This window comes from Kitasatospora sp. NPDC057738 (assembly GCF_042798815.1).
Lineage (GTDB): Bacteria > Actinomycetota > Actinomycetes > Streptomycetales > Streptomycetaceae > Kitasatospora > Kitasatospora lactacystinica.
The window spans coordinates 1-53,891 of the sequence record NZ_JBHVJT010000015.1 but is presented as its reverse complement, the minus strand read 5'-3'; the positions used below and the strand labels follow the sequence as shown (position 1 = coordinate 53,891).

General features: G+C 70.1%; 66 protein-coding genes and 1 pseudogene. 61 read left to right on the top strand and 6 right to left on the bottom strand.

The window, feature by feature from the left end:
* Positions 1–13 precede the first annotated feature (13 nt).
* From ACFVGO_RS10865 to ACFVGO_RS10835, 7 genes are all read left to right on the top strand, one after another.
* The gene (locus ACFVGO_RS10865; protein WP_359897524.1) at positions 14–1,615 is read left to right on the top strand and encodes a DUF2142 domain-containing protein; all 1,602 of its coding nucleotides are present in this window, start codon (positions 14–16) and stop codon (positions 1,613–1,615) included.
* A gap of 376 nt (positions 1,616–1,991) precedes the next feature.
* Positions 1,992–2,363 (top strand): 30S ribosomal protein S12, encoded by a 372-nt coding sequence (gene rpsL / locus ACFVGO_RS10860; protein ID WP_014144289.1) that lies wholly within the window; start codon positions 1,992–1,994, stop codon positions 2,361–2,363.
* A 2-nt stretch (positions 2,364–2,365) separates the two neighbouring features.
* Positions 2,366–2,836, top strand: coding sequence for a 30S ribosomal protein S7 (gene rpsG, locus ACFVGO_RS10855; protein WP_030055803.1), 471 nt, complete (start codon positions 2,366–2,368; stop codon positions 2,834–2,836).
* Between the two features lie 39 nt (positions 2,837–2,875).
* Entirely contained in the window at positions 2,876–4,981 is a 2,106-nt protein-coding gene (gene fusA, locus ACFVGO_RS10850) for an elongation factor G (RefSeq protein ID WP_359897523.1), read from the top strand.
* A gap of 199 nt (positions 4,982–5,180) precedes the next feature.
* Positions 5,181–6,374: an elongation factor Tu gene (gene tuf / locus ACFVGO_RS10845; RefSeq protein WP_359897522.1), complete on the top strand. Its 1,194-nt coding sequence runs from the start codon at positions 5,181–5,183 to the stop codon at positions 6,372–6,374.
* A 190-nt stretch (positions 6,375–6,564) separates the two neighbouring features.
* The gene (locus tag ACFVGO_RS10840; RefSeq protein ID WP_359897521.1) at positions 6,565–7,527 is read left to right on the top strand and encodes a glycosyltransferase family 2 protein; all 963 of its coding nucleotides are present in this window, start codon (positions 6,565–6,567) and stop codon (positions 7,525–7,527) included.
* Entirely contained in the window at positions 7,524–7,973 is a 450-nt protein-coding gene (locus tag ACFVGO_RS10835) for a GtrA family protein (RefSeq protein ID WP_359897520.1), read from the top strand. The genes ACFVGO_RS10840 and ACFVGO_RS10835 overlap by 4 nt, the downstream gene beginning before the upstream one ends.
* A gap of 74 nt (positions 7,974–8,047) precedes the next feature.
* On the opposite strand, the gene rfbC is transcribed toward ACFVGO_RS10835, so the two are convergent.
* Both rfbC and rfbA read right to left on the bottom strand, forming a co-directional pair.
* Entirely contained in the window at positions 8,048–8,647 is a 600-nt protein-coding gene (gene rfbC / locus ACFVGO_RS10830) for a dTDP-4-dehydrorhamnose 3,5-epimerase (protein ID WP_359897519.1), read from the bottom strand.
* Positions 8,644–9,519 carry a glucose-1-phosphate thymidylyltransferase RfbA gene (gene rfbA, locus ACFVGO_RS10825; protein WP_359897518.1) on the bottom strand — a complete coding sequence of 292 codons (876 nt, stop codon included), beginning with the start codon at positions 9,517–9,519 and terminating at the stop codon, positions 8,644–8,646. Before rfbA ends, rfbC begins: the two co-directional genes overlap by 4 nt.
* 81 nt (positions 9,520–9,600) lie before the next feature.
* Between rfbA and rfbB the strand changes: the two genes are divergently transcribed.
* The 6 genes from rfbB (at position 9,601) to ACFVGO_RS10795 (ending at position 14,907) form a co-directional block, all read left to right on the top strand.
* On the top strand, positions 9,601–10,578 hold the full coding sequence (gene rfbB, locus ACFVGO_RS10820; RefSeq protein ID WP_359897517.1) for a dTDP-glucose 4,6-dehydratase: 978 nt from the start codon (positions 9,601–9,603) through the stop codon (positions 10,576–10,578).
* Positions 10,575–11,510: a dTDP-4-dehydrorhamnose reductase gene (gene rfbD / locus ACFVGO_RS10815; protein WP_380351760.1), complete on the top strand. Its 936-nt coding sequence runs from the start codon at positions 10,575–10,577 to the stop codon at positions 11,508–11,510. Before rfbB ends, rfbD begins: the two co-directional genes overlap by 4 nt.
* Positions 11,511–11,527: 17 nt before the next feature.
* Complete coding sequence (locus tag ACFVGO_RS10810) at positions 11,528–12,844, top strand: hypothetical protein (RefSeq protein ID WP_359897516.1); 1,317 nt, start codon at positions 11,528–11,530, stop codon at positions 12,842–12,844.
* A gap of 68 nt (positions 12,845–12,912) precedes the next feature.
* Entirely contained in the window at positions 12,913–13,602 is a 690-nt protein-coding gene (locus ACFVGO_RS10805) for a glycosyltransferase family 2 protein (protein WP_359897515.1), read from the top strand.
* Entirely contained in the window at positions 13,599–13,997 is a 399-nt protein-coding gene (locus ACFVGO_RS10800; RefSeq protein WP_359897514.1) for a DUF2304 domain-containing protein, read from the top strand. Before ACFVGO_RS10805 ends, ACFVGO_RS10800 begins: the two co-directional genes overlap by 4 nt.
* Positions 13,998–14,001: 4 nt before the next feature.
* Positions 14,002–14,907, top strand: a complete 906-nt coding sequence (locus ACFVGO_RS10795) for a glycosyltransferase (RefSeq protein ID WP_359897513.1) — start codon at positions 14,002–14,004, stop codon at positions 14,905–14,907.
* 87 nt (positions 14,908–14,994) lie between these two features.
* On the opposite strand, the gene ACFVGO_RS10790 is transcribed toward ACFVGO_RS10795, so the two are convergent.
* Positions 14,995–16,611, bottom strand: coding sequence for a hypothetical protein (locus ACFVGO_RS10790; protein ID WP_380351758.1), 1,617 nt, complete (start codon positions 16,609–16,611; stop codon positions 14,995–14,997).
* Positions 16,612–17,043: 432 nt separating this feature from the next.
* Between ACFVGO_RS10790 and ACFVGO_RS10785 the strand changes: the two genes are divergently transcribed.
* From ACFVGO_RS10785 to glmM, 37 genes are all read left to right on the top strand, one after another.
* On the top strand, positions 17,044–18,855 hold the full coding sequence (locus tag ACFVGO_RS10785; protein WP_380631387.1) for a hypothetical protein: 1,812 nt from the start codon (positions 17,044–17,046) through the stop codon (positions 18,853–18,855).
* Between the two features lie 392 nt (positions 18,856–19,247).
* A complete protein-coding gene (rpsJ, locus tag ACFVGO_RS10780) occupies positions 19,248–19,556 on the top strand; it encodes a 30S ribosomal protein S10 (RefSeq protein WP_012785157.1) in 309 nt (102 codons plus the stop codon).
* Positions 19,557–19,570: 14 nt separating this feature from the next.
* Positions 19,571–20,218 carry a 50S ribosomal protein L3 gene (gene rplC / locus ACFVGO_RS10775; RefSeq protein WP_189916064.1) on the top strand — a complete coding sequence of 216 codons (648 nt, stop codon included), beginning with the start codon at positions 19,571–19,573 and terminating at the stop codon, positions 20,216–20,218.
* A gap of 5 nt (positions 20,219–20,223) precedes the next feature.
* Positions 20,224–20,901, top strand: coding sequence for a 50S ribosomal protein L4 (gene rplD / locus ACFVGO_RS10770; protein ID WP_359897509.1), 678 nt, complete (start codon positions 20,224–20,226; stop codon positions 20,899–20,901).
* A complete protein-coding gene (rplW, locus tag ACFVGO_RS10765) occupies positions 20,901–21,218 on the top strand; it encodes a 50S ribosomal protein L23 (protein ID WP_030280768.1) in 318 nt (105 codons plus the stop codon). Before rplD ends, rplW begins: the two co-directional genes overlap by 1 nt.
* A 43-nt stretch (positions 21,219–21,261) precedes the next feature.
* The gene (gene rplB / locus ACFVGO_RS10760; protein ID WP_320440637.1) at positions 21,262–22,098 is read left to right on the top strand and encodes a 50S ribosomal protein L2; all 837 of its coding nucleotides are present in this window, start codon (positions 21,262–21,264) and stop codon (positions 22,096–22,098) included.
* Positions 22,099–22,109: 11 nt separating this feature from the next.
* Positions 22,110–22,391: a 30S ribosomal protein S19 gene (rpsS, locus tag ACFVGO_RS10755; protein WP_030055821.1), complete on the top strand. Its 282-nt coding sequence runs from the start codon at positions 22,110–22,112 to the stop codon at positions 22,389–22,391.
* Positions 22,392–22,448: 57 nt separating this feature from the next.
* Entirely contained in the window at positions 22,449–22,796 is a 348-nt protein-coding gene (rplV, locus tag ACFVGO_RS10750; protein ID WP_030055822.1) for a 50S ribosomal protein L22, read from the top strand.
* A complete protein-coding gene (gene rpsC, locus ACFVGO_RS10745) occupies positions 22,796–23,620 on the top strand; it encodes a 30S ribosomal protein S3 (RefSeq protein WP_359820416.1) in 825 nt (274 codons plus the stop codon). Before rplV ends, rpsC begins: the two co-directional genes overlap by 1 nt.
* A 5-nt stretch (positions 23,621–23,625) precedes the next feature.
* Positions 23,626–24,045 (top strand): 50S ribosomal protein L16, encoded by a 420-nt coding sequence (gene rplP / locus ACFVGO_RS10740; RefSeq protein ID WP_030055824.1) that lies wholly within the window; start codon positions 23,626–23,628, stop codon positions 24,043–24,045.
* Positions 24,045–24,269 (top strand): 50S ribosomal protein L29, encoded by a 225-nt coding sequence (gene rpmC / locus ACFVGO_RS10735; protein ID WP_063348970.1) that lies wholly within the window; start codon positions 24,045–24,047, stop codon positions 24,267–24,269. Before rplP ends, rpmC begins: the two co-directional genes overlap by 1 nt.
* Entirely contained in the window at positions 24,269–24,541 is a 273-nt protein-coding gene (gene rpsQ / locus ACFVGO_RS10730) for a 30S ribosomal protein S17 (protein WP_030055826.1), read from the top strand. Before rpmC ends, rpsQ begins: the two co-directional genes overlap by 1 nt.
* 102 nt (positions 24,542–24,643) lie before the next feature.
* Positions 24,644–25,015, top strand: a complete 372-nt coding sequence (rplN, locus tag ACFVGO_RS10725) for a 50S ribosomal protein L14 (protein WP_030393301.1) — start codon at positions 24,644–24,646, stop codon at positions 25,013–25,015.
* A gap of 15 nt (positions 25,016–25,030) precedes the next feature.
* The gene (gene rplX / locus ACFVGO_RS10720; RefSeq protein WP_030055828.1) at positions 25,031–25,342 is read left to right on the top strand and encodes a 50S ribosomal protein L24; all 312 of its coding nucleotides are present in this window, start codon (positions 25,031–25,033) and stop codon (positions 25,340–25,342) included.
* Positions 25,342–25,911 (top strand): 50S ribosomal protein L5, encoded by a 570-nt coding sequence (gene rplE, locus ACFVGO_RS10715; protein ID WP_030393302.1) that lies wholly within the window; start codon positions 25,342–25,344, stop codon positions 25,909–25,911. The genes rplX and rplE overlap by 1 nt, the downstream gene beginning before the upstream one ends.
* Positions 25,912–25,915: 4 nt before the next feature.
* The gene (locus ACFVGO_RS10710; protein ID WP_030393303.1) at positions 25,916–26,101 is read left to right on the top strand and encodes a type Z 30S ribosomal protein S14; all 186 of its coding nucleotides are present in this window, start codon (positions 25,916–25,918) and stop codon (positions 26,099–26,101) included.
* A 268-nt stretch (positions 26,102–26,369) separates the two neighbouring features.
* Entirely contained in the window at positions 26,370–26,777 is a 408-nt protein-coding gene (rpsH, locus tag ACFVGO_RS10705) for a 30S ribosomal protein S8 (RefSeq protein WP_033824224.1), read from the top strand.
* Between the two features lie 22 nt (positions 26,778–26,799).
* On the top strand, positions 26,800–27,339 hold the full coding sequence (gene rplF / locus ACFVGO_RS10700; protein ID WP_030393304.1) for a 50S ribosomal protein L6: 540 nt from the start codon (positions 26,800–26,802) through the stop codon (positions 27,337–27,339).
* Between the two features lie 3 nt (positions 27,340–27,342).
* A complete protein-coding gene (gene rplR / locus ACFVGO_RS10695; RefSeq protein WP_030280785.1) occupies positions 27,343–27,726 on the top strand; it encodes a 50S ribosomal protein L18 in 384 nt (127 codons plus the stop codon).
* A gap of 48 nt (positions 27,727–27,774) precedes the next feature.
* Complete coding sequence (rpsE, locus tag ACFVGO_RS10690) at positions 27,775–28,398, top strand: 30S ribosomal protein S5 (RefSeq protein ID WP_030055834.1); 624 nt, start codon at positions 27,775–27,777, stop codon at positions 28,396–28,398.
* Entirely contained in the window at positions 28,398–28,580 is a 183-nt protein-coding gene (gene rpmD, locus ACFVGO_RS10685) for a 50S ribosomal protein L30 (protein ID WP_030055835.1), read from the top strand. The genes rpsE and rpmD overlap by 1 nt, the downstream gene beginning before the upstream one ends.
* Positions 28,581–28,582: 2 nt before the next feature.
* Positions 28,583–29,035 (top strand): 50S ribosomal protein L15, encoded by a 453-nt coding sequence (rplO, locus tag ACFVGO_RS10680; protein ID WP_255752515.1) that lies wholly within the window; start codon positions 28,583–28,585, stop codon positions 29,033–29,035.
* A 310-nt stretch (positions 29,036–29,345) separates the two neighbouring features.
* The gene (gene secY / locus ACFVGO_RS10675; protein ID WP_359820423.1) at positions 29,346–30,656 is read left to right on the top strand and encodes a preprotein translocase subunit SecY; all 1,311 of its coding nucleotides are present in this window, start codon (positions 29,346–29,348) and stop codon (positions 30,654–30,656) included.
* The gene (locus ACFVGO_RS10670) at positions 30,656–31,309 is read left to right on the top strand and encodes an adenylate kinase (RefSeq protein ID WP_359897508.1); all 654 of its coding nucleotides are present in this window, start codon (positions 30,656–30,658) and stop codon (positions 31,307–31,309) included. Before secY ends, ACFVGO_RS10670 begins: the two co-directional genes overlap by 1 nt.
* A gap of 117 nt (positions 31,310–31,426) precedes the next feature.
* Positions 31,427–32,266, top strand: a complete 840-nt coding sequence (map, locus tag ACFVGO_RS10665) for a type I methionyl aminopeptidase (protein ID WP_359897507.1) — start codon at positions 31,427–31,429, stop codon at positions 32,264–32,266.
* A gap of 131 nt (positions 32,267–32,397) precedes the next feature.
* On the top strand, positions 32,398–32,823 hold the full coding sequence (mscL, locus tag ACFVGO_RS10660) for a large conductance mechanosensitive channel protein MscL (RefSeq protein WP_359897506.1): 426 nt from the start codon (positions 32,398–32,400) through the stop codon (positions 32,821–32,823).
* A gap of 194 nt (positions 32,824–33,017) precedes the next feature.
* Positions 33,018–33,239 carry a translation initiation factor IF-1 gene (gene infA / locus ACFVGO_RS10655; RefSeq protein ID WP_003956442.1) on the top strand — a complete coding sequence of 74 codons (222 nt, stop codon included), beginning with the start codon at positions 33,018–33,020 and terminating at the stop codon, positions 33,237–33,239.
* 32 nt (positions 33,240–33,271) lie between these two features.
* A complete protein-coding gene (gene rpmJ, locus ACFVGO_RS10650) occupies positions 33,272–33,385 on the top strand; it encodes a 50S ribosomal protein L36 (protein ID WP_003956441.1) in 114 nt (37 codons plus the stop codon).
* 176 nt (positions 33,386–33,561) lie between these two features.
* The gene (gene rpsM, locus ACFVGO_RS10645) at positions 33,562–33,942 is read left to right on the top strand and encodes a 30S ribosomal protein S13 (RefSeq protein ID WP_350511311.1); all 381 of its coding nucleotides are present in this window, start codon (positions 33,562–33,564) and stop codon (positions 33,940–33,942) included.
* 72 nt (positions 33,943–34,014) lie between these two features.
* Positions 34,015–34,422 carry a 30S ribosomal protein S11 gene (rpsK, locus tag ACFVGO_RS10640; protein WP_030232513.1) on the top strand — a complete coding sequence of 136 codons (408 nt, stop codon included), beginning with the start codon at positions 34,015–34,017 and terminating at the stop codon, positions 34,420–34,422.
* 129 nt (positions 34,423–34,551) lie between these two features.
* Entirely contained in the window at positions 34,552–35,574 is a 1,023-nt protein-coding gene (locus ACFVGO_RS10635; RefSeq protein ID WP_049649049.1) for a DNA-directed RNA polymerase subunit alpha, read from the top strand.
* Positions 35,575–35,701: 127 nt separating this feature from the next.
* Positions 35,702–36,181, top strand: coding sequence for a 50S ribosomal protein L17 (gene rplQ, locus ACFVGO_RS10630; protein ID WP_359897505.1), 480 nt, complete (start codon positions 35,702–35,704; stop codon positions 36,179–36,181).
* Between the two features lie 82 nt (positions 36,182–36,263).
* Positions 36,264–37,175, top strand: coding sequence for a tRNA pseudouridine(38-40) synthase TruA (truA, locus tag ACFVGO_RS10625; RefSeq protein ID WP_380631384.1), 912 nt, complete (start codon positions 36,264–36,266; stop codon positions 37,173–37,175).
* 41 nt (positions 37,176–37,216) lie between these two features.
* Complete coding sequence (locus ACFVGO_RS10620) at positions 37,217–38,875, top strand: ABC-F family ATP-binding cassette domain-containing protein (RefSeq protein WP_380631383.1); 1,659 nt, start codon at positions 37,217–37,219, stop codon at positions 38,873–38,875.
* Between the two features lie 241 nt (positions 38,876–39,116).
* Entirely contained in the window at positions 39,117–39,560 is a 444-nt protein-coding gene (rplM, locus tag ACFVGO_RS10615; RefSeq protein ID WP_030055846.1) for a 50S ribosomal protein L13, read from the top strand.
* 45 nt (positions 39,561–39,605) lie between these two features.
* Complete coding sequence (gene rpsI / locus ACFVGO_RS10610; protein ID WP_350503556.1) at positions 39,606–40,115, top strand: 30S ribosomal protein S9; 510 nt, start codon at positions 39,606–39,608, stop codon at positions 40,113–40,115.
* A 165-nt stretch (positions 40,116–40,280) separates the two neighbouring features.
* Positions 40,281–41,645, top strand: coding sequence for a phosphoglucosamine mutase (gene glmM, locus ACFVGO_RS10605; RefSeq protein ID WP_359897502.1), 1,365 nt, complete (start codon positions 40,281–40,283; stop codon positions 41,643–41,645).
* 65 nt (positions 41,646–41,710) lie between these two features.
* On the opposite strand, the gene coaA is transcribed toward glmM, so the two are convergent.
* Complete coding sequence (gene coaA, locus ACFVGO_RS10600) at positions 41,711–42,706, bottom strand: type I pantothenate kinase (RefSeq protein WP_359897501.1); 996 nt, start codon at positions 42,704–42,706, stop codon at positions 41,711–41,713.
* 99 nt (positions 42,707–42,805) lie between these two features.
* Between coaA and glmS the strand changes: the two genes are divergently transcribed.
* Positions 42,806–44,662 (top strand): glutamine--fructose-6-phosphate transaminase (isomerizing), encoded by a 1,857-nt coding sequence (gene glmS / locus ACFVGO_RS10595; protein ID WP_359897500.1) that lies wholly within the window; start codon positions 42,806–42,808, stop codon positions 44,660–44,662.
* Between the two features lie 37 nt (positions 44,663–44,699).
* Here the strand turns inward: glmS and ACFVGO_RS10590 are convergent, their stop codons facing one another.
* Positions 44,700–45,257 carry a Uma2 family endonuclease gene (locus tag ACFVGO_RS10590; protein WP_380631381.1) on the bottom strand — a complete coding sequence of 186 codons (558 nt, stop codon included), beginning with the start codon at positions 45,255–45,257 and terminating at the stop codon, positions 44,700–44,702.
* Positions 45,258–45,428: 171 nt separating this feature from the next.
* Between ACFVGO_RS10590 and ACFVGO_RS10585 the strand changes: the two genes are divergently transcribed.
* The 5 genes from ACFVGO_RS10585 (at position 45,429) to ACFVGO_RS10565 (ending at position 50,388) form a co-directional block, all read left to right on the top strand.
* The gene (locus ACFVGO_RS10585) at positions 45,429–46,904 is read left to right on the top strand and encodes an NAD(P)H-hydrate dehydratase (RefSeq protein ID WP_380631380.1); all 1,476 of its coding nucleotides are present in this window, start codon (positions 45,429–45,431) and stop codon (positions 46,902–46,904) included.
* Between the two features lie 140 nt (positions 46,905–47,044).
* Positions 47,045–48,244 carry an alanine racemase gene (gene alr / locus ACFVGO_RS10580; RefSeq protein ID WP_380356886.1) on the top strand — a complete coding sequence of 400 codons (1,200 nt, stop codon included), beginning with the start codon at positions 47,045–47,047 and terminating at the stop codon, positions 48,242–48,244.
* Positions 48,241–49,476, top strand: a complete 1,236-nt coding sequence (locus ACFVGO_RS10575; protein ID WP_359897496.1) for an alpha/beta hydrolase — start codon at positions 48,241–48,243, stop codon at positions 49,474–49,476. The genes alr and ACFVGO_RS10575 overlap by 4 nt, the downstream gene beginning before the upstream one ends.
* Before the next feature lie 85 nt (positions 49,477–49,561).
* Entirely contained in the window at positions 49,562–50,059 is a 498-nt protein-coding gene (tsaE, locus tag ACFVGO_RS10570; protein WP_359897495.1) for a tRNA (adenosine(37)-N6)-threonylcarbamoyltransferase complex ATPase subunit type 1 TsaE, read from the top strand.
* Positions 50,060–50,193: 134 nt separating this feature from the next.
* Entirely contained in the window at positions 50,194–50,388 is a 195-nt protein-coding gene (locus ACFVGO_RS10565) for a hypothetical protein (protein WP_359897494.1), read from the top strand.
* Positions 50,389–50,428: 40 nt separating this feature from the next.
* Here ACFVGO_RS10565 and ACFVGO_RS10560 read toward each other — a convergent pair whose 3' ends face one another.
* Positions 50,429–50,995, bottom strand: a complete 567-nt coding sequence (locus ACFVGO_RS10560; protein ID WP_359897493.1) for a hypothetical protein — start codon at positions 50,993–50,995, stop codon at positions 50,429–50,431.
* Positions 50,996–51,149: 154 nt separating this feature from the next.
* Between ACFVGO_RS10560 and tsaB the strand changes: the two genes are divergently transcribed.
* The 5 genes and pseudogenes from tsaB to ACFVGO_RS10535 all read left to right on the top strand — a co-directional run.
* Positions 51,150–51,806 carry a tRNA (adenosine(37)-N6)-threonylcarbamoyltransferase complex dimerization subunit type 1 TsaB gene (gene tsaB / locus ACFVGO_RS10555; protein WP_380356892.1) on the top strand — a complete coding sequence of 219 codons (657 nt, stop codon included), beginning with the start codon at positions 51,150–51,152 and terminating at the stop codon, positions 51,804–51,806.
* Positions 51,807–51,829: 23 nt separating this feature from the next.
* Positions 51,830–52,318 (top strand): ribosomal protein S18-alanine N-acetyltransferase, encoded by a 489-nt coding sequence (rimI, locus tag ACFVGO_RS10550; protein WP_380356912.1) that lies wholly within the window; start codon positions 51,830–51,832, stop codon positions 52,316–52,318.
* Positions 52,311–53,402, top strand: coding sequence for a tRNA (adenosine(37)-N6)-threonylcarbamoyltransferase complex transferase subunit TsaD (gene tsaD / locus ACFVGO_RS10545; protein WP_359897491.1), 1,092 nt, complete (start codon positions 52,311–52,313; stop codon positions 53,400–53,402). The genes rimI and tsaD overlap by 8 nt, the downstream gene beginning before the upstream one ends.
* The gene (locus ACFVGO_RS10540) at positions 53,399–53,659 is read left to right on the top strand and encodes a hypothetical protein (protein WP_359897490.1); all 261 of its coding nucleotides are present in this window, start codon (positions 53,399–53,401) and stop codon (positions 53,657–53,659) included. The genes tsaD and ACFVGO_RS10540 overlap by 4 nt, the downstream gene beginning before the upstream one ends.
* A 50-nt stretch (positions 53,660–53,709) precedes the next feature.
* A pseudogene (locus ACFVGO_RS10535) lies at positions 53,710–53,891 on the top strand (hypothetical protein); the annotation flags it as partial.

The following is a 53,891-nucleotide window of genomic DNA, read 5'->3' as shown; positions in this document are numbered from 1 at the left end:
AGGCCCAATCCTGATGATGATCACCGCCGTCAAGAGCCTCGCCGACCGGCTCGTCTCCTCACCGAGGCGTCTGTGGGTCGTGGCGTTCGCGATCCTGTTCGCACTGAGTGGGGCCTGGGCGTTCGCTTCGCCGACCGGCGCCTCGCCGGACGAGCACGCACACCTGATCCGGGCGGCGGCCGTCGCCCGGGGCCAGGTCGAGGGACGGGAGGTCATGGTCCCGCACCTGGTGGGCGGCATCGAGGGCCAGTTCGCCGAGACCGGGGTCGAGCTCCCGCGCATCTACCAGGACCTCAAGGACGTCAACAGCTGCTACGTCTTCAAGCCCGAGCAGCCGGCCTCCTGCGCGCCCCGGCTCGTGGACCGCCCGGGGGAGACCCTGGTGACCACCGCGGCGGGCCGCTACCACCCGGCGTACTACTTCGCGGTGGGCTGGCCCAGCCTCCTGGTCCACGGGGCCAAGGCCTTCTACCTGATGCGCCTGATGTCGGCGCTGATCTGCTCCGCCCTGGTGGCGAGCGCGGTGGTCTCGGCGGCGGAGTGGCGGCGGCGCTCCTTCACCCTGCTCGGCGTGATCACCGCGGCCACGCCGATGGCGCTGTTCCTGTTCGGCGTGGTCAACCCGAGCGGTCCGGAGATCGCGGCGGGCATCCTGGTCTGGAGCGCCGGGCTGCCGATGCTGATGAGCCCGGACCCGCTCCTGCTGAACCGCCGGCTGGCGCGGCTGGGAATCGGCGCGCTGGTGCTGATCAGCATCCGCCCGCTGGGCCTGATCTGGTTCGCCGGGGCCCTGTTCTTCGCGCTGCTGCTGGGCCAGAAGGGGGCGGTGCGCGAAGTGCTCCGCCGCAAGGTGACCTGGCTCTGGGGCGGCCTGGCGGCGGCGGGGGCCGTCGCGGCCCTGGCCTGGTCGTCGAGCCACCCGGACAACTCGATCATCAACACCCCGAGCGACCTCACCCCGCTCGCCGCGGCCCGGAAGACCTTCGACTTCGGCCTGCTCTACATGAAGCAGATGATCGGCTACTTCGGCTGGCTGGACGCCGAGGCGCCGGCCGCGACGCTGCTGGTCTGGTGCGGTGTGGCGCTCGCCCTGGCGATGTTCGCGCTCTGCTACGCCCGGTTCCGCGACGCCCTGGCGATCGTCGGCGTGATGGCCGGCATCGTGGTGATACCGATAGCGGCACAGGCCATGCAGGCGCGCCAGCTGGGCATGATCTGGCAGGGCCGCTACCTGCTGCCGTTCGCCGTCGGACTGCCGATCCTGTGCGCCGCGATCTGCCACGAGCGGCTGCCCTGGGGCGGCTTCGCCTGGCGCCGGCTGCTGGTGATCGCCGGCTTCTCGCTGTCCCTGGTCAACGCCGCGGCCTTCCTCTGGGCGCTGCGCCGCAACACCGTCGGCAGCACCGGCCCGCTGCTGATCAACCCGGCCCACTGGTCCCCGCCCGGCACCTGGATGCTCTGGCTGGCCGTGTACACGCTGGCCGCGCTCGCGCTGGGGCTGTTCACGGCGGTGTCGGACAACCGGGAGCGCCCGCTGCCGCAGTCGGCAGGGGCGGCCGGCGGCAGCGCCAGCCAGGACCCGCCCCGGCTCGCCGGGGCCCACGCGGAGGCGTAGGGTCGCGGTGCGGGGGCTGCCCGGTTGTGGTAGGGAGCCCCGCCCCGGCCCGGTTCCCGGCCCGCTTTCGGTGCAAGCCCCGCGACCTGCGGCGTTGCATTTGTTTTGACCGAGCCCGATGCGCTAGGTACGCTCTGACCTTGTGCCTGGGGTGTCCCCGGGTCCTTGTGCGTGCATGCACACCGGTCGCCGCGCCGAGCCGGAGCGCTTCCCAGCGCGCCGCGCGTAGAGCGCCGTCGCTGTACAGCAGCCATGGGATTCCGTGTCGTAACAAGCCCAACACACCCGACCGCGTGGGTCGACCACGGGGCCGTGTGCGAGGGAGACATCGCAGGTTAGTTCCACCAAGCCTTGGCACACAGAAAACGGAGAAACGGTGCCTACGATCCAGCAGCTGGTCCGAAAGGGCCGGCAGGACAAGGTCGAGAAGAACAAGACTCCCGCGCTGAAGGGTTCCCCGCAGCGCCGTGGGGTCTGCACGCGTGTGTACACGACCACCCCGAAGAAGCCGAACTCGGCTCTCCGCAAGGTCGCCCGTGTGCGCCTCACCAGCGGGATCGAGGTCACCGCTTACATCCCGGGCGAGGGCCACAACCTGCAGGAGCACTCCATCGTGCTGGTGCGCGGTGGTCGTGTGAAGGACCTTCCTGGTGTCCGCTACAAGATCATCCGCGGTTCGCTCGACACCCAGGGTGTCAAGAACCGCAAGCAGGCCCGCAGCCGCTACGGCGCCAAGAAGGAGAAGTAAGAATGCCTCGTAAGGGCCCCGCCCCGAAGCGCCCGGTCATCATCGACCCGGTTTACGGCTCCCCGGTCGTCACCCAGCTGGTCAACAAGATCCTGCTGCACGGCAAGCGCTCCACCGCCGAGCGGATCGTCTACGGCGCCCTCGAGGGCGTCCGTGAGAAGACCGGCTCGGACCCGGTCGTCACGCTGAAGCGCGCGCTGGAGAACGTCAAGCCGGCCCTCGAGGTCAAGTCCCGCCGTGTCGGTGGCGCGACCTACCAGGTTCCGGTCGAGGTCCGTCCGGGCCGCGCCAGCACCCTGGCGCTGCGCTGGATGGTCGGTTACTCCCGCGCCCGTCGCGAGAAGACCATGACCGAGCGCCTGATGAACGAGATCCTCGACGCCAGCAACGGCCTGGGCGCTTCCGTGAAGCGTCGTGAGGACACCCACAAGATGGCCGAGTCCAACAAGGCCTTCGCGCACTACCGCTGGTAGTCCCTACCCCGTCACTAGACAGAGAGAGAACGAGCCACCATGGCTGCAACCTCCCTTGACCTCGCCAGGGTCCGCAACATCGGGATCATGGCGCACATCGACGCGGGCAAGACCACCACCACCGAGCGGATCCTGTTCTACACCGGTGTCTCGTACAAGATCGGTGAGGTCCACGATGGCGCTGCCACCATGGACTGGATGGAGCAGGAGCAGGAGCGCGGCATCACGATCACGTCGGCCGCGACGACCTGTCACTGGACCGTTGACGACGTCGACAACACCATCAACATCATCGACACCCCGGGCCACGTCGACTTCACCGTCGAGGTGGAGCGTTCGCTGCGCGTCCTCGACGGTGCCGTGACGGTGTTCGACGGTGTCGCCGGTGTCGAGCCCCAGTCCGAGACCGTGTGGCGGCAGGCTGACCGCTACGGCGTCCCGCGCATCTGCTTCATCAACAAGCTGGACCGCACGGGCGCGAACTTCTTCTTCTGCGTCAAGACCATCGTGGACCGCCTCGGCGCCACCCCGCTGGTCATGCAGCTGCCGATCGGTGCCGAGTCGGACTTCCAGGGCGTTGTCGACCTGGTCCGCATGAAGGCGCTGGTCTGGTCCGCCGAGGCCGCCAAGGGCGAGATGTACGACGTCGTCGACATCCCGGCCGACCTGCAGGAGCAGGCCGAGGAGTACCGCGAGGCGCTCATCGACACGGTCTCGAACGTCAGCGACGAGATCATGGAGCTCGCCCTGGAGGGCGAGGAGATCCCGGTCGAGCTGCTGCAGGACGCGATCCGCAAGGGCACCCTGAACTCGGACTTCACCCCGATCTTCTGCGGTACCGCCTTCAAGAACAAGGGCGTTCAGCCCCTGCTCGACGCGGTCGTCAAGTACCTGCCGTCGCCGCTGGACATCGAGTCCATCGAGGGCACCAAGCCCGGCGACGACACGGTCAAGATCTCCCGCAAGGCCTCGGACGACGAGCCGCTCGCCGCGCTCGCGTTCAAGATCATGTCGGACCCGCACCTCGGCAAGCTCACCTTCGTCCGGGTCTACTCGGGCCGCCTGGAGTCCGGCACCTCGGTGCTGAACGCCGTCAAGGGCAAGAAGGAGCGCATCGGCAAGATCTACCGCATGCACGCGAACAAGCGTGAGGAGATCGACTCGGTGGGCGCCGGCGACATCATCGCCGTCATGGGCCTGAAGCAGACCACCACCGGTGAGACGCTGTCCGACGAGAAGAACCCGGTCATCCTGGAGTCCATGGACTTCCCGGCCCCGGTCATCCGCGTCGCGATCGAGCCCAAGTCCAAGGGTGACCAGGAGAAGCTGGGTGTTGCCATCCAGCGTCTCGCCGAGGAGGACCCGTCCTTCCAGGTCAACACGGACGAGGAGACCGGCCAGACCATCATCGCGGGTATGGGCGAGCTGCACCTCGAGGTGCTGGTCGACCGTATGCGCCGTGAGTTCAAGGTCGAGGCCAACGTCGGCAAGCCGCAGGTCGCGTACCGCGAGACCATCCGCCAGGCGGTCGAGCGCATCGACTACACCCACAAGAAGCAGACCGGTGGTTCCGGTCAGTTCGCCAAGGTGCAGATCGCGATCGAGCCGCTCGAGCAGGCCGAGGGCTACGAGTTCGTCAACAAGGTCACCGGTGGCCGCGTTCCGCGCGAGTACATCCCGTCGGTCGACGCCGGTTGCCAGGAGGCCATGGAGTTCGGCATCCTCGCCGGCTACCCGCTGCAGGGTGTCCGCGTGAGCCTGCTCGACGGTCAGGCGCACGACGTCGACTCCTCCGAGCTCGCGTTCAAGATCGCCGGTTCGATGGCGTTCAAGGAAGGCGCGCGGAAGGCCAAGCCGGTCCTCCTCGAGCCGATGATGGCCGTCGAGGTCACCACGCCCGAGGACTACATGGGCGACGTGATCGGCGACATCAACTCTCGCCGTGGCCAGATCCGGTCCATGGACGAGCGTCACGGTGCCCGCGTCGTCACGGCGCTGGTGCCCCTCTCCGAGATGTTCGGCTACGTCGGTGACCTGCGCAGCAAGACCTCTGGTCGCGCGAGCTACTCGATGCAGTTCGACTCGTACGCCGAGGTTCCGAAGAACGTGGCGGACGACATCATCGCCAAGGCCAAGGGCGAGTGACGTCCCGATAATCGGGACGATAGCGAAGCCTTAGGCTATTCGGAGGCAACCCGGGAGGATCCGGTCGGATCCTCCCGGGGCCTCCGGCCCCCCCACCAGCGGGACGGCACGGGATGTCCTCCGGACAACCCGCACCAAAACCGATCAAAGACCAACTGGCGTCAGCACGGCGTACAGGAACTGTCCTCAGGAGGACTCAGTGGCGAAGGCGAAGTTCGAGCGGACGAAGCCCCACGTCAACATCGGCACCATCGGTCACATCGACCACGGTAAGACCACGCTGACCGCGGCCATCACCAAGGTGCTGCACGACGCGTACCCGGAGATCAACCCCTTCACGCCGTTCGACCAGATCGACAAGGCGCCGGAGGAGCGGCAGCGCGGTATCACCATCTCCATCGCGCACGTCGAGTACCAGACCGAGGCGCGCCACTACGCCCACGTCGACTGCCCGGGTCACGCCGACTACATCAAGAACATGATCACCGGTGCTGCCCAGATGGACGGCGCCATCCTCGTGGTCGCCGCCACCGACGGCCCGATGCCGCAGACCAAGGAGCACGTCCTCCTGGCCCGCCAGGTCGGCGTTCCGTACATCGTCGTCGCCCTGAACAAGGCCGACATGGTGGACGACGAGGAGATCCTGGAGCTCGTCGAGCTCGAGGTCCGCGAGCTGCTCTCCGAGTACGAGTTCCCGGGCGACGACCTGCCGGTCGTCCGCGTCTCCGCGCTGAAGGCGCTGGAGGGCGACAAGGAGTGGGGCGAGAAGCTCCTCGGCCTGATGCACGCGGTCGACGAGGCCATCCCGACCCCGGCCCGCGCCGTGGACCAGCCGTTCCTGATGCCGATCGAGGACGTCTTCACGATCACCGGTCGTGGCACCGTCGTCACCGGTCGTATCGAGCGTGGCATCCTCAAGGTCAACGAGACTGTCGACATCATCGGCATCAAGGAGACCAAGACCACCACCACGGTCACCGGCATCGAGATGTTCCGCAAGCTGCTCGACGAGGGCCAGGCCGGCGAGAACGTCGGTCTGCTGCTCCGTGGCATCAAGCGCGAGGACGTCGAGCGCGGCCAGGTCATCATCAAGCCGGGTTCGGTTACGCCGCACACCGACTTCGAGGCCCAGTCCTACATCCTGTCGAAGGACGAGGGTGGCCGCCACACCCCGTTCTTCAACAACTACCGCCCGCAGTTCTACTTCCGTACCACGGACGTGACCGGCGTCGTGACCCTCCCCGAGGGCACCGAGATGGTCATGCCGGGCGACAACACCGCCATGACCGTCGCGCTGATCCAGCCGATCGCCATGGAGGAGGGCCTGAAGTTCGCCATCCGTGAGGGTGGCCGCACCGTCGGCGCCGGCCAGGTCACCAAGATCATCAAGTAATCTGATGGTCTGACCTGCCTGCCTCGTACAGGCTCAGTCCGAAGGGCCCCGCGCACCGCACGGTGCGCGGGGCCCTTCGGCGTCTCATCAGCGGTTCACCGGAGCGCGCCTCCTTTCAGCGGCCGCTCATCGCAGACTGTTATGGTCGGGCGACATCCAGCCCGGCCGTCGTGGAAAGTGGGACCAACGCATGTCAACGGCACCGCTGTTGTCGGTCGTGATGCCTATCTACAACGAGCAGGAGGCGCTCCCGCTGACCGTCGAACGGCTGCGGCCGATCCTCGACGGGCTCGACGTGAGCTACGAGGTGGTCGGCGTCGACGACGGCAGCACCGATGTCACCCCGGTGCTGATGCAGAAGATCCGCCAGGACTGGCCGGAGTTCCGCATCGTCCGCTTCGCCCGCAACTCCGGGCACCAGGCCGCCCTCACCGCCGGCCTCCACCGCGCCTTCGGCGACTACGTGGTCTCCATCGACGCCGACCTCCAGGACCCGCCGGAGAAGATCCCCGAGATGCTGGCGCTCGCCCGCGAGCAGAACCTGGACATCGTCTACGGCGTGCGCGGCGACCGCGGCACCGACACCTTCTTCAAGCGGCACACCGCCGGCGGGTACTACCGGCTGATGCGCCGACTGGTCGGCAAGCGGATGCCCAACCAGGCCGGCGACTTCCGGCTGCTCAGCCGGGCGGCCGTGGACGCGCTCAAGGCGATGCCCGAGCACCAGCCGGTCTACCGGCTGCTGGTGCCCTGGCTGGGCTTCCCCAGCGGCGAGGTGGTCTACGTGCGCGAGGAGCGGATCGCGGGGAGCAGCCACTACCCGCTGTCCAAGATGGTCCGGCTCGCGTTCGACAGCGTCACCAACTTCTCCGCCGCCCCGCTGCGACTGGCCACCTGGCTCGGGCTGTTCAGCTTCCTGGTCTGCATCCTGCTGGCGCTCTACACCACGGTCGCGTACGCCGTCGGCTCCACCGTGCCCGGCTGGTCCTCGCTGTTCATAGGGATGCTCTTCATCGGCGCCGTGCAGCTGGTCTGCGTCGGCCTGCTGGGCGAGTACGTCGGCCGGATCTACTCGGCGGTCCAGGCGCGGCCCGCGTACTTCGTCGGCTACGACTCGGCGGAGGAGCCGGACCGGTACGGTGCGGGCGCGTGAACGAGAGCCTCCCCACGGCCCGGGACGAGCGCGAGGAGCCCGCCGAGGCACCCCGGCCGGTCCGCCGGCTGCTGCCGTCCTTCCTGGTGATCGGGGTGCTGAGCACCGTCTTCTGCCTGGCGCTGTTCGTGCTGCTGCGGCTGGTGACCTCGCCGCAGGTGGCCAACCTGATCGCGCTGGCGGTCAGCGCGGTGGCCAACACCGCGGCCAACCGCCGCTTCACCTTCGGCATCACCGGCTCGGACGGCGCGGTGCGCCACCAACTGCAGGGTGCGGTCGCGTTCCTGATCGGGCTGGGCCTGTCCAGCGGCGCCCTGGCGCTGCTGGACGTGGCGGTGCCGCACGCCTCCCGGACGGTCGAGGTGGCCGGGCTGGTGGTGGCCAACGGCCTCGCCACGGTGGTCCGGTTCGTGCTGGCCAAGGTGTGGGTCTTCCGGACGCCCTGAGCCGGCGCGGGGGAGACGACGACGGAGGGGGCGCGTGCCGTGGCACGCGCCCCCTCCGTGTGGGCCGGGCTGCGCTACTGCTGCTTCAGCGAGTCCGTGTAGGCCTTGCAGGCCTGGTAGTCCGGCAGCAGGCCGTCGGCGAGCGCCTCCGCGAGGGAGGGCGCCACCGCGTCGCGGGCCGAGAGCTGCGGGGCGTCGGTCGGCCACTCGATGCCGAGGTCCGGGTCCAGCGGGTGCACGCCGTGCTCGCCGGTCGGGTTGTACGTCGCCGAGCAGAGGTAGGTCAGCGTGGCGTCGTCGGTGAGGGCGCAGAAGCCGTGGCCGAGGCCCTCCGGGATGTAGACGGCCTTGCGCTCGGTGTCGTCCAGCCGGACGAACTCCCACTTGCCGAAGTTCGGCGAGCCGACCCGCAGGTCGACGATGACGTCCAGCACCGCGCCGCGGGTGCAGGCCACGTACTTGGCCTGGCCGGGCGGGACGTCGGCGAAGTGGATGCCGCGGACGACGTCCTTGGCGGAGAGCGACAGGTTGGCCTGGGCCAGGTTCAGCGGGTGGCCGACGACCTCGGCGAGGCGGTCGAAGCGGTACCACTCGGTGAAGTGGCCGCGGGCGTCGCCGTGCACCTGAGGGGTGATCTCGAAGGCGCCCTCGATGGAGAGCTCACGGAACTTCACTTGGCGGCCGCCTCTTCGAGCAGGCCCACCAGGTACTGGCCGTAGCCGCTCTTCAGCAGCGGCTCGGCGAGCTCGCGCAGCTGGGCGTCGTCGATCAGCCCGGCCCGCCAGACGGCCTCCTCGATGCAGCCGATCTTGAAGCCCTGGCGCTCCTCGATGACCCGGACGAACTCCGAGGCCTGGACCATCGACACGAACGTGCCGGTGTCCAGCCAGGCGGTGCCGCGGTCGAGGATCGTCACGTGCAGGTCGCCGGTGCGCAGGTAGGCGTCGTTGACGGCGGTGATCTCCAGCTCGCCGCGGGCGCTCGGCTCCAGCGTGCGGGCGATCTCGACGACCCGGTTGTCGTAGAAGTACAGGCCGGGGACGGCGTAACGGGACTTGGGCTCGGTCGGCTTCTCCTCGATGGAGATGACCTGGCCGGTCCCGTCGAACTCGACCACGCCGTACGCGGTCGGGTCGGCCACGGGGTACGCGAAGACCCGGCCGCCCTTGATGTCGGAGTGCTCGGTGAGCGCGGTGCCCAGGCCGGTGCCGTGGAAGATGTTGTCGCCGAGGATCAGGGCCACCGGCTCGTCGCCGATGAAGTCCGCGCCGAGCACGAAGGCCTGGGCGATGCCCTCGGGCTTCTCCTGGACGGCGTACTGGAGCTTCAGGCCGAACTGGGAACCGTCGCCCAGCAGTCGTTCGAACTGGTCCCGGTCGTTCGGGGTGGTGATGATCAGGATTTCGCTTATCCCGGCCATCACCAGGGTCGAGAGGGGGTAGTAGATCATCGGCTTGTCGAAGACCGGGAGGAGCTGCTTCGACACCGCACGGGTCAGGGGCCACAGCCGCGAGCCGGTGCCGCCGGCCAGGAGGATTCCACGCATGGGTGCACCCTATTCGAGATCGGTGAACGCGGGAGGGGCCGGGTCGGGAGGGCGTTCGGGCGGCGGTAGACTACGCGCATTATGCGCATCCTCGTGACCGGCGGCGCCGGATTCATCGGTTCGGAGTTCGTCCGTCAGCTCCTCGGGGCTGACGAGAATGCCCGGATCACGGTCTTTGACAAGCTCACCTACTCGGGCGTCCTGGAGAACCTCGCTCCGGTGGCCGACCACAAGGGCTACACCTTCGTCCAGGGCGACATCTGCGACGCGGACGCCGTCGACCAGGTCATGCCTGGACACGACGTGGTGGTGCACTTCGCCGCCGAGTCCCACGTGGACCGTTCGATCGCCGGCGCGGGCCCGTTCGTGCTGACCAACGTCGTCGGCACCCAGGTGCTGCTCGACGCGGCCCGCAAGCACGGCGTCGGCCGCTTCGTCCACATCTCCACCGACGAGGTGTACGGCTCGATCAACGAGGGCTCCTGGACCGAGACCTGGCCGCTCGAGCCGAACTCCCCGTACTCGGCCTCCAAGGCCTCCTCCGACCTGCTGGCGCTGGCCTACCACCGCACCCACGGCATGGACGTCGTGGTGACCCGCTGCTCCAACAACTACGGGCACTACCAGTTCCCGGAGAAGGTCATCCCGCTGTTCACCACCAACCTGATCGACGGCAAGAAGGTGCCGCTGTACGGCGACGGTGGCAACGTCCGCGACTGGCTGCACGTCTCGGACCACTGCCGGGGCATCGAGCTGGTCATGCGCGGCGGCCGCGCCGGCGAGGTCTACAACATCGGCGGCGGCACCGAGGCGACCAACAAGGAGCTGACCGGCCTGCTGCTGGAGGCCGCCGGCGCCGGCTGGGACATGGTCGAGCACGTCGCGGACCGCAAGGGCCACGACCTCCGCTACTCGATCGACATCAGCAAGATCCGCGAGGAGCTCGGCTACGAGCCGCAGGTCCGCTTCGAGGACGGCCTCGCCGCGACCATCGCCTGGTACCGCGAGAACCGCGCCTGGTGGGAGCCGCTGAAGCAGAAGGCGGCCCTGGCCAAGTGACCGCGAACGCCGCCGCGCCCGTGCGCTGGCTGGTCACCGGCGCGGCCGGGATGCTCGGGCAGGACCTGCTGTCGGTGCTGGGCGCCGACGGGACCGCCGAGATCACCGCGCTGCGCCGGGCGGACCTCGACATCACCGACGCGGCGGCCGTCCTGGCCGCCGTCGAGGGCCACGACATCGTGGTCAACTGCGCCGCGTGGACGAACGTCGACGGTGCGGAGACCGAGGAGGCAGCCGCCACCGCCGTCAACGGCACCGGCGTGCGCCACCTGGCCGCGGCCTGCGCCAGCACCGGCGCGCGGCTGCTGCACGTCTCCACCGACTACGTCCTGCCGGGCGACGCCACCGAGCCCTGCCCGGAGGACGCCCCGACCGCTCCGGTGAACGCGTACGGCCGCAGCAAGCTGGTGGGGGAGCAGGCGGTCGCCGAACTCCTCCCCGAGCACGGCTACATCGTGCGCACCGCCTGGCTGTACGGCGAGCACGGCCCGAACTTCGTGGCCACCATGCTCAAGCTCGCCGCCCAGCGGGACACCCTGGACGTGGTGGACGACCAGCACGGCCAGCCGACCTGGTCGTACGCGCTGGCCGGCCGCCTGGTCGAGCTCGGCCGGGCCGCGCTCGCCGGGCAGGCCCCGGCCGGGGTCTACCACGGCACCGCGAGCGGCCGCACCACCTGGTGCGGACTGGCCGGCGAGACCTACGCGCTGAGCGGGCTGGACCGGGAGCGGATCCGCCCGACCACGTCGGAGGCCTTCGTCCGCCCGGCCGCCCGCCCCGCCTTCAGCGTGCTGGCCCACGACCGCTGGGCCGCCGCCGGACTGGCGCCGCTGCCCGAGTGGCGGGCCATGCTGGCCGAGGCGCTGTCCCGGCCCGTCTTCGCCGAACTGGCCGCAACGGCCCGGACCACCGAGAGCGACAGACCTCAGTGAAGAACGCACTGACGAAGGTGGCTGCCGCGCTACCGCCGGGAACCCTGGCGGTGGCCGGCGGCACCGTCGTCCTGGGTGCCGCCAACTACATCCACCTCGGGGTGGCGGGCCACAGCCTGTCCGTCGACGACATGGCGAACGTCTCGCTGCTGTGGACGATCGTGATGTCCGTCGGCATCGGCGTCTTCTTCCCGATCGAGCAGGAGCTCACCCGGATCGTCGCGGCGCGCGCGGCGCTCGGCCACGGTGCCGCGCCGGTCCTGCGCCGGGCGGCCCTGCTCACCGGCGGGATCCTCGGGGCGACCCTGATCGTCCTCGGCGCCGCCTCCGGCCCGATCGCCCGGTCGATGTTCCACGGCGACCGCTCGCTGGTGCTGGCGCTCGGCGGGGCCTTCACCGGCATGGCCGTCTGCTACCTCACCCGTGGCGTGCTGGCCGGCCTCGGCCGCTTCGGCGCGTACGGCACCCAGCTCGGCCTGGACGGCGGCCTGCGGATCGGCCTGGCCTTCGCCTGCGGCGTGGCCGGGGTGCACTCGGCGCTCGCGTTCAGCCTGATCCTGGCCGTCGCGCCGATCCTCGCCACGATCGCCACGCTGCCGCCGCTGCTGCGCGCGGTGAAGCCCGGTGAGCAGGTCGGCTGGTCCGAACTCTGCTCCGGGCTGGGCCTGCTGATCTGCTCGACGCTGCTCTCGCAGGTCGTGGTGAACGCGGCCGTGGTGAGCACCAAGCTGCTCGCGCCCTCGGACTCCGCGCTGATCGCCGCCCTGCTCAACGCGCTGGTGCTGGCCCGGGTGCCGCTGTTCGTCTTCGGTTCGCTCCAGGCCTCGCTGCTGAACGGCCTCTCCGCCGCGATCGCGGTCGGGGACCGGGCGGCCTTCACCGGGATGCTCAAGAAGATCGGCGTCGTGGTGGGCGCGCTCGGCGTGCTCGGCGGGATCCCGGCGGTCGCCCTCGGCCCGTGGCTGATCCAGGTGCTGTTCGGCGCCAAGCCGGTGCTCGGCTGCCTCGACTTCTTCTGGTTGTCCGCCGGAACCGTGGCGTACATGTTCGCGATGGTGCTCGGCCAGGCGCTGATGGTATTCAAGCGGCACAACCTTCAGCTGCTCTGCTGGGCGCTCGGCACCGCGGTCCTCGCCGGGGTGACCTTCCTGCCGGGCGAGGTGTCCACCCGCGTGATCCTTGCGTACACGGCGGGTTCCGTGGCCACCGTCCTCGGTATGCTGGCGGTGCTGAGGCAGAGTTTCGCCCGTTCGGCGACGAATTCCGCCGGCCTCGTCCAGCAGCCGGGGGACCCGAACGCCGCGGTGCTGAGCAGCCGGACGGCCGGTGAATGACCGTGTCCGCCCCTCATCTTCAGATCGCCGCGCAGCAGCGCGGGCCAGACCCCATTCATGGAGCCTCCGTGTCCCAGTACGACGATGTTTGGCTGGTGATCCCGGCCTACAACGAGGGCCAGGTGATCGCCGACGTTGTGGAGGGGGCGCGAAAGACGTTCCCGAACATCGTGGTGGTCGATGACGGCAGCGGCGACGACTCGGCCAAGCACATCATGGAGACGGGCGCGCACCTGGTGCGCCACCCGGTCAACCTCGGTCAGGGCGCCGCCCTCCAGACCGGCCTGGCCTACGCCCTGGCCCAGCCGGGCGCCAAGTACTTCGCCACCTTCGACGCGGACGGTCAGCACCAGACCGCCGACGTCGAGAAGATGGTCGCCCTGCTGCGGGAGGGCGACACGGACGTGGTCCTCGGCTCGCGCTTCATCGAGCAGAACGGGCAGGTGCCGTGGATCAAGCGGGTCGTCCTGCGCACCGCGGCGACCGTCAGCCCGACCGCCCGCAAGCTCAAGCTGACCGACTCCCACAACGGCCTGCGGGTGCTGAACCGCGAGGCCGCCGGCCGGCTGCGGATCACCATGAACGGCATGGCACACGCGTCGGAGATCGTCAGCTTCCTCGCCGGCTCGGACCTCCGGGTCGCCGAGCTCCCGGTGGACATCCTGTACACCGACTACTCACGCGCCAAGGGTCAGTCCCTGATCAACGGCGTCAACATCATCTTCGACATCTCGCTGCGGGAGCGTAGCCGCCGATGAAATTCTTCTGGATCCAGCTGGTTCTCATTCTCGGCTCGGTCACTCTCGCCTACATGTTCATCCGGCGTTGGGACCGTGCCAACACCCGCGCCTGGAAGCGCATCGCGTTCTCGGTCTTCGTGGTCGTGAACATCTACGCGGTGCTGCGTCCCACCGACGTGACCTGGCTGGCCCACCAGCTCGGCGTCGGCCGCGGCACCGACCTGGTGCTGTACGGGATGGTGCTGGCGATGGGCTTCCTGACCCTGAACACCTTCCTGCGCTTCCGCTCGCTGGAGAAGAAGCTCACCGATCTGGCGCGCACCGTGGCGATCAACGAGGGCGCCCGCCTGAACGAGGAGCGCTTCGACCTGGACCTGCCGGTCTCGGCTCCGGTCGACCGCAGCAAGGCCTGATCCCGTGGCGACCTTCGAGTTCATGCTGCCGTACTACGGCGACGTGGCGCTGATGCAGGCCGCCGTGCGGAGCATCCTCGCGCAGACCGACCCGGACTTCCGGCTGACGGTCATCGACGACGGCAAGGAGCCGGACGTCCCGGGCTGGTTCGCCACGCTCGGCGACGACCGGGTGGGCTACCTGCGCAACGAGCAGAACCTCGGCATCACCAAGAACTTCCAGAAGTGCGTGGAGCTGTCCAAGGCCGACCACGTGGTCATCATGGGCTGCGACGACCTGCTGCACCCGCACTACCTGGAGACCGTCCGGTCGATCCTCAAGGCCAACCCGGACCTGGGCATGGTGCAGCCGGGCGTCGAGGTCATCGACGGCAACGGCGAGGTCAGCCGTTCCGGCCTGGCGGACAACGTCAAGGAGAAGATCTACGCGCCGACCGTCAAGGGCCGGCGGCTGATGGGCGGCGAGGAGCTGGCCGCGAGCGTGCTGCGCGGCAACTGGCTCTACTTCCCGTCGATCTGCTGGCGGGGCGAGGCGCTGCGCGCGGTCAACTTCCGTGACGAGTACTCGGTGATCCAGGACCTGGCCCTGGTCGTCGACCTGCTGGAGCGCGGCGAGCAGATGATGGTGGACAACACCACCGTCGTCTTCCAGTACCGCCGGCACGCCGTCAGCGAGTCCTCGGTGCAGGCCTTCTCCGGCACCCGGTTCACCGAGGCGGAGCGGTACTTCAACGCGGTGGCCGAGCGGATGGACGCCCGCGGCTGGCCGAAGGCCGCCCGGGCGGCCCGGTTCCGCAGCGCCTCCCGGCTGCACGCGCTGACCATGCTGCCGGGCGCGCTGAAGCGCGGTCAGCGGGACGGCGCCAAGGTCCTGGTCCGCCACGCGCTCACCGGCGGAGAGCGGCACTGACCGCTCGTAGGTCCTGATACGGCACTGGGCCGGTAGTCCGAACTCGGACTACCGGCCCAGTGCCGTTCGCGGGCGCCTCGCCGCGGGTTACCAGGGCGCGCCCGAGGGGCCGAGCGGGTCGGGCTGCCGCGGCGGGTACGGGTTGACCTTCGGGCACGCGAGCTTGCCGGTGTCGGGCACCGGCTCCAGCAGGTTGCTGATGTCCGTCGGCTGGTCGCACTGGCCGTTGGGCGCGTAGCGCGAGCAGTGCCCCTTGGTGTCGGCGGTGCTCTGCGCGATCCAGGCCAGCGCGCCGGGGCCCCAGTGCGGGTCGGGCATGTACTTGCTGGCGGTGGCGGAGCCGGCCATGCCGAAGAGCAGGCCCAGCGAGCAGATGGCGCCGATGGCCACACCGCGCGGGTTGAGGCGCAGCGGGAGCCGGCGTCCGGTCTCCGCGGCCGTCTCGGCGGCGGGGGCCGCCGGGGCGCCCTGGCGGCGGCGGACGATCAGGTAGCACGCCAGCCCGACGAGGACCAGCAGGCAGTAGAGCAGCTGCGCGCTGGTGCGGGGGTAGAGCATGACGGCCTGGTCGCGCTCCATGTGGGAGGCGTACCAGTAGCGCATCAGCAGGGCGCTCGCCGTGCACGCGGCGGCGGTCAGCACGGTGGCCCGGCCGATCCCGAGGGCCAGCGCCACGCCCAGGCCGACCAGCAGGAGGATCGTGAAGAGGCCGACCCCGCCGATCTCGCCGGGGACCGGCCAGGTGCTCTGGCCGTCGGTGCCGGGGAGGTCGTCGCGCCACATCGCGAAGTAGGTGGGCTCGGTGTAGGTGTCGAAGTAGCAGTAGCGGTCGACGGTGCTGCCGGCGGACCCGAGCAGCCGGACCAGGTAGAGGCCGGCGACGACCAGGAAGACCCCGGCGGCGGCGCCGATCGCGCACAGGGCGTTGAGCAGACCGGGGGTACCGCCGGTGCGGCGGGCGCGCAGCAGCAGCACCAGGGTGAGCACCACCACTCCGGCCGCGGACCACACGAACCAGCCGGAGTAGAGGAGGAACAGCAGCCCGATCCCGAGGCCGAGTACGGCGCCGCGGACGGCGGCGGTGCGGCGCGGGAGGTCCGGGGCGCGCTGGAGGAGCTGCATCAGCTTCGCCACCACGGGGAGGAAGGCGACGAGCACGAAGGTGGTGTACGGCTTGTACGGCTGCGCCATCGGCAGGGCGGCGGTGACGCCGATCCCGAGCGCCCAGAGCGGGGGCAGCAGCAGGCGCCAGGACAGGTAGGCGAGCGGGCCCAGCAGCGCGGTGAACGCCAGGTCGGCGAGCTTGAGCGCGTAGCCCACCTGGCCGTGGGTGAGGTGCTCGGCGATGAAGGCGACGATGTGCGGGAACAGCGGAGGGTAGGCGCCGTCGAGGGACTTGCCGTCCATCAGGGCGCCGACCCAGGCCTGGAGGCTGCCGGAGTCGCCGTGCTGGGCGTACAGCGGCCAGTTGGTGTCGCGCAGCGCGAGCGAGATGCCGGCGGCCAGGACGCCGGAGGACAGGCCCGCGACCGCGGCGGCGGCGAACCGCACCGGGAGGTCCGCCCAGCGGCGCATCGCCGGCACCAGGACCAGGACGACGAGGCCGACGAGCAGCAGGAGCCGGAGCTGGAGCGCGGCGAGGCCGCTGACCTGGCCGATCCTCGACATGGGGTTCAGGTGGACGGTCCATGCCAGACCGGTCATGAACAGCGCCGCCGCGGCTGCGGTCAGGATCTCCGCGGCCCAGAGGACAGCGGGGAGGCGAAGAGCGGCTGCCCGTCTCCTCTGGCTGGGCGGTATGCCCTGATGCCTGCCCGAGGCGGGGGCGGGCTGGACGCTCGTCGTCACTGTTCGGTCCTTCTGCTTCCCGCAGCACGTGGACGCGGGGGCGGTGTGTGGTTTCGGTGGCCGGACACCGCGATTCTGCCAGCACCTCGATCGGGGGATCAGCGCGGGCTGAACCACCGTTCCCCGGCGGGTCGTTGTCGTCCAGGGGCGAGGAGTGCGTTGGCTCCGGCCGATCACCGCGTGGCACACTGCCGATGCGCTTCGACGCGTGGTGGCAGGACCCGTGGCGCGCCGTCCGGAACCGGCCATGACGAGATCGTCAACTCATACAAGTAGGGAAGTGTCTCGGTGCAGCCGCTGATCGACTCTGCCCACACGTCCGACGGGCCGCGCCGGGGTGAGGGCGGCGACGGGAGCGCGCCCGGCACCCCGGCCCAGGTCGTGCCGGTCCGGCTGCGGGCGCTCGCCGCCCACCGCTGGTTCTGGCCGGCGGCCCTGCTGCTCGGGTACGGCGCGCAGGTGGCGTTCCGCCTGGTGCTGTCGATCCACAACTACTTCCCGTCGGTGCACGCCGACGAGGACTCGTACCTGGTGATAGCGCGGGTGCTGGCCGGCCGGCCGACCACCGAGATGCCGGTCGGCGTGGTGATCCCGGGCGGTTACCCGCTGCTGATCTCGCCGGCGCTGCGGATCGCCGACAACCCGGCCACCGCGTACCACCTGGTGATGGGCATCAACGCGGTGCTCAACGCGCTGGTGTTCCCGCTGGCCGTGGTGGCGGCGCGCCGGCTGGGCCTGTCCCGGCCGCAGGCGTACCTGGTGGGCACCGCCGTGGCGGTGGTGCCGCCGGTGGTCTTCTACTCCCAGTTCGTCATGTCGGACACCGTGCTGCCGGTGCTCCTGCTGGCCTGGGTGCTCGCGATGCACGGCTGGCTCTCGCCCGGCACGGCGCGCCGCCGCGCGCTGTACGCGGCGGGGATGGGCCTGGCGGCCGGCTACACGATGGCCACCCACGACCGGGGCGGCGTGGTCGTGGCGCTGACGGGGCTGGTGCTGGTCGTGGTGCTGGTCCTCGGCTGGGCGCCGCGGCTCGCCTCGCTGGCCGGCGTCGGCGCGCTCGGGGTGTCGTACCTGGGCGCCAAGCTGCTGGCCGGCTTCGTCGAGAGCCGGTTCAAGGACGTGCCGCCGAGCGACGTCGGCAACAAGGTCTTCGAGAACCTCGAGGACAGCAAGTACATCGGCACGATCGTCGCCCGCACGTTCGGGCAGCTGTGGTACTTCATGACCTCCACGTACGGCTTCGGGGCGATCGCCCTCGTGCTGTGCGTGGTGGTGGTGTTCCGGCGCCGGTACTCGGTGGCCGAGCGGGTGGTGGCCTTCACCATGGTGGCGATGCTGTTCGGCACCGCGCTGGCCTCGGCGGCCGGCCTGGCGGACAACGACCGGACCGACAACTGGGTGTACGCCCGGTACTGCGCGGTGCTGGTGCCGCTGTTCCTGGTGGTCGGCCTGACCGCGCTGTTCCGGGCCGGGGTCCGTGCGCTGCTGTGGATGGCGCTGGTCGGCACGGTGGTGATCGGTGTCATCCAGCTGTCGGTCGGCGCGTACGCGGGTGCCGCGCTCAAGCTCTGGATCAGCCCGTGGACGGTGCCGGACGCGATGTTCCTGGCCTCGACCTGGGACGGCCTGCACATGATCCGGACGAGCTTCGGCGCGCTGGCGGTGCTGGCCGCCTGCCTGCTGCTGCGGGTGGCCGGCGGGCGCCGGGTGGTCGCCGCGGTGGTGGCCTGCCTGACGCTGTTCGCGGCCTACGCGACGGTCGCCATCACCGACAACGTCTCCGAGCCGCACGCCAAGTTCCGCAAGTACCAGGCGGTCGGCGTGGCCAAGGAGGCGGGCCTGCGCAAGGGCGACAACGTGGTCCTGGACTGGGACCTCGACTGGGACACCCGGATGGCGATGGCCTACGAGGTCTACTGGGGCCGGGTCTGGACGGACGACGTCAAGGGCGGCAACACCCCGCCGGAGAAGGCCACCGCGTTCCTGGCGGCCACCGGCAAGGACGCCCCGCCGGAGGCCAGCTGGCCGGATCCGAAGCCCGGCTGGCACGTCGCGAAGTTCAACAAGGACCGCGGCTGGGTGCTCTGGCGCAAGGACTGACCAGGGCGTTCACCCCATCGGGGCCGGTGAGGAGCGCCTCACCGGCCCCGATTGGCATCCGGGCTGCTCCATGTGGCAGTATGTCCAAGTTGCTCGGTTGAGTGCCGATGCTGCGCGCCTCCCGCCGGGAGGACTGGAAGCGAGTCCCATGTACTCGTCGTTCCCGTGATGGCCGTCAAGCGTGAGTTCTACGCCACGGCAGCTGCGGGGCGAAAGTACGGGAATCTTCCGGGAAGCGTGAGCGGGGCCTCGACCCGGCGCCCCCAACCCCGAAAGTTCTAAACCGACGAAGTGATTCGTTGGTTTTTTGCAAGCGCGAGTGCGACACGCCCGAGCGCGGGGGTCGGAGGGTTGTCGTGCAGTGACTAAGGACAAAGGACTACTGAGTAGCCATGGCGGGACAGAAGATCCGCATCCGGCTCAAGGCCTACGACCACGAGGTCATCGACTCTTCGGCGAAGAAGATCGTCGAGACGGTGATCCGTACTGGTGCGCAGGTCGCGGGCCCGGTGCCGCTGCCCACTGAGAAGAACGTGTACTGCGTCATCCGCTCGCCGCACAAGTACAAGGACTCGCGCGAGCACTTCGAGATGCGTACTCACAAGCGTCTGATCGACATCCTCGACCCCACGCCGAAGACGGTTGACTCGCTGATGCGTCTCGACCTGCCGGCCGGCGTCGACATCGAGATCAAGCTCTGAGAGGCGCACCGAAGATGGCTAAGCAGATTAAGGGCATCCTGGGCGAGAAGCTCGGCATGACCCAGGTCTGGGACGAGAACAACCGGGTCGTCCCGGTGACCGTCGTCAAGGCTGGGCCCAATGTCGTGACCCAGGTCCACACCGCCGACAGCCCGGCCGGCTACGACGCCGTCCAGATCGGCTTCGGCGAGATCGACCCCCGCAAGGTGAACAAGCCCCTCGCGGGTCACTTCGCCAAGGCCGGTGTCACCCCGCGCCGCCACCTGGTCGAGCTGCGTACCTCGGACGCGTCCGAGTACACCCTGGGCCAGGAGATCACCGCCGAGCTGTTCGAGGCGGGTGTCAAGGTCGACGTGACCGGCACCTCCAAGGGCAAGGGCTTCGCCGGTGTCATGAAGCGCCACAACTTCCGGGGCCTCGGCGCCGGTCACGGCGTGCAGCGCAAGCACCGTTCGCCCGGTTCCATCGGTGGCTGCGCCACCCCGGGCCGCGTGTTCAAGGGCCTGAAGATGGCCGGCCGGATGGGTCACGAGCGTGTGACCACCCAGAACCTGACCGTGCACGCGGTTGACGCGGAGAAGGGTCTGCTCCTGATCAAGGGTGCGATCCCGGGCCCGAACGGCGGCCTCGTCCTCGTCCGCACCGCGGCGAAGGGGCTGTGAAGGATATGAGCACCATTGACATCCTGTCGCCCTCGGGTGACAAGACCGGCAGCCTCGAGCTGCCGGCCGAGATCTTCGACGCGAAGGTCAGCGTTCCGCTGATGCACCAGGTCGTCGTGGCGCAGCTCGCTGCGGCCCGTCAGGGCACCCACAAGACCAAGACTCGTGGCGAGGTCCGTGGCGGCGGCAAGAAGCCGTACCGCCAGAAGGGCACCGGCCGCGCCCGTCAGGGCTCGACCCGTGCGCCGCAGTTCGCCGGCGGTGGCGTCGTGCACGGTCCCGTGCCGCGCGACTACTCGCAGCGGACCCCGAAGAAGATGATCGCCGCCGCTCTGCGCGGTGCGCTCACCGACCGGGCCCGCCACAACCGCATCCACGTCGTCACCGACGTGGTCGCGGCCGAGGTGCCGTCGACCAAGGCCGCCAAGGGCCTGTTCGGCAAGATCACCGAGCGCAAGAACGTCCTCCTGGTCGTCGAGCGCGAGGACGAGCTGGGCCTGAAGTCCGCTCGTAACCTGCCGCACGTGCACATCCTGGACGCCGGTCAGCTGAACACCTACGACGTGCTCGTCTCCGACGATGTGGTCTTCACCCAGGCCGCCTTCGAGCGTTTCGTGGCCGGTCCGGCCGCGTCCGCCAAGGCCGTTGCCGCTGAGGGCGAGCTCGAAGGGAGCGCCGCCTGATGAGCGACGTTACGAGCAAGACGTTCACGGACCCCCGTGACGTCCTGGTGAAGCCGGTCATCTCCGAGAAGAGCTACAGCCTTCTCGACGAGAACAAGTACACGTTCATCGTGTCGCCGGGCGCCAACAAGACCCAGATCAAGCAGGCCGTCGAGGCGGTCTTCTCGGTCAAGGTCGAGGCTGTCAACACGATCAACCGTCAGGGCAAGCGCAAGCGCTCCAAGACGGGCTTTGGCAAGCGCAAGGACACCAAGCGCGCCATCGTGACGCTGGCCGAGGGCAACCGCATCGACATCTTCGGTGGTCCGGTCTCCTAACGGAGATCGTGATCGTCGATAAGGACGAGGACGAGAGAGCCAAATGGGCATCCGCAAGTACAAGCCGACTACGCCGGGCCGTCGTGGCTCCAGCGTGGCCGACTTCGTAGAGATCACGCGGTCCACGCCGGAGAAGTCGCTGGTTCGCCCCCTGCACAGCAAGGGCGGCCGTAACAACGCCGGTCGGATCACCGTTCGCCACCAGGGTGGCGGTCACAAGCGCGCCTACCGCGTGATCGACTTCCGTCGTCACGACAAGGACGGCGTGCCGGCCAAGGTCGCGCACATCGAGTACGACCCGAACCGCACCGCGCGCATCGCGCTCCTGCACTACGCGGACGGCGAGAAGCGCTACATCATCGCGCCGCGCGGCATCGCGCAGGGTGACCGGATCGAGAACGGCGCTGGCGCCGACATCAAGCCGGGCAACAACCTGCCGCTGCGCAACATCCCGGTCGGTACCACCATCCACGCGGTGGAGCTGCGTCCCGGTGGCGGTGCCAAGCTGGCCCGCTCCGCCGGCTCCGGCATCCAGCTGCTGGCGCGTGAGGGCAAGATGGCGCACCTGCGCATGCCCTCCGGCGAGATCCGCCTGGTGGACGCGCGCTGCCGCGCGACCGTCGGCGAGGTCGGCAACGCCGAGCAGTCGAACATCAACTGGGGCAAGGCCGGCCGTATGCGCTGGAAGGGCGTTCGCCCGACCGTGCGTGGTGTGGCCATGAACCCGATCGACCACCCGCACGGTGGTGGTGAGGGTAAGACCTCCGGTGGTCGCCACCCGGTCTCGCCGTGGGGCCAGAAGGAGGGTCGTACCCGTCGCCCGAAGAAGGCGTCGGACGCTCTCATCGTGCGCCGCCGCAAGACCAACAAGAAGCGCTAGGAGCAGGTCAGATGCCGCGCAGTCTCAAGAAGGGCCCCTTCATCGACGGCCACCTTCTCAAGAAGGTGGACGCGCAGAACGAGGCGGGTACCCAGAACGTCATCAAGACCTGGTCCCGTCGCTCCGTGATCTTCCCGGCCATGCTCGGCCACACGATCGCGGTTCACGATGGTCGCAAGCACGTCCCGGTGTTCGTCACCGAGTCGATGGTCGGCCACAAGCTGGGCGAGTTCGCTCCGACCCGCACCTTCCGCGGCCACGTCAAGGACGACCGCAAGTCGAAGCGTCGCTAGTCGCCTGAGCTTCACCGCCAGAACGACTCAATGACTTACTCCATTAAGGGGACAACCATGGAAGCCAGGGCCCAGGCGCGGTACATCCGCGTCACGCCCATGAAGGCCCGCCGCGTGGTGGACCTCATCCGTGGCCTGCCGGCCACGGAGGCCCAGGCCGTCCTGCGTTTCGCTCCGCAGGCCGCCACCGTGCCGGTCGGCAAGGTGCTCGACAGCGCCATTGCCAACGCCGCGCACAACTACAACCACTCCAACGTGGACGACCTCGTCATCAGCGAGGCGTACGTTGACGAGGGTCCGACCCTGAAGCGGTTCCGCCCGCGTGCCCAGGGCCGCGCCTACCGGATCCGCAAGCGGACCAGCCACATCACCGTGGTCGTCAGCAGCAAGGAAGGGACCCGGTAATGGGCCAGAAGGTTAACCCGCACGGGTTCCGCCTCGGCATCAGCACGGACTTCAAGTCCCGCTGGTACGCCGACAAGCTGTACAAGGACTACGTCAAGGAAGACGTTGCCATTCGTCGCATGATGACGAAGGGCATGGAGCGCGCCGGCATCTCGAAGGTTGAGATCGAGCGCACCCGCGACCGCGTCCGCGTCGACATCCACACCGCCCGCCCCGGCATCGTCATCGGTCGCCGTGGCACCGAGGCCGACCGCATCCGCGGCGACCTCGAGAAGCTGACCGGCAAGCAGGTCCAGCTGAACATCCTCGAGGTCAAGAACCCCGAGCTGGACGCCCAGCTCGTGGCTCAGGGCGTCGCGGAGCAGCTGTCCTCGCGCGTCTCCTTCCGCCGTGCCATGCGCAAGTCGATGCAGGGCACCATGAAGTCCGGCGCCAAGGGCATCAAGGTCCAGTGCTCCGGTCGTCTCGGCGGCGCCGAGATGAGCCGTTCGGAGTTCTACCGCGAGGGTCGCGTGCCGCTGCACACCCTGCGTGCGAACGTCGACTACGGCTTCTTCGAGGCCAAGACCACCTTCGGCCGCATCGGCGTGAAGGTCTGGATCTACAAGGGCGACGTCAAGAACATCGCCGAGGTCCGCGCTGAGAACGCCGCTGCCCGCTCGGGCAACCGCCCGGCCCGTCCCGAGGGTGGTCGTCCCGCCCGCGGTGGCGACCGCCGTGGTGGCGAGCGCGGTGGCCGTGGCCGTCGCCCCGCCGCTGCCGAGGCCCCCGCGGCCGCGGCCGCCGAGGCTCCGGCTGCCGAGAACACCGGAACGGAGGCCTGACCCCAATGCTGATCCCCCGTCGGGTCAAGCACCGCAAGCAGCACCACCCCAAGCGCCGCGGCGCTGCCAAGGGTGGCACCGAGCTCGCGTTCGGCGAGTACGGCATCCAGGCCGTCACCCCGGCCTACGTGACGAACCGGCAGATCGAGTCCGCTCGTATCGCCGTCACCCGTCACATCAAGCGTGGCGGCAAGGTCTGGATCAACATCTACCCGGACCGTCCGCTCACCAAGAAGCCGGCCGAGACCCGCATGGGTTCCGGTAAGGGTTCGCCCGAGTGGTGGATCGCGAACGTGCACCCGGGTCGGGTCATGTTCGAGCTGTCGTACCCCAACGAGAAGGTGGCTCGTGAGGCGCTGACCCGCGCAGCTCACAAGCTCCCGATGAAGTGCCGGATCATCCGGCGCGAGGCAGGTGAGAGCTGATGTCGGCCGGCACCAAGGCTGCTGACCTCCGCGAGCTGGACAACGAGGGTCTCGTTGCCAAGCTCCGTGAGGCCAAGGAGGAGCTGTTCAACCTCCGCTTCCAGGCGGCGACCGGGCAGCTCGACAACCACGGACGGCTGAAGCTCGTCCGCAAGGACATCGCGCGGATCTACACCCTGATGCGCGAGCGCGAGCTGGGCATCGAGACGGTGGAGAACGCCTGATGACTGAGAACACCAACGAGACGCGCGGTTTCCGCAAGACCCGTGAGGGTCTCGTCGTCAGCGACAAGATGGACAAGACCGTCGTCGTCGCCGTCGAGGACCGCGTCAAGCACGCTCTGTACGGCAAGGTCATCCGCCGTACGAACAAGCTGAAGGCGCACGACGAGGCGAACGCCTGCGGCATCGGCGACCGGGTCCTCCTCGCGGAGACCCGCCCGCTGTCCGCGACGAAGCGCTGGCGCGTCGTCGAGATCCTCGAGAAGGCCAAGTAACGAAGCCGATGTGGTACGGCCGTATGTGCAGCGGGTCCCTGAGGGACGCCGGTGTGAGCAGCGGCCGGCCCGTCAGCTCTCGTTGACGATCAGGAGAAAGCTGTGATCCAGCAGGAGTCGCGACTGCGTGTCGCCGACAACACGGGCGCGAAGGAAATCCTTTGCATCCGCGTTCTCGGTGGCTCCGGTCGTCGCTACGCCGGTATCGGGGACGTCATCGTCGCGACCGTCAAGGACGCGATCCCCGGCGGTTCGGTGAAGAAGGGTGACGTCGTCAAGTGCGTCGTCGTCCGTACCGTGAAGTCGCGTCGTCGTCCGGATGGCTCGTACATCCGCTTCGACGAGAACGCCGCGGTTGTTCTGAAGAACACCGACGGTGACCCCCGTGGCACCCGCATCTTCGGCCCGGTGGGCCGCGAGCTGCGTGACAAGAAGTTCATGAAGATCATCTCGCTTGCGCCGGAGGTGCTCTAACTCATGGCGAACAGCATGAAGATCAAGAAGGGTGACCTGGTTCAGGTCATCACCGGCAAGGACCGCGGCAAGCAGGGCAAGGTCATCCAGGCCATGCCCGCCGAGAACAAGGTCCTGGTCGAGGGTGTGAACCGGGTCAAGAAGCACACCAAGCCGGGCCCGGGCACTCAGGGTGGCATTGTCACCGTCGAGGCCCCGGTGCACGTCTCCAACGTCCAGCTGGTCGTGGAGAAGGACGGCAAGAAGGTCGTCACCCGCGTTGGCTACCGCTTCGATGACGAGGGCAACAAGATCCGCGTTGCCAAGCGAACCGGTGAGGACATCTGATGTCTGAGACGACTGTTGAGAAGGTGACCCCCCGTCTCAAGGAGCGTTACAACTCCGAGATCAAGGGTCAGCTGCAGGAGCAGTTCTCGTACGAGAACGTCATGCTGACGCCCGGCCTGGTCAAGGTCGTCGTCAACATGGGTGTCGGCGAGGCCGCCCGTGACAGCAAGCTGATCGAGGGCGCGATCCGCGACCTGACCGCGATCACCGGTCAGAAGCCGGCCGTGACCAAGGCTCGCAAGTCCATCGCGCAGTTCAAGCTGCGCGAGGGCCAGCCGATCGGCACGCACGTCACCCTCCGCGGTGACCGCATGTGGGAGTTCCTGGACCGTCTGGTTTCGCTGGCCCTGCCGCGAATCCGTGACTTCCGCGGCCTCTCCCCGAAGCAGTTCGACGGCCGTGGCAACTACACCTTCGGTCTGACCGAGCAGGTTATGTTCCACGAGATCGACCAGGACAAGGTCGACCGTCAGCGCGGTATGGACATCACCGTCGTGACCACCGCTCAGACCGACGACGAGGGCCGGGCGCTCCTGCGCGCTCTGGGCTTCCCGTTCAAGGAGGCGTGAGCCAATGGCGAAGAAGTCCCTCATCGCGAAGGCCGAGCGGAAGCCGAAGTTCGGCGTCCGGGCCTACACCCGGTGCCAGCGCTGCGGCCGTCCGCACTCGGTGTACCGCAAGTTCGGCCTGTGCCGTGTCTGCCTCCGTGAGATGGCGCACCGCGGCGAGCTGCCGGGCGTGACCAAGAGCTCCTGGTAATCAAGGCGCTTTAGGCACACAGCGAAGCAGAGGTGCCCGATCCCACACCGGCCCGTTTTGGGCCTGCCGTACGGATTCCCGTAAGGTAGTGGGGTCGGGCCCCCTGCCACGGCTTCCCCATGGACGTCCGTGGCCCTCTCAAGGGAGGGCTCGCACCCAGTCTTACGACGTCGCAGGTCCCCTGCGCTTGTGCCCCTGACGAACTCGGAAGAGTGCGTAAGGGGGACCTGGCGCGGAGAAACCGCGGCGAGAGAGGCCTGAGGCCATCATGACCATGACCGACCCCATCGCAGACATGCTCACGCGTCTGCGTAACGCGAACTCGGCGTACCACGACACCGTGGCGATGCCGGCCAGCAAGATCAAGGCGCACGTCGCCGAGATCCTGCAGCAGGAGGGGTACATCTCCTCCTACAAGGTTGAGGAGCCCGTCGAGGGCGAGGTCGGCAAGAAGCTGACCATCGAGCTCAAGTTCGGCCCCAACCGTGAGCGCTCCATTGCCGGCATCAAGCGCATCAGCAAGCCGGGTCTGCGCGTTTACGCAAAGTCCACCAACCTGCCGAAGGTTCTCGGCGGCCTGGGCGTGGCGATCATCTCCACGTCCTCCGGCCTCCTGACCGACAAGCAGGCCGCCAAGAAGGGCGTAGGCGGAGAAGTTCTCGCCTACGTCTGGTAATTCGGGAAACGGAGGTACAGCAATGTCGCGCATTGGACGGCTGCCCATCCAGGTCCCCGCTGGCGTGGACGTCACCATCGATGGCCAGACGGTCTCGGTGAAGGGCCCGAAGGGCTCCCTCACCCACGTCGTCGCCGCGCCGATCGAGATCGGCAAGGGCGAGGACGGCATTCTGGCTGTCACCCGCCCCAACGACGAGCGTCAGTCGAAGGCCCTGCACGGCCTGACCCGCACGCTGGTGGCGAACATGATCACCGGCGTGACCGCGGGCTACCGCAAGTCGCTGGAGATCAGCGGTGTCGGCTACCGAGTTCTGGCGAAGGGCTCCGACATGGAGTTCCAGCTGGGCTACAGCCACCCGATCCTCGTCGAGGCGCCCGAGGGCATCTCCTTCGTCGTCGAGTCGGCCACCAAGTTCCACGTGGACGGCATCGACAAGCAGAAGGTCGGCGAGGTCGCCGCGAAGATCCGCAAGCTGCGCAAGCCGGACCCGTACAAGGCCAAGGGTGTCAAGTACGCGGGCGAGGTCATCCGCCGCAAGGTCGGAAAGAGTGGTAAGTAAGCGATGAGTGTCTCTGTCAAGATCGGCAAGGGCAACGCCTACAAGAGCGCCGCTCGCAAGCGCCGCGCGATCCGCGTTCGCAAGCGCGTCGTCGGCACCGAGGTGCGTCCGCGCCTCGTCGTGACGCGCTCGAACCGTCACATGGTCGCCCAGGTCATCGACGACGCCAAGGGTCACACCCTGGCGTCGGCGTCCACCCTCGACGTGTCCATCAAGGGCGCCGAGGGCGACAAGACCGAGCTGGCCAAGAAGGTCGGGAGCCTGGTCGCCGAGCGCGCCAAGGCCGCCGGCATCGAGTCGGTCGTCTTCGACCGCGCGGGCAACCGGTACGCCGGCCGCATCGCCGCCCTGGCGGACGCGGCCCGCGAGGCCGGGCTCGACTTCTAAGCCGCTCGTCGACTCTGTCGACGGACGTAAACGAGAGAGGTAATTCCAATGGCTGGACCCCAGCGCCGCGGTAGCGGCGCCGGCGGTGGCACCGGCGGTGGCGAGCGGCGCGACCGTAAGCGTGACGACCGGGGCAACGCCCCCGCCGTCGAGAAGACCGCTTACGTCGAGCGCGTCGTCGCGATCAACCGTGTCGCCAAGGTTGTCAAGGGTGGTCGTCGCTTCAGCTTCACCGCGCTGGTCGTGGTGGGCGACGGTGACGGCACCGTGGGTGTCGGTTACGGCAAGGCGAAGGAGGTTCCGGCCGCCATCGCCAAGGGTGTTGAGGAGGCCAAGAAGAACTTCTTCAAGGTCCCCCGTATCCAGGGCACCATCCCGCACCCGATCCAGGGTGAGAAGGCCGCCGGCGTCGTGCTGCTGAAGCCCGCCGCCCCCGGTACCGGTGTTATCGCCGGTGGTCCGGTGCGCGCCGTCCTGGAGTGCGCCGGCATCCACGACATCCTGTCGAAGTCGCTCGGCTCGGACAACGCGATCAACATCGTGCACGCCACGGTGGCCGCTCTGAAGGGCCTCGTGCGCCCCGAGGAGATCGCCGCCCGTCGTGGTCTGCCGCTGGAGGACGTGGCCCCCGCCGCTCTGCTGCGGGCGCGTGCTGCTGGGGTGAGCGCCTGATGGCTCGCCTGAAGATCACGCAGACCAAGTCGTACATCGGCAGCAAGCAGAACCACCGTGACACCCTGCGTTCGCTTGGTCTCAAGCGCATGCACGACGTGGTGGTCAAGGAGGACCGTCCCGAGATTCGCGGGATGGCCCACACGGTCCGTCACCTGGTGACGGTTGAGGAGGTGGACTGATCATGGGCGACAACCCGATCAAGATCCACAACCTGCGTCCCGCCCCGGGTGCCAAGACCGACAAGATCCGCGTGGGTCGTGGTGAGGGCTCCAAGGGTAAGACCGCTGGTCGTGGTACCAAGGGCACGAAGGCCCGCTACCAGGTTCCGCAGCGCTTCGAGGGTGGCCAGATGCCGCTCCACATGCGCCTGCCGAAGCTGAAGGGTTTCAAGAACCCGTTCAAGATCACCTTCCAGGTCGTCAACCTCGACAAGCTGGCCGAGCTCTACCCGCAGGGTGGAGAGGTCACGGTCGAGGACCTGGTCGCCAAGGGCGCGGTTCGCAAGAACTCCCTCGTCAAGGTGCTCGGCACCGGCGAGATCTCGGTTGCCCTGCAGGTGACGGTCGACGCCGTCTCCGGCTCGGCCGCCGAGAAGATCACCGCCGCCGGCGGTACGGTCACCGAGCTCGTCTGAGCCCGCTGACAACCGGCTTCGAGCCCCGCACCTCCTCCGGGAGGTGCGGGGCTCGCGCCGTTCCCGGGGATATCCGGCCGGACGGCGCTCGTTCTTTTGTGTGGCAAACCCGGGCATCCCGTACCCCATGAGTGGGGGAGGGGTGGTACGCGCTTCTTCCGAGTGGCTGCGCACTGTTAGAGTCCGTGGAGTTCCCTTGTAGGCTGCGCGTAGGCTCGCCTGTGCCGTCTGTACGGGAGCCCGAACCGCCAAACTCCCCATTCAGGACCGACCCTCCCGCCGACGACGCGCGGGAGGCGCAGGAGGCACCGTGCTCAGTGCGTTCGCGCGGGCGTTCCAGACGCCCGACCTGCGCAAGAAGCTGCTGTTCACGCTGGGCATCATGGTGCTGTTCCGCCTGGGCTCGCACATCCCGATCCCGGGCGTGAGCTTCACGGCCGTGAACGAGTGCGTGAAGGAGACCAAGAACAGCGGCCTCTTCGGACTCGTCAACCTGTTCAGCGGTGGCGCGCTCCTCCAGCTGACGATCTTCGCCCTCGGCATCATGCCGTACATCACGGCGAGCATCATCCTCCAGCTCCTCACCGTCGTGATCCCGCGACTGGAGATGCTGAAGAAGGAGGGACAGGCCGGCCAGGCCAAGATCACCCAGTACACCCGCTACCTGACCATCGCGCTCGCCGTGCTCCAGGGCACCGGCATCGTGGCGACGGCCTCCAGCGGTGCGCTGTTCTCCGGCTGCCCGCTGGCCAACCAGATCGTCCCGGACACCGGCGTGTTCCGGATCGCCGTCATGGTGCTCACCATGACCGCCGGCACGACGGTCATCATGTGGCTCGGCGAGCTGATCACCGACCGCGGCATCGGCAACGGCATGTCGCTGCTGATCTTCACCTCGATCGCGGCCCAGTTCCCGTCCTCGATGTGGGCGATCAAGCAGTCCGGCACCATCGGCGGCGGCTGGGTCGAGTTCCTCTCGGTGGTCGCGGTCGGCGTCATCGTCGTGATGCTGGTCATCTTCGTCGAGCAGGCCCAGCGCCGGATCCCGGTCCAGTACGCGAAGCGGATGATCGGGCGCCGCGCGTTCGGCGGGACCTCGACCTACATCCCGCTCAAGGTGAACCAGGCCGGTGTCATCCCGGTCATCTTCGCCTCGTCGCTGCTGTACATCCCCGCCCTGGTGGTCCAGCTGACCAACAGCCAGGCAGGCTGGGCCACGTGGATCCGGACGAACTTCGTCAAGGGTGACCACCCGATCTACATGGCCACCTACTTCCTGCTGATCGTCTTCTTCGCGTTCTTCTACGTCGCCATCTCCTTCAACCCCGAAGAAGTTGCCGACAACATGAAGAAGTATGGTGGGTTCATCCCGGGTATCCGGGCCGGCCGACCGACGGCCGAGTACCTGAACTACGTGCTGACCCGTATCACGTGGCCGGGTTCGCTCTACCTGGGCCTGATCGCGTTGATCCCGATGATCGCCCTGGTCGCCTTCGGACAGCAGACCAACTTCCCGTTCGGCGGCACCAGCGTGCTCATCGTCGTCGGCGTCGGACTCGAAACTGTGAAGCAGATCGAGAGCCAGCTCCAGCAGCGCAATTACGAAGGGTTCCTCCGCTGATGCGTATCGTCCTCGTTGGTCCTCCCGGGGCCGGGAAGGGTACTCAGGCGCACCTGCTCGCCAAGACCCTGTCCATCCCGCACATCTCCACCGGCGACCTGTTCCGTGCCAACATCGGCCAGGGCACCCCGCTGGGGCTCGAGGCCAAGGGCTACATGGACGCCGGCCGCCTGGTACCGGACGAGGTCACCATCGGGATGGCCAAGGACCGCATGCTCCAGGCGGACGCCGAGAACGGCTTCCTGCTCGACGGCTTCCCCCGCAACCTGGGCCAGGCCGAGGCGCTCGACGAGTTTCTCGCCGAGAAGGGCATCAAGCTGGACGGCGTCCTGGACCTGGAGGTCCCCGAGGACGAGGTCGTCAAGCGGATCGCGGGCCGTCGCCTGTGCCGCAAGAACGGCAGCCACGTGTTCCACGTCGCGTACAACCCGCCGAAGGAGGAGGGTGTCTGCGACGAGTGCGGTGGCGAGCTCTACCAGCGCTCCGACGACACCGAGGCGGCGGTGCGCACCCGTCTGGAGGTCTACCACACGGAGACCGAGCCGATCATCGGCTACTACAAGGAGCAGGGGCTGCTGGTGACCATCCTGGCCCTCGGCAAGGTGGACGAGGTCACCTCCCGCGCCATCGAGGCGCTGAAGCGGGACAGCTGAGTCTCTCGGCGAACGTACGACGGTACGGCCGGGTCGCCCGCCCCTCGCGGGTGGCCCGGCCGTTTCGGCGTCGTACGGTGGTAGCAGTGGTAATCCGGACTTGGAAGGCGTGACCAGATGGTGGAGATCAAGACCCCCGAGCAGATCGCGAAGATGCGAGCGGCCGGGCTGGTCGTCGCCGAGGCCCTGAAGGCCTGTCGCGAGGCGGTCGTCCCCGGGGTGACCACCCAGGAGCTCAACGACGTCGCGGACAAGGTCATCACCGGCCACGGTGCCACCTCGAACTTCCGGGCCCACCACGGCGGGCTCTGGTTCCCGGGCGTGATCTGCGCCTCGGTGAACAACGAGGTCGTGCACGGCATCCCCGGCGAGCGGGTGCTCCAGGAGGGTGACGTCATCTCGATCGACTGCGGCGCCATCCTGGACGGCTGGCACGGCGACTCGGCCATCACGGTGGCGGTCGGCGAGGTCAGCCCGGAGGTCGAGATGCTGAGCCGGGTCACCGAGGGCTCGATGTGGGCCGGCATCGCCCAGATGAAGAAGAACAACCGCCTGGTGGACGTCTCCAAGGCGATCGAGGGCTTCATCCGTCGCCAGCCGCTGCCGCCGAAGGGCAAGTGGGGCATCACCGAGGGCTACGGCGGCCATGGCATCGGCACCGCGATGCACATGGAGCCGCACGTGCTGAACTACGTCGAGCGCGGCCGCGGCAAGGGCCCGAAGCTGGTCCCCGGCACCGTGCTGGCGATCGAGCCGATGGTCTCGCTCGGCACCCCGCACACCACCGTGCTGGACGACGAGTGGACGGTCGTCACCAACGACGGCACCTGGGCCTCGCACTGGGAGCACTCGGTGGCCGTCACCGAGCAGGGCCCGCTGGTGCTGACCGCCTTCGACGGCGGCAGGGCGGAGCTGGCCAAGCTGGGCATCACCGCAGCTCCGGACCCCCTCGCGTAGTCGCCACGGCGCCCAACTGCCGCTGCTGACAAGGGATCAGAGCCCTGGAGGTTTGGACCTCCAGGGCTTTTGTCCTATTTTTATCGGCTGGCAGGGTCCGTAGTGGCTCACGAGCGAGCAGGAGAGAGTAAGTGCTCAAGGGATTCCGCGACTTCATGATGCGCGGCAACGTCGTCGACATGGCGGTCGGTGTGGTCATCGGTGCCGCGTTCACCGCGGTGGTGACCGGCTTCGTGTCCGCCTTCCTCACCCCGTTGGTGGGCGTGGTGGTCGGTGCGGCCGGCGACTTCAGCTCGTACAAGGCGCACATCGCGGGGGTGACCTTCCCGTACGGGCAGTTCCTCAACGTGCTGATCGCGTTCTTCATGACCGCCGCGGTGCTGTACTTCTGCGTGGTGCTGCCGATCACCAAGGCGACCGCGCGCTACATGCCGAAGAAGCCGAAGACGCCGAAGCGTCCCTGCCCCGAGTGCCTGACCGAGATCCCCGAGGCCGCCCGCCGCTGCTCGGCCTGCACCGCCCACGTCGAGCCGCTGGTGGTCGTCGCCAAGGCCTGACGCGACGGGTGTGACGGTGACCGCTTTCCGGGACCCCCGTTTTGGTCCGTCGGACGCGCTGGCGTAGGATGGACCGTCGGCTCACTCGTAGCGTGCTTCAGCGCGCCCTCTTCCCCCCGGGGGAGGGGTGAACCCAGGTTCGCACGAGCGTTCCGCATACGGTAGCCGGTCCCGGAAGGTGGATCTCGCAGTTCATGGCTAAGAAGCAAGGCGCCATTGAGATCGAGGGCACCGTGATCGAGTCTCTGCCGAACGCGATGTTCAAGGTCGAGCTGCAGAACGGTCACAAGGTCCTCGCGCACATCAGTGGCAAGATGCGCATGCACTACATCCGCATCCTGCCGGACGACCGGGTCGTCGTGGAGCTCAGCCCCTACGACCTCACGCGCGGGCGGATCGTCTACCGCTACAAGTAAGAACGTCAGATCTAGACCCGGAGAACCTGAACATGAAGGTCAAGCCGAGCGTCAAGAAGATCTGCGACAAGTGCAAGGTGATCCGCCGTCACGGCCGGGTCATGGTGATCTGCGACAACCTGCGCCACAAGCAGCGCCAGGGCTGATCTCTCCCCAGCATTTCTCGTAGTACTTCGCGCGACGCGAAAACGTCATAAGCGGGCTGCCCGATCCGTTCCGTCCGGAACGGACTGCCACCCCCGGTCAGAGGCCGGGGCTCCCTCACCGTGAGGTGTCGGAGTAGGTAGCACGCAAGACCTCTGAAAAAGCACAGGAGCCTTGAATGGCACGCCTCGCCGGCGTTGATCTCCCCCGTGAGAAGCGGATCGAGATCGCCCTCACCTACGTGTACGGCATCGGCCGTACCCGCGCCCAGCAGACCCTGGCCGAGACCGGTGTGAACCCGGACGTCCGCGTCCGCGACATCACCGAGGACGACCTGGTCAAGCTGGGTCAGTACATCGACGCCAACTACACGGTCGAGGGTGACCTCCGCCGTGAGGTGGCCGCCGACATCCGCCGCAAGGTCGAGATCGGCTGCTACGAGGGTCTGCGTCACCGCCGTGGCCTGCCGGTCCGCGGCCAGCGCACCCACACCAACGCGCGTACCCGCAAGGGCCCGCGTCGCGCGATCGCCGGCAAGAAGAAGCCGGGCAAGAAGTAGTCCGTCCCGTAACCGGACATCCCTCCGGCCCGCGGGTCAGCGGACCGACCACCTCAGTAGGAGAACAGACTTATGCCCCCCAAGGGTCGTCAGGCTGCCGGCGCGAAGAAGATCCGCCGCAAGGAAAAGAAGAACGTCGCTCACGGCCACGCGCACATCAAGAGCACGTTCAACAACACCATCGTTTCGATCACCGACCCCGCGGGCAACGTGATCTCCTGGGCCTCCGCCGGCCACGTCGGCTTCAAGGGCTCGCGCAAGTCCACCCCGTTCGCCGCGCAGATGGCCGCCGAGGCCGCTGCCCGTCGCGCGCAGGAGCACGGCATGCGCAAGGTTGACGTCTTCGTGAAGGGTCCGGGCTCCGGCCGCGAGACCGCGATCCGTTCGCTCCAGGCCACCGGCCTGGAGGTCGGCTCGATCCAGGACGTCACCCCCACCCCGCACAACGGCTGCCGTCCGCCGAAGCGCCGCCGCGTCTGACGCAGCGCCTTCGGGCACGCAGGTGATGTTTTAAACCTCGTACGGGCTCCCGTTCTCCACGGGAGCCCGTACGCTTGGTCCTGTCGGCATCAAATAGTGGGTGCCGAAGACAACCGGAGGATTTCCCCCATGCTTATCGCTCAGCGTCCCTCGCTGACCGAAGAGGTCGTCGACGAGTTCCGCTCCCGGTTCGTGATCGAGCCGCTGGAGCCGGGCTTCGGCTACACCCTCGGCAACTCCCTGCGCCGCACGCTCCTGTCGTCGATCCCGGGTGCCGCTGTCACCAGCATCCGCATCGACGGCGTCCTGCACGAGTTCACCACCGTGCCGGGCGTCAAGGAGGACGTGACCGACCTCATCCTCAACATCAAGCAGCTGGTCGTCTCCTCGGAGCACGACGAGCCGGTCGTGATGTACCTGCGCAAGCAGGGCCCGGGTGTCGTCACCGCCGCCGACATCGCCCCGCCGGCGGGTGTCGAGGTGCACAACCCCGAGCTGGTCCTCGCCACGCTGAACGGCAAGGGCAAGCTGGAGATGGAGCTGACCGTCGAGCGCGGTCGCGGCTACGTCTCCGCCGTCCAGAACAAGGCCTCCGGCCAGGAGATCGGCCGCATCCCGGTCGACTCGATCTACAGCCCGGTGCTGAAGGTCACCTACAAGGTCGAGGCCACCCGTGTCGAGCAGCGGACCGACTTCGACAAGCTGATCGTCGACGTCGAGACCAAGCCCGCCATGCGTCCGCGCGACGCCATGGCCTCGGCCGGCAAGACCCTGGTCGAGCTGTTCGGTCTCGCCCGCGAGCTGAACATCGACGCCGAGGGCATCGACATGGGCCCGTCCCCGACGGACGCCGCCCTGGCCGCTGACCTGGCGCTGCCGATCGAGGAGCTGGAGCTCACCGTCCGCTCCTACAACTGCCTCAAGCGCGAGGGCATCCACACCGTGGGTGAGCTCGTCGCCCGCTCCGAGGCCGACCTGCTCGACATCCGCAACTTCGGTGCGAAGTCGATCGACGAGGTCAAGGCGAAGCTGGCCGGCATGGGCCTGGCCCTCAAGGACAGCCCGCCCGGGTTCGACCCGACCGCTGCCGCCGACGCCTTCGGCGCCGACGACCTCGACGACTCGCACTTCGCCGAGACCGAGCAGTACTAAGAGAATTGGCCGCGGGGGCGGTTCCACGGAGCCGCCCCCGCCGTCGCGAAAGTCGTACGGGCAACAGTGCCCGTACGCCCGCTGCGGTACCTGATACGGCCGTAGTCGGAGATCCAAGGAGAAATCCATGCCGCGTCCCACCAAGGGTGCCCGCCTCGGCGGCGGCCCGCACCACGAGCCGCTGCTGCTCGCCGGTCTGTGCCGGGAGCTGTTCCAGTACGGCCGCATCACCACGACCGAGGCCAAGGCCCGTCGGATGCGCCCGCTGGCGGAGAAGCTGATCACCAAGGCGAAGAAGGGCGACATCCACAACCGTCGCCTGGTGCGCAAGACCATCACCGACATCTCGGTGCTGCACACCCTCTTCACCGAGATCGCGCCGCGCTACGAGAACCGCCCGGGTGGCTACACCCGCATCACCAAGATCGGTCCCCGTCGTGGCGACAACGCCCCGATGGCCGTGATCGAGCTGGTCGAGGCGCTGACCGTCGCGCAGACCGCCGTCGGCGAGGCCGAGGCCGCCACCAAGCGCGCCGTCAAGGAGGCCGACGAGGCCGCTGCCGTCGAGACCAAGGCCGACGAGGCCGAGGCCGCCGAGCAGGCCTGACGCCTCTAGGTGTTCCGCGGGCCCGTTTCCCCAGCAGTGGGGGAGCGGGCCCGTTCCTCATCCCCGGGAGATGTGAGAAGCAGTGGTCAACGATTGCGCCGAGCAGCCGCCGGTGAAGGACGGCCCGGCCGACGGGTACGTCCGGGTCCGGCTCGACCTCGCCTACCAGGGCGCCGAGTTCTCCGGCTGGGCCCGCCAGAAGGGCGGCCGGCGGACGGTCCAGGAGGAGATCGAGACCGCGCTGCAGATCGTCACCCGCAGCCCCGAACTGTTCCCGCTGACGGTGGCCGGCCGCACCGACGCCGGGGTGCACGCCCGCGGCCAGGTCGCCCACGTCGACCTGCCCGCCGAGCTGTGGGAGGCGCACCGGGAGAAGCTGCTGCGCCGGCTGGCGGGCCGGCTGCCCGGGGACGTCCGGATCTACCGGGTCGGCGAGGCGCCGGCCGGGTTCGACGCCCGTTTCTCGGCGGTCTGGCGCCGGTACGCGTACCGCGTCGCCGACCACCCGGGCGGGGTGGACCCGCTGCTGCGCGGCCACGTGCTCTGGCACGACCGCCCGCTGGACGTGGACCGGATGAACGCCGCGGCGAAGCTGCTGCTCGGCGAGCACGACTTCGCCGCGTACTGCAAGAAGCGCGAGGGTGCCACCACCATCCGCACCCTGCTGGAGCTGCACTGGGACCGCGTCCCGGTGGACTCCTACGCGGCCCAGGAGGGCTCGCTCGCGGTCGCCACCGTCCGGGCCGACGCCTTCTGCCACAACATGGTCCGGGCGCTGGTCGGCGCGATGCTGCTGGTCGGCGACGGGCACCGGCCGGTGGAGTTCCCCGGCGAGGTGCTGGCGGGCGGGGTGCGCAACTCCGCCGTCAACGTGATCCGGCCGTACGGGCTCACGCTGGAGGAGGTCGGCTACCCGCCGGACGACCAGCTGGCCGAGCGCAACCGGGCGGCCCGGCGGATGCGGACCCTGCCCGGGCAGCCGGCCGTCGGGTAATCCGTTTTGGCCCGGCGCGTCCGCTTGGGAGAATCGCTCCCATGGGACACGTCGAGATTTCGCACCTGGAGTACTACCTGCCGGACGGGCGCGTGTTGTTCGACGACGCGTCCTTCCGGGTCGGAGAGGGCGCCGCGGTCGCCCTGGTCGGTGCCAACGGCGCCGGCAAGACCACCCTGCTGCGCATGATCGCGGGGGACATCCAGCCGCACGGCGGCTCGGTGACGATCAGCGGCGGGCTCGGCGTGATGCGCCAGTTCGTCGGCACCACCGGCCGCGAGGACCAGTCGTCCACCCCGGGCGCGCTGCCGGCCGACGCCTCGGTGCGCGACCTGCTGGTGTCGGTCGCCCCCGAGCGGATCGCCAAGGCCGCCCGCGCGGTGGACGCCGCCGAACTGGCGATGATCGCCCAGGACGACGAGAAGACGCAGATGGCCTACGCCCAGGCGCTCTCCGACTGGGCCGACGTCGGCGGCTACGACTACGAGACGGACTGGGACGTCTGCACCACGGCGGCCCTCGGGGTGCCGTTCGACAAGGCCCAGTGGCGGGGCCTGAACACCCTCTCCGGCGGCGAGCAGAAGCGGCTCGTCCTGGAGGCGCTGCTGCGCGGCCCGGAGGAGGTGCTGCTGCTCGACGAGCCGGACAACTACCTGGACGTCCCGGGCAAGCGCTGGCTGGAGGAGGCCATCATGACCACCTCGAAGACGGTGCTGTACATCTCGCACGACCGCGAGCTGCTCTCGAAGACCGCGGACAAGATCATCGCCGTCGAGTCCGGCGCCGCCGGCAGCAGCGTCTGGGTGCACGGCGGCGGCTTCGACAGCTTCCACGAGGCCCGCAAGGACCGCTTCGCGCGCTTCGAGGAACTGGGCCGGCGCTGGGACGAGGAGCACGCCAAGCTCAAGAAGCTGGTCGTCACCCTGCGCCAGGCGGCCTCGGTCAGCCACGCGCTCGCCACCCGCTACGCCGCCGCCCAGACCCGGCTGAAGAAGTTCGAGGAGGCCGGCCGCCCGGAGGAGCCCCCGCGCGAGCAGAGCATCACCATGCGGCTCAAGGGCGGGCGCACCGGCATGCGCGCCTTCACCCTGGAGCAGCTGGAGCTCACCGGCCTGATGCAGCCCTTCGACCTGGAGGTCTTCTACGGCGAGCGGGTCGCGGTGCTGGGCGCCAACGGCGCCGGCAAGTCGCACCTGCTGCGGCTGCTGGCCGGTGACACGACGGTCGGGCACACCGGGGACTGGAAGCTCGGCGCCCGGGTCGTACCCGGCCACTTCCGGCAGACCCACGCCCACCCGGAGCTGTTCGGCCGCACCGTGCGGTCGATCGTCGAGGAGGAGCACGCGCTCAGCCGCGGCGCCGCGATGGGGGCGCTGCGCCGCTACGAGCTGGACCGCCAGGAGGAGCAGAAGTTCGAGTCGCTGTCCGGCGGGCAGCAGGCCCGGCTGATGATCCTCAAGCTCGAACTCTCCGGCGTGACGGCCCTGTTGCTCGACGAGCCGACCGACAACCTGGACCTGGAGAGCGCCGAGGCCCTGCAGACCGGCCTGGAGGCCTTCGAGGGCACCGTGCTGTGCGTCACCCACGACCGCTGGTTCGCCAGGACCTTCGACCGCTTCCTGGTGTTCGGGGCGGACGGCCGGGTGTACGAGTCGTCGGAGCCGGTCTGGGACGTGACCCGGGTGGAGCGCGAACGCTGAGTCGCGACCGGCCCGGCCGGGAGGGGTCCAGCCGATTTTTGACCCCTCAGGGTCGGGCCGGTAACCTGGACGCTTGATGTGCGTATTGGCTCGCTCTATCTCACGTGAGAGGTCGGTACGCCGGAGACATCAGGTCGTCGACCAGCGGTCCCCCTTGAATTGCGTCCAAGGTTGGCCAGGCTGCTCTGCCGTCCGGGTGCTCCTGTCAGGACTCACTCACTGAAAAGCGAAGGCTACGACCGTGCGTACGTACAGCCCCAAGCCCGGCGACGTCCAGCGTCAGTGGCACGTCATCGACGCGACCGACGTCGTGCTCGGCCGCCTGGCCTCCCAGGCCGCCAACCTCCTCCGGGGCAAGCACAAGGCGATCTACGCGCCGCACGTTGACACTGGTGACTTCGTCATCATCATCAACGCCGACAAGGTGCACCTGTCCGGTAACAAGAAGACCCAGAAGCTGGCCTACCGCCACTCGGGCTTCCCGGGCGGTCTGCGCTCGGTGCGCTACGACGACCTGCTGGCGAACAACCCGGAGAAGGCCGTCGAGAAGGCCATCAAGGGCATGATCCCCAAGAACAGCCTGGGCCGCCAGATGCTCTCCAAGCTGAAGGTCTACTCGGGCGACCAGCACCCGCACGCTGCCCAGCAGCCGGTGCCGTTCGAGATCACCCAGGTCGCGCAGTAATTCGGCCACCAAGCCCCCCAACACTGAAAAGAGCTGAGGAACATCGTGGCCGAGACCACTGAAACCCTTGAGGTCGACTTCGACGAGGCCGTTGAGGCCGTCGAGGGCGAGTACACCTCCGAGGAGAGCTACACCTCCGAGTCCCTGGCCGGCCGCTTCGGCGAGGCCACCCCGGGCGCCGGCCTCGGCCGTCGCAAGGAGGCGATCGCCCGCGTGCGCATCGTCCCCGGCACCGGCCAGTGGAAGATCAACGGTCGCACCCTCGAGGGTTACTTCCCGAACAAGGTGCACCAGCAGACCGTGAACGAGCCCTTCAAGCTCCTTGAGCTGGACGGCCGTTACGACGTCGTCGCCCGCATCAGCGGTGGTGGCGTGTCCGGCCAGGCCTACGCGCTGCGCCTCGGCGTCGCCCGTGCCCTGAACGAGGCCGACGTGGACAACAACCGCGCCGCCCTGAAGAAGGCCGGCTTCCTGATGCGTGACGCCCGTGCCGTCGAGCGCAAGAAGGCCGGTCTGAAGAAGGCCCGCAAGGCGCCGCAGTACAGCAAGCGCTAATCGCCTCCCCGGGGGTGCGCTCCGCCCTGGCGGCGCACCCCCTGGTTGTGCGAAACCGTCGCCCCGGAGTACCTCGAGTACTCCGGGGCGACGTGTTCCCCGGCTACTGTGCGGCGGCCGGGATCTTCGGTTGGGTTCCGAGCAGTGGTGATGGAGGACGGGACAGTGGGACGACTCTTCGGTACGGACGGCGTGCGCGGGGTGGCCAACGAGGGCCTGACGGCGGAGCTGGCGCTCGGTCTGTCGGTCGCGGCGGCCCATGTGCTCGGCGAGGCCGGCGCCTTCGACGGCCACCGGCCGGTCGCGGTGGTCGGCCGTGACCCGCGCGCCTCGGGCGAGTTCCTGGAGGCCGCCGTCATCGCCGGTCTGGCGAGCGCCGGCGTCGACGTCCTGCGGGTCGGCGTCCTGCCCACCCCGGCCGTGGCGTACCTCACCGGCGCGCTCGGCGCCGACTTCGGCGTGATGCTGTCCGCCAGCCACAACGCCATGCCGGACAACGGCATCAAGTTCCTCGCCCGCGGCGGCCACAAGCTGGACGACCGGATCGAGGACGCGATCGAGTCCCACTACCGCAAGCACACGCTCGGCGACGAGGACTGGAACCGTCCGACCGGCGCGGCCGTCGGCCGGGTGCGCGAGTACACCGAGGGCTTCGACAAGTACGTCGCCCACCTGATCGGCGTGCTGCCCAACCGCCTGGACGGCATCAAGGTCGTCATCGACGGCGCCCACGGCGCGGCCGCCTACGTCGCCCCCGAGGCCTTCGCCCGGGCCGGTGCCGAGGTGGTCCACACCCTGGGGGCCGAGCCCACCGGCCTCAACATCAACGACGGCGTCGGCTCCACCCACCTGGACCGGCTGCGGGTCGCGATGAAGGAGCACAAGGCCGACCTGGGCATCGCCCTGGACGGCGACGCCGACCGCTGCCTGGCCGCCGACGCCGAGGGCGCCGAGGTGGACGGCGACCAGATCATCGCCATCCTCGCGGTCGCCATGAAGGAGGCCGGCACCCTGCGCCGCAACACCGCGGTGGCCACCGTGATGTCCAACCTCGGCTTCAAGCTGGCGATGGAGCGCGAGGGCATCGAGCTGGTGGAGACCGCCGTCGGCGACCGCTACGTGCTGGAGGCGATGAAGGAGCACGGCTTCGCGCTGGGCGGCGAGCAGTCCGGCCACGTGATCCTGCTGGACCACGCCACCACCGGTGACGGCACCCTGACCGGCCTGATGCTGGGCGCCCGGCTGGCCGCCACCAAGCAGCCGCTGGCCGACCTGGCCGCCGTGATGACCCGGCTGCCGCAGGTGCTGATCAACGTCAAGGGCGTCGACAAGTCCCGGGTGCGGACCAGCACCGAGCTGACCGCCGCGGTCGCCGCGGCCGAGGCCGAGCTGGGCTCCACCGGCCGGGTGCTGCTGCGCCCGTCGGGCACCGAGCCGCTGGTCCGGGTGATGGTCGAGGCCGCCGACCCGGCGCAGGCCGAGGCGGTCGGGCAGCGGCTGGCCGACGCGGTGCGCACCCACCTGGGCTGAGCCCCGGAGACGGCGAAGGGCCCCCGCGCGACGCGGGGGCCCTTCGTGTCGTGCCCGGCGGGCGCTCAGAGCTTGCGCAGCAGCGCCCGGCGGACCTTGTGGTCCGAGCCCTTCTGGAGGATCAGGGTGGCGCGGCCGCGGGTCGGCAGCACGTTCTCCAGCAGGTTGGGCTTGTTGATGGTGCGCCAGACCTGCCGGCCGTACTCCATCGCCTCCTCCTCCGGCACCTCGGTGAAGCGGCGGAAGTAGGAGTTCGGGTCCTGGAAGGCGGTCTGCCGCAGCTTGCGGAAGCGGTCCAGGTACCAGTGCTCGATGTCGTCGGTCCGGGCGTCGACGTAGATCGAGAAGTCGAAGTAGTCGGCCACCGCGAGGCGGGTGCGGCCGTCGGAGCCGGGCAGGGCCGGCTGGAGCACGTTCAGGCCCTCGACGATCAGGATGTCCGGGCGCTCCACGGTCAGCCGCTCGCCCTGCACGATGTCGTACACCAGGTGCGAGTAGACCGGCGCGCTGACCCGCTCCTTGCCCGCCTTCACGTCCGCGACGAAGCGCATCAGCGCCCGGCGGTCGTACGACTCCGGGAAGCCCTTGCGGGCCATCAGGCCGCGCCGGCGCAGCTCGGCGTTGGGGAGCAGGAAGCCGTCGGTGGTGACCAGCTCGACCCGGGGGTGCTCGGGCCAGCGGGCGAGCAGCGCCTGGAGCAGGCGGGCGGTGGTGGACTTGCCGACCGCCACGGAGCCGGCCACGCCGATGATGAACGGGGTGCGGGTGCGTTCGGTGTCCGGGGTGTCCAGGAAGGTGCCCAGCGTGCCGCGCAGCTCGTGCGTGGCGTGGATGTACAGGTTCAGCAGGCGGGACAGCGGCAGGTAGACGTCGCGGACCTCGTCCAGGTCGAGGGCGGTGCCGAGGCCGCGCAGCCGTTCCACCTCCTCGGCGGTCAGCGGCAGTGGCGTACGCTCGCGCAGCGCGCTCCACTCGGCCCGGCTGAGGTCGACGTAGGGGGACGGCGACGGGCCGGGCGTGGCGGCGCCCCGCGTACAGAGTTCGGTCAGCACATGCTCCATTGTGAGCCGTAGCGGCGTTCACGGTGGCTGTGGTGTCGGTCACGCAGCGTTCGCGCGCGAGGGGGAAACGGCCACAGAACCGCCCTTATGCTGGCACGCATGTGCGGAATTGTTGGATACGTGGGCGCTCAGTCCGCCCTCGACGTAGTAATCGCAGGCTTGCAGCGACTGGAGTACCGGGGCTACGACTCGGCCGGTGTCGCGGTGCAGGTCCAGGACTCCGAGGGGCAGTGGAGCCTGGCCACCGACAAGCGGGCGGGCAAGCTCGCCAATCTGGAGAAGTCGCTCGCCGAGACCCCTCTGCCCGGCGGCACCACCGGCATCGGCCACACCCGCTGGGCCACCCACGGCGGCCCGACGGACGCCAACGCCCACCCCCACCTGGACGACCACCAGCGGGTGGCCGTGGTGCACAACGGCATCATCGAGAACTTCGCGCAGCTGCGCGCCGAGATCGCCGAGCGCGGCCACACCCTCCGGTCCGAGACCGACACCGAGGTCGTCGCCCACCTGCTGGGCGAGGCCTACGCGGGTGACCTCGCCGAGGCCATGCGGGTGGTCTGCCGTCAGCTGGAGGGCGCCTTCACCCTGGTCGCCGTGCACGCGGACGCGCCGGACGTGGTCGTCGGTGCCCGCCGCAACTCGCCGCTGGTGGTCGGCCGCGGCGAGGGCGAGAACTTCCTCGCCTCGGACGTCGCCGCCTTCATCGCCCACACCCGCGAGGCGATCGAGCTGGGCCAGGACCAGGTGGTCGAGCTGCGCCGGGAGGGCGTGACCGTCACCAACTTCGACGGCACCCCGGCCGACGTGCGCGAGTACCACGTCGACTGGGACGCCTCGGCCGCCGAGAAGGGCGGCTACGACTACTTCATGCTCAAGGAGATCGCCGAGCAGCCGAAGGCGGTCGCCGACACCCTCCTCGGCCGGATCGGCACCGACGGCCGGCTGACCCTGGACGAGCTGCGGATCTCCGACGCCGACCTGCGCTCGGTCGACAAGGTCGTCATCGTGGCCTGCGGCACGGCCTTCCACGCCGGCATGATCGCCAAGTACGCGATCGAGCACTGGACCCGCATCCCCTGCGAGGTCGAGGTCGCCTCCGAGTTCCGCTACCGCGACCCGATCATGGGCCCGGGCACGCTGGTCATCGCCATCTCGCAGTCCGGCGAGACCATGGACACCCTGATGGCCCTGCGGCACGCCCGCGAGCAGGGCGCCAAGGTGCTGGCGATCTGCAACACCAACGGCTCCACCATCCCGCGCGAGTCGGACGCGGTGCTGTACACCCACGCCGGCCCGGAGGTCGCGGTCGCCTCGACCAAGGCGTTCCTGACCCAGCTGGTCGCCTGCTACCTGGTCGCCCTGTACCTGGGCCAGGTGCGCGGCACCAAGTGGGGCGACGAGATCTTCGCCGTCATCAAGGAGCTCGGCGACGCGCCGAAGCAGGTCGAGCAGGTCCTGGAGACCATGGAGCCGGTGCGCGAGCTGGCCCGCTCGCTGGCCGACGCCCGCTCGGTGCTGTTCCTCGGCCGCCACGTCGGCTTCCCGGTGGCCCTGGAGGGCGCGCTCAAGCTCAAGGAGCTGGCGTACATGCACGCCGAGGGCTTCGCGGCGGGCGAGCTCAAGCACGGCCCGATCGCGCTGATCGAGGAGGGGCTGCCGGTCGTGGTGGTCGTGCCCTCGCCGCGCGGACGCTCGATCCTGCACGACAAGATCGTCTCCAACATCCAGGAGATCAGGGCCCGCGGTGCCCGCACGATCGTGATCGCCGAGGAGGGCGACGAGGCCGTCGTCCCGTACGCGGACCACCTGATCCGCATCCCGGCCACCCCGGTGCTGCTCCAGCCGCTGGTCGCCACCGTCCCGCTCCAGGTCTTCGCCTGCGAGCTGGCCACGGCCAAGGGCCACGAGGTCGACCAGCCGCGCAACCTGGCGAAGTCGGTCACCGTCGAGTAGTCGCTCGGCGGCACGGCGCCCCTGCGGTGGCTGCGTCCTACCGCAGGGGCGCCGTGTCGAGCGTGAAGGAGAACGGGGCGGGGAGCTTGATGCACCTGCCGAATTCGGTTTCGTGAAGGGTGGTGTAGTCGCCGTTCCTCGGATCCGTGAACAGCGTCACCCTGCCTTCGCTGCGGTCGATGAGCAGGTAGCACGGAATGCCCGCAGCGGCGTAGCCCAGGCGCTTGGCCTCGCGGTCCTTGTGCGGGTTGATCGAGGTGACTTCAAGGACCAGTTCGACTCCCACCGCGGATGACCACGAATCCTGAGCGCGGAAATGGCCGACCGGAGCGACCGTGGCGTCCGGGATGAAACGGCCCTTGGGGGTGATCAGTCCCTTCCCGCCGCTGACGTACAGGTCCTCGGCTGCCTCACGCGCAACAGTGCGGGCGAACCGGGCGATGGCGTCCTCATGGTCGCCGTCCGGCGGTGGCGTCACGACGATCTCCCCTTCGATGAGCTCGGCCTTGAAACCGGGTGGGGTGTCCAACTCCAGAAACGCCTGGAGGAGGCTGTCCTCGCCCAGCGGGTGCTCGACTGCCGGCATGGCGACCATGGCCCTTCTCCCTCCTGTGGGTCCGTGCCGAGCCACAAGGTAGGCGTACGGACCGGCACCGGCGGGGGATCGAAGTGGTTGTCACTCGAAAGTGTGCCGCAGGCCCGGCTCCCGCGGGGCGGTGGCGCGGGCTAGCGTCGGCGGTAGCCGACCGCTGAAGGAGTTCTCCCCATGCGTCATGCACACCCTGTGGAAACCGTCCGGGCCGCCGAGGCCGAGCTGATGGCGCGGCTGCCGGAGGGCACCCTGATGCAGCGGGCGGCCGCGGGGCTGGCCGCGACCTGCGCGCGGCTGCTGACGCGGCGTCGGGGGCGGGTGTACGGCAGCCGGGTGACGGTGCTCGCGGGCAGCGGGGACAACGGGGGTGACGCCCTGTACGCCGGGGCCGCGCTGGCCCGGCGCGGGGCGCGGGTGACGGCGGTGCTGCTGGCGCCGGAGAAGGCCCACCCGGGCGGGCTGGCCGCGCTGCGGGCCGCCGGCGGGCGGGTGACGGCGGAGCGGGAAGTCGGCCTGGCCGACTTCTCGCGCGCGGACCTGGTGCTGGACGGGATCGTCGGCATCGGCGGCCGGGGCGGGCTGCGCCCGGAGGCCGTGCCGTACGCGAGGGCCGAGCGGCACGGGATCGTGGTGGCGGTGGACCTGCCGAGCGGGGTGGACGCCGACACCGGGGAGGTGCCGGGCGCCGCGCTGCGGGCCGACGTCACGGTCTGCTTCGGCACGTACAAGCCCGGGCTGCTGGTCGACCCGGGGGCCTCGTACGCGGGGGCCGTGCAGCTGGTCGGCATCGGGCTGGAGCCGCCCGCCGCGCGGGTGACGGCGCTCCAGCACGCGGACGTGGCGGCGCTGCTGCCGGAGCCGGGCGCGGAGAGCGACAAGTACCGGCGCGGCGTCGTCGGGGTGGCGGCCGGCTCGGCGACCTACCCGGGGGCGGCGCTGCTGGCGGTGGCCGGGGCGCTGCACGGCGGCGCGGGCGCCGTCCGGTACGTGGGCACGGCGGCCGAGGAGGTGGTGCGGCGCTTCCCGGAGGTGCTGGTCACCGAGGGCGGGCCGGCCGGCGCCGGACGGGTGCAGGCCTGGGTGGTCGGGCCGGGCGGCGGCGAGGGGGCGCGGCAGGCGCTGACCGAGGCGCTGGCGAGCGACGTCCCGGTGCTGGTGGACGCCGACGGGCTGACCGAGCTGGGCCGGCTCGGCCCGGACGCGCTGGCCGGCCGCACCGCGCCCACCCTGCTCACCCCGCACACCGGCGAGGCCGCCCGGCTGCTCGCCGGCGCCGACGGCGGCACACCGCCGGCCGCCGACGACCTGGCCGCGGCCCGGCTGGCCACCGCCCGACGGCTGGCGGCCGGCTACCGCGCCACGGTGCTGCTGAAGGGCTCCACCACGGTGGTCGCCGATCCGGGCGGGGCCGTCCGGGTGAACCCCACCGGCACCTCCTGGCTGGCCACCGCCGGCAGCGGCGACGTGCTGGCCGGGCTGGCCGGCTCCCTGTTGGCGGCCGGCCTCGCGCCGCTGGACGCCGCGTCGGCGGCCGCCTACCTGCACGGCCTGGCCGGCCGCGAGGCGGCGGGCGTGCCGGGCGCCCCGACGACGGCGCTCGCGGTGGCCGGGGCGCTCCCGGCGGTGTGGCGGGCGGTCCGCGCGGGGTGACCGCCGGAACCGGGACATCCGGTTGCGGCGTCCTGAACGGGGTGAACGGGCGGTCCGCCGCACGTCGGCGCGTCGTAGGGGTCCGCCGCGCCGCCGGGCCGTTCGGCGAGGACTCCGGGACGTCTGGGAGACTGACCCTGATGACAACTGCGAACACGACCGGCACAGCCACCCGCACCGACGGCCTCCGGGCCGAGGCGACCATCGATCTCGCCGCCCTGCGCGGCAACCTCGCCGCCCTGCGCGAACGCGTCGGCGGCGCGGCGGTGATGCTCGCCGTCAAGGCGAACGCCTACGGCCACGGCGCGGTCGAGTGCGCCCGGGAAGCGGTCGCGAACGGGATCGGCTGGCTCGGCTGCGCGACGCCGGACGAGGCGCTGGCGCTGCGGGCCGCGGGCATCCGCCCGGAGCAGGCCCGCATCCTGTGCTGGCTGTGGACGCCGGGCGGGCCCTGGCACGAGGCGCTGCGCGCGGACCTGGACATCTCGGTCAGCGGCCAGTGGGCGCTGGACGAGCTGCTGCCCGCCGTCCGCGAGACCGGCATCCCGGCCCGGGTGCACCTGAAGGCCGACACCGGCCTCGGCCGCAACGGCTGCCAGCCGCACGACTGGCCGCGGCTGGTGGCCGCCGCCCGCCGGGCCGAGACGGAGGGGCTGCTGACGGTCGTCGGCGTGTGGTCGCACTTCGCCGCGGCGGACGAGCCGGGCCACCCGTCGATCCAGGCCCAGCTGGACTCCTACCGCGCCGCGCTGGCCACGGCCGAGGCCGCCGGGCTGCGCCCCGCGGTCCGGCACCTGGCGAACTCCCCGGCCGCCCTGCTGCTGCCCGAGTCGCACTTCGACCTGGTCCGCACCGGCCTGGCCGCGTACGGGCTGTCGCCGGTGCCGGAGGTGGGCTCGCCGGCCGACTTCGGGCTGCGCCCGGTGATGGCGCTGACCGCGCGGCTGGCGCTGGTCAAGCACGTCCCCGGCGGGCACGGGGTCAGCTACGGCCACCACTACACGACGCCGGGCGAGACCACCCTGGGCCTGGTCCCGGTCGGCTACGGCGACGGCATCCCCCGGCACGCCAGCGGTACCGGCCCGGTGCAGATCGACGGCAAGTGGCGCACGGTGGCCGGCCGGGTCGCGATGGACCAGTTCGTGGTGGACCTCGGCGGCGACACCCCGGCGATCGGCGACGAGGTGCTGCTGTTCGGCAACGGCGAGCGCGGCGAGCCCACCGCGGAGGACTGGGCCCGCGCCTGCGGCACCATCTCGTACGAGATCATCACCCGGATCGGCGCCCGGGTGCCCCGCCGCTACCTCGGCGGCAGCCACCCGGAGGGCCCGTCGGCATGACCGGCGCACCGGCCGAGGGCAGTCCGGTCGCGGCGGTCGCCAAGGCGGCCGGCGCCGCCTCCGGGGTGAGCCGGGCGGGTGTGATCGGGATCTCGGTCGGCGTACTGGCGGCCGGGGCGGCCGCGGGCGTCGCGGTGGAGCGGCTGACCGTCGGCCGGGCGATGCGCCGCCGGGCCCGGGCCGAGCTGGACGCGAACGCCCCGTACGGCTCGCTGCGCGGCCGTCCGAGGACGGTGGCCGCGCCGGACGGCACCGAGCTGTACGTCGAGCTGGACGGCACCGGCTGGAGCGGGCCGGACGGGGACGGCGCCGGCGCCGAGCCGCTGACCGTGGTGTTCTGCCACGGCTACTGCCTCAACCAGGACAGCTGGCACTTCCAGCGGGCCGCGCTGCGCGAGGGCATGCGGCTGGTCCTCTGGGACCAGCGCAGCCACGGCCGCTCCGAGCGCTCCCGTTCGTACCTGGCGGGCGAGCCGGCCGGCATCGACCAGCTGGGCGGCGACCTCAAGGCCGTGATCGACGCCGTCGCCCCGACCGGGCCGCTGGTGCTGGTGGGCCACTCGATGGGCGGCATGACGGTGATGGCGCTGGCCGACCAGCACCCGGAGCTGTTCCGCGAGAGGGTCGCCGGGGTGGCGCTGATCGGCACCCTCGCCGGGGACTGGAACGAGGTCAGCCTCGGCCTGCCGAGGGCCGGCGCGAAGCTGTTCAGGAAGGTCGCGCCCGGCATGGTGAAGCTGCTGGGCCGCCAGGTCGACCTGGTCGAGGCGACCAGGCGGCTGGGCTCGGACGTGGCCGCCGTGTTCTACCGGAGGTTCTCCTTCGGCGGCCGGGACGTCGACCCCGGCGTGGTGCGCTTCGCCGAGCAGCTGCTGGACGCCACCCCGATCGACGTGGTCGCCGAGTTCTACCCGGTGTTCGGCGCGCACGAGAAGTACGAGGCGCTGGCCGCCCTGCGGGGCCTGCCCGCGCTGGTGCTGGCCGGGACGAAGGACCTGCTGACGCCCTCGACGCACAGCGAGGCGATGGCCGCGCGGCTGCCCGGCGCCGAGCTGGTCCTGGCCGAGGGCGCCGGGCACCTGGTGATGCTGGAACGCCCGGAGCTGGTGGACCACGAGCTGGCGCGGCTGCTGCGCCGGGCCGCCGGCTTCGCCGGGGCGGCGCCGCTGCCCGCGGCCGTCCTCGACCTGGCCCGGGAGCGGGTCGCGGAAGCCGTCGTCGACCCCGTGTGAGCCCCGGTGGCGCGCGGATGTGGCACGGTAGCGGTGGCGGCCGGTGGTCGGTGCGCCGGTACGGACCGAAGGGCAAGACACGCGCATGGGCTCGCACGCCACTCTCACCGTCCCCACCCCGGAGCGGATGGGCCGGCTCGGCCGGGAGCTGGCCGCGCTGCTGCGGCCGGGTGACCTGGTGCTGCTCTCCGGGGAGCTGGGCGCGGGGAAGACCACGCTGACCCGGGGCCTGGGGGAGGGCCTGCAGGTCCGCGGGGCGGTGACCTCGCCGACCTTCGTGATCGCCCGGGTGCACCCCTCGCTGGTCGGCGGCCCGGCGCTGGTGCACGTGGACGCGTACCGGCTGGGCGGGGACCTGGACGAGATGGAGGACCTCGACCTGGACGTCTCGCTGCCCGAGTCGGTGGTCGTGGTCGAGTGGGGCGAGGGCAAGGTCGAGCGGCTGTCCGAGGACCGGCTGGAGGTCCGGATCGAGCGCGCCATCGGCGGCACGGCGGACGGGGACGACCAGGACCCGCGCCGGGTGGTGCTGACCGGGATCGGCCCGCGCTGGGCGGACGCGGCGCTGGCGGACCTCGGATAGCGGACGGGCGCCGAGGGGGGCGACGACGTCCCGCCGACATCTTGCCGACAGGCTGTCGGCAAGATGTTGCGGGCGGGGTGCCGGGCGTGGTGGGATGGGTGCTGCGGTTAGGTCTGCCTAACTAGGGAGGCGCCATGTCGAGCACCACCCCCGCCCCGAAGCGCGCGGTCCCCGCCGCCGGGGCCGGAGAACCGGCCCGTCGCGCTCCGGGAGAGCCGATGCGGGCGCTGCTGGCCGCCTGCGCGGCCGCCGAGGCGGTGTCCACCCCGCCCGAACCGCGGCCCCGACAGGACGAACGGCCCGAGGCGCAGGCGCCCCGGGCCGCGTGAGGCCGGTCCTTCCGGGCCGGGCCGTTCCGGACCGTCCGGGTCAGGCGATCACGACCACCTTGGTGTCCTTGGGCGCGAAGTCCCAGAGCAGCTGCCCCTCGGCGCGCCCGCTGCGGATGCCGCCGGTCTTGGCACTCGGGTCGGTGGTCGGCGTCGCGCCGTCCACCGCCGCGCTGAAGCCGAACACCACGCCGTTCTGCTGCGCGAAGCGCACCACGTGCTCGATCTGCTTGCCGTCCGTCCCGGTGGTGGTCTGGGTGCGGCTGTACACGGCGTAGCTGCCCGGGGCCGGCTCGACCGAGCCCGGGGTGACCGGGAAGGCGGCCGCGACCTGCGGGGTCTTCTTCGGGTCGACCAGCCAGACGTAGTGGCTGCCGACCGAGTAGACCACCCGGATGCCGGTGCCCGAGGTGGTCGGCAGCGCCGGGACGGTCGGGGTGGCCGAGGCGGTCGGCGCCGCGGCGGTGGCCGTGCCGGTCGCCGTGGTGGTGGCCGTGGGCCTGGGGCCGCCGGCCCGGTCCTGGGCGCCGTTGGCCTGGAAGGCCAGCAGGCTCACCACCGCCAGGGCCCCCAGGGTCAACCCCGTGACCACCACTCCAGGACCCATCTTCGCCACGTTGCCGCTCCCGCCGCCGTCCCTTTACGTACGGCCCCATCGTGCCAGGTTCATCCGCGCGGGTCGCAGCGCCTCGGATGTGTGTTCCCGGCTGGTACACCTTGCCGATCGGCCGGTCGGCCCAACGCGGTCTAACCTTGACCCCGTGCTGCTGCTCGCGTTCGACACCGCTACCCCCGCCGTCACCGCCGCCGTCCACGACGGCACGGCCGTCCTCGCCGAGACCCACCAGGTCGACGCCAGGCGCCACGGCGAACTGTTGCTGCCCGCGATCGACGGGGTGCTGCGGGCCGCCGGGGTGGACAAGCACCGGCTGACCGGCATCGCGGTCGGCGTCGGCCCCGGCCCGTACACCGGCCTGCGGGTCGGCCTGGTGACCGCCGCCGCGCTCGGCCACGCGCTCGGGCTGCCGGTGCACGGCGTCTGCACCCTGGACGCGATCGCCTTCCAGGCCCGCGCCGAGGGCCTGGCCGGGCAGCCGTTCACCGTCGCCACCGACGCGCGCCGCAAGGAGGTCTACTGGGCCTCGTACGACGCCGAGGGCCGCCGCACCGAGGGCCCCGGCGTGGACCGCCCGGCCGAGCTGACCCCGCAGGAACGCTCCGTCGGCGCCGGCGCGCTGCTCTACCCCGACGCCTTCCCGGGCGGGCACGGCCCCGAGCACGTCTCGGCCGGCGCCCTGGCCGGTTTCGCCGCCGCCGAGCTGGCCGCCGGGCGCGAGCTGCTGCCGAACCACCCGCTGTACCTGCGCCGCCCGGACGCCCAGGTCCCGGCCGGCTACAAGGCGGTGCTCCCGGCGTGAACCACGGCACCACCCTGCGCCCGATGCGCTGGTGGGACATCGCGCCGGTGCTGGAGCTGGAGCTGCGGCTCTTCCCCGAGGACGCCTGGTCCGCCGGGATGTTCTGGTCCGAACTGGCCGACTCCCACCCCGGCGGCACCCGCCACTACACCGTCGCGGCCGCCCCGGACGGCACGATCGTCGGCTACGCCGGCCTGATGGCGATCGCCGGTGAGGGCGACGTCCAGACCATCGCCGTCGACGCGCGCCACCAGGGCGCCGGCCTCGGCGCGGCGCTGCTCACCGACCTGATCCGGGAGGCCGCCCGGCGCGAGTGCGCCGAGCTGCTGCTGGAGGTGCGGGTGGACAACCCGCGCGCCCAGCGGCTGTACGAGCGCCACGGCTTCGAACCGGTGGGCATCCGGCGCGGCTACTACCAGCCCGCCAACGTCGACGCGCTGGTGATGCGCCTCGACTCCCCGAGCACTGACAGCACTGACCCGAAGGACATTGAGGACACCCGCCATGGCTGACGAACCGCTCGTCCTCGGCATCGAGACCTCCTGCGACGAGACCGGCGTCGGCATCGTGCGCGGCACCACGCTGCTGGCCGACGCGGTCGCCTCCAGCGTCAACGACCACGCCCGCTTCGGCGGCGTCGTCCCGGAGATCGCCAGCCGCGCGCACCTGGAGGCGATGGTCCCGACCATCCAGCGCGCCCTGGACACCGCCGGGATCAAGGCGAGCGACCTGGACGGCATCGCCGTCACCGCGGGCCCCGGCCTGGCCGGCGCGCTGCTGGTCGGCGTCAGCGCCGCGAAGGCGTACGCCTGGGCGCTGGACAAGCCGCTGTACGGGGTCAACCACCTCGCCTCGCACATCTGCGTCGACCAGCTGGAGCACGGCCGGCTGCCCTCGCCGACGATGGCCCTGCTGGTCTCCGGCGGGCACTCCTCGCTGCTGCTCAGCGAGGACATCACCAGCGACGTCCGCCCGCTCGGCGCGACCATCGACGACGCGGCCGGCGAGGCCTTCGACAAGGTCGCCCGGGTGCTCGGCCTCGGCTTCCCCGGCGGCCCGATCGTCGACCGCACGGCCCGCGACGGCGACCCGAAGGCGATCGCCTTCCCGCGCGGCCTGACCGGCAAGAACGACCCGGAGTACGACTTCTCCTTCTCCGGCCTGAAGACCGCCGTCGCCCGCTGGGTGGAGGCCAGGCGCCGGGCCGGCGAGGAGGTGCCGATCGCCGACGTGGCGGCGTCCTTCCAGGAGGCGGTCACCGACGTGCTCACCCGCAAGGCCGTCAAGGCGTGCAAGGACAGCGGCGTCGACCACCTGATGATCGGCGGCGGCGTGGCGGCCAACTCGCGGCTGCGCGAGATGGCCCAGCAGCGCTGCGACCGGGCCGGCATCCGGCTGCGGGTGCCCCGGCCGGGCCTGTGCACCGACAACGGCGCGATGGTCGCGGCGCTCGGCGCCGAGATGGTGTGGCGCGACCGCACGCCGTCCGCCTTCGACCTGTCCGCCGACTCCTCGCTGCCGGTGACCGAGGTCCACGTGCCCCACACCGACGTCCACGGCCAGGCCTACGACGCCCTCGGCGGTGGCGCGGCATGACCGTCGCCGCGATGTGGGAGGCCCGGGCCGCCGACGGGTGCGGGCCCGAACTCGCCGCCTGGGCAAGGGAGTCGGCGCTGCCCCGGCTCCGCGGCTCGGCCGGGCTGGAGCGCCTCGAACTGCTCACCGCCCCGGGCGGGCGGGTGCTGCTGATCACCTGGTGGAACGGCGAGCCGGTGCCCGTCGCCGACCCGCCGGCCGAGCTGCTCGGCCGCCCGGTGCACCGCTGGTCCTTCACCAGCGAGCACGTGGAGTAGCCCCGTACCGGGAACCGCAGGACCGGCCGTTACCGTGCATAGCTGAGAGAATGCTGGACGGGAACCGGGAGCGCGCAGCGGTGATCAGGAACGGGCGGAGCAGGACCAGGACGTACGCGGCGGGGGCGGTGGCCCTGCTGGCCCTCGCCACCGGGTGCGGCGACAACGGGGGCGGCGGCAGCGCCGCCCCGGCCGCCGCGACCACGCCGGCCGCGCCCCGGTCCTCCGGCGC

Bases quoted from the DNA above. Each gene is read 5' to 3' on its own strand.
- ACFVGO_RS10865 (WP_359897524.1), top strand. From the start codon at position 14: ATGATGATCACCGCCGTCAAGAGCCTCGCCGACCGGCTCGTCTCCTCA.
- rpsG (WP_030055803.1), top strand. From the start codon at position 2,366: ATGCCTCGTAAGGGCCCCGCCCCGAAGCGCCCGGTCATCATCGACCCG.
- fusA (WP_359897523.1), top strand. From the start codon at position 2,876: ATGGCTGCAACCTCCCTTGACCTCGCCAGGGTCCGCAACATCGGGATC.
- ACFVGO_RS10840 (WP_359897521.1), top strand. From the start codon at position 6,565: ATGTCAACGGCACCGCTGTTGTCGGTCGTGATGCCTATCTACAACGAG.
- rfbA (WP_359897518.1), bottom strand. From the start codon at position 9,519: ATGCGTGGAATCCTCCTGGCCGGCGGCACCGGCTCGCGGCTGTGGCCC.
- rfbB (WP_359897517.1), top strand. From the start codon at position 9,601: ATGCGCATCCTCGTGACCGGCGGCGCCGGATTCATCGGTTCGGAGTTC.
- ACFVGO_RS10800 (WP_359897514.1), top strand. From the start codon at position 13,599: ATGAAATTCTTCTGGATCCAGCTGGTTCTCATTCTCGGCTCGGTCACT.
- ACFVGO_RS10790 (WP_380351758.1), bottom strand. From the start codon at position 16,611: ATGACCGGTCTGGCATGGACCGTCCACCTGAACCCCATGTCGAGGATC.
- rpsJ (WP_012785157.1), top strand. From the start codon at position 19,248: ATGGCGGGACAGAAGATCCGCATCCGGCTCAAGGCCTACGACCACGAG.
- rplC (WP_189916064.1), top strand. From the start codon at position 19,571: ATGGCTAAGCAGATTAAGGGCATCCTGGGCGAGAAGCTCGGCATGACC.
- rplD (WP_359897509.1), top strand. From the start codon at position 20,224: ATGAGCACCATTGACATCCTGTCGCCCTCGGGTGACAAGACCGGCAGC.
- rplW (WP_030280768.1), top strand. From the start codon at position 20,901: ATGAGCGACGTTACGAGCAAGACGTTCACGGACCCCCGTGACGTCCTG.
- rplB (WP_320440637.1), top strand. From the start codon at position 21,262: ATGGGCATCCGCAAGTACAAGCCGACTACGCCGGGCCGTCGTGGCTCC.
- rpsS (WP_030055821.1), top strand. From the start codon at position 22,110: ATGCCGCGCAGTCTCAAGAAGGGCCCCTTCATCGACGGCCACCTTCTC.
- rplV (WP_030055822.1), top strand. From the start codon at position 22,449: ATGGAAGCCAGGGCCCAGGCGCGGTACATCCGCGTCACGCCCATGAAG.
- rpsC (WP_359820416.1), top strand. From the start codon at position 22,796: ATGGGCCAGAAGGTTAACCCGCACGGGTTCCGCCTCGGCATCAGCACG.
- rplP (WP_030055824.1), top strand. From the start codon at position 23,626: ATGCTGATCCCCCGTCGGGTCAAGCACCGCAAGCAGCACCACCCCAAG.
- rpmC (WP_063348970.1), top strand. From the start codon at position 24,045: ATGTCGGCCGGCACCAAGGCTGCTGACCTCCGCGAGCTGGACAACGAG.
- rpsQ (WP_030055826.1), top strand. From the start codon at position 24,269: ATGACTGAGAACACCAACGAGACGCGCGGTTTCCGCAAGACCCGTGAG.
- rplX (WP_030055828.1), top strand. From the start codon at position 25,031: ATGAAGATCAAGAAGGGTGACCTGGTTCAGGTCATCACCGGCAAGGAC.
- rplE (WP_030393302.1), top strand. From the start codon at position 25,342: ATGTCTGAGACGACTGTTGAGAAGGTGACCCCCCGTCTCAAGGAGCGT.
- ACFVGO_RS10710 (WP_030393303.1), top strand. From the start codon at position 25,916: ATGGCGAAGAAGTCCCTCATCGCGAAGGCCGAGCGGAAGCCGAAGTTC.
- rpsH (WP_033824224.1), top strand. From the start codon at position 26,370: ATGACCATGACCGACCCCATCGCAGACATGCTCACGCGTCTGCGTAAC.
- rplF (WP_030393304.1), top strand. From the start codon at position 26,800: ATGTCGCGCATTGGACGGCTGCCCATCCAGGTCCCCGCTGGCGTGGAC.
- rplR (WP_030280785.1), top strand. From the start codon at position 27,343: ATGAGTGTCTCTGTCAAGATCGGCAAGGGCAACGCCTACAAGAGCGCC.
- rpsE (WP_030055834.1), top strand. From the start codon at position 27,775: ATGGCTGGACCCCAGCGCCGCGGTAGCGGCGCCGGCGGTGGCACCGGC.
- rpmD (WP_030055835.1), top strand. From the start codon at position 28,398: ATGGCTCGCCTGAAGATCACGCAGACCAAGTCGTACATCGGCAGCAAG.
- rplO (WP_255752515.1), top strand. From the start codon at position 28,583: ATGGGCGACAACCCGATCAAGATCCACAACCTGCGTCCCGCCCCGGGT.
- ACFVGO_RS10670 (WP_359897508.1), top strand. From the start codon at position 30,656: ATGCGTATCGTCCTCGTTGGTCCTCCCGGGGCCGGGAAGGGTACTCAG.
- map (WP_359897507.1), top strand. From the start codon at position 31,427: ATGGTGGAGATCAAGACCCCCGAGCAGATCGCGAAGATGCGAGCGGCC.
- infA (WP_003956442.1), top strand. From the start codon at position 33,018: ATGGCTAAGAAGCAAGGCGCCATTGAGATCGAGGGCACCGTGATCGAG.
- rpmJ (WP_003956441.1), top strand. From the start codon at position 33,272: ATGAAGGTCAAGCCGAGCGTCAAGAAGATCTGCGACAAGTGCAAGGTG.
- rpsM (WP_350511311.1), top strand. From the start codon at position 33,562: ATGGCACGCCTCGCCGGCGTTGATCTCCCCCGTGAGAAGCGGATCGAG.
- rpsK (WP_030232513.1), top strand. From the start codon at position 34,015: ATGCCCCCCAAGGGTCGTCAGGCTGCCGGCGCGAAGAAGATCCGCCGC.
- ACFVGO_RS10635 (WP_049649049.1), top strand. From the start codon at position 34,552: ATGCTTATCGCTCAGCGTCCCTCGCTGACCGAAGAGGTCGTCGACGAG.
- rplQ (WP_359897505.1), top strand. From the start codon at position 35,702: ATGCCGCGTCCCACCAAGGGTGCCCGCCTCGGCGGCGGCCCGCACCAC.
- ACFVGO_RS10620 (WP_380631383.1), top strand. From the start codon at position 37,217: ATGGGACACGTCGAGATTTCGCACCTGGAGTACTACCTGCCGGACGGG.
- coaA (WP_359897501.1), bottom strand. From the start codon at position 42,706: ATGGAGCATGTGCTGACCGAACTCTGTACGCGGGGCGCCGCCACGCCC.
- glmS (WP_359897500.1), top strand. From the start codon at position 42,806: ATGTGCGGAATTGTTGGATACGTGGGCGCTCAGTCCGCCCTCGACGTA.
- ACFVGO_RS10590 (WP_380631381.1), bottom strand. From the start codon at position 45,257: ATGGTCGCCATGCCGGCAGTCGAGCACCCGCTGGGCGAGGACAGCCTC.
- ACFVGO_RS10585 (WP_380631380.1), top strand. From the start codon at position 45,429: ATGCGTCATGCACACCCTGTGGAAACCGTCCGGGCCGCCGAGGCCGAG.
- alr (WP_380356886.1), top strand. From the start codon at position 47,045: ATGACAACTGCGAACACGACCGGCACAGCCACCCGCACCGACGGCCTC.
- ACFVGO_RS10575 (WP_359897496.1), top strand. From the start codon at position 48,241: ATGACCGGCGCACCGGCCGAGGGCAGTCCGGTCGCGGCGGTCGCCAAG.
- tsaE (WP_359897495.1), top strand. From the start codon at position 49,562: ATGGGCTCGCACGCCACTCTCACCGTCCCCACCCCGGAGCGGATGGGC.
- ACFVGO_RS10565 (WP_359897494.1), top strand. From the start codon at position 50,194: ATGTCGAGCACCACCCCCGCCCCGAAGCGCGCGGTCCCCGCCGCCGGG.
- ACFVGO_RS10560 (WP_359897493.1), bottom strand. From the start codon at position 50,995: ATGGGTCCTGGAGTGGTGGTCACGGGGTTGACCCTGGGGGCCCTGGCG.
- rimI (WP_380356912.1), top strand. From the start codon at position 51,830: ATGCGCTGGTGGGACATCGCGCCGGTGCTGGAGCTGGAGCTGCGGCTC.
- tsaD (WP_359897491.1), top strand. From the start codon at position 52,311: ATGGCTGACGAACCGCTCGTCCTCGGCATCGAGACCTCCTGCGACGAG.
- ACFVGO_RS10540 (WP_359897490.1), top strand. From the start codon at position 53,399: ATGACCGTCGCCGCGATGTGGGAGGCCCGGGCCGCCGACGGGTGCGGG.